Raw genomic sequence first — 57,671 nt, forward strand, 5'->3', positions numbered from 1 at the left:
GACGGCGAGAAGGAACGGTTGTGGGTCATCGATCCGAGCCATCCGATCGTAAGCGGACTTGGAGAATATATCGAGGTTCCGCAGGAGGAAATGTACGGTGAGCGTTTTGAGATTCCGGCACCGGATGAACTGGTGTTTGTTTCCTGGTTCGAAGGCGGCGAGGTGTTCCGCAGCGGCTGCTGCTACAAGCGCGGACGCGGCAAGCTGTTCTATTTCAGACCGGGTCATGAAGCATTCCCTACCTACCATCAACCTGAAATTCAACAGGTAATTGCCAACGCCGTGGCCTGGGCGGCGCCGATCCAAGGCGCAAAGACCTCCTATGGCCGGGTATCTCCACTCGAATACGTTCAGCCGGTATAGGCTGATCCCTAGCAAGCGTCCATATCAACGGTGTATCCCTGAAACGTCAGGAATACAATCGTTGATCGGCGCTTGTTTGTTCATAACGACGGCCGCTATCGAAATCATCAGCATAACGATGTATAATGGACCCAATTCGATTACGACATAATAAAAGTGGGTTGGATCATGGATCAGGATAAACAGCGCCTTAGCATCGAGGCGGCAAGATTGTATTATATGTCGGATTACAGCCAGCAGGATATCGCGACAAGGCTTGGCGTTTCACGACCCACGGTCTCCAGGCTTCTTCAGCACGCCAAGGAGCAGGGCTACGTGCAGATCAGCATCGTGGACCCGCTCGAGGACCTGGACGCTTTGGGCGAAGGAGTGAAGAAGAAGTACGGACTGGAACAGGTGCTGGTGAGTTATTCTCCCATCAATGAATACCGTGAAATTCAGAAGCATATCAGCAAAAGGGCAGCCGATTATCTGCATGAAACGGTCCAGGATGCCGATATCATCGGCGTGACCTGGGGGACGACCATGCATGCCGTGGCGCTTCAGCTGCAGCAGAAGCCCGTTCGGGGCGTCGAGGTCGTGCAGTTGAAAGGCGGCGTCAGTCATTCGCATGTGAACACGTATGCCGCAGAGATCGTCAATCTGTTTGCCGAGGCGTACCACACGATGGCGAGATATTTGCCGCTGCCCGTCATCTTTGACACCACCGAGCTGAAAGAGATGGTGGAAAGGGACCGGCATATCCAGCGGATTATCCAATTAGGCAAACAAGCGAACATCGCCATGTTCACGGTGGGTACCGTTCATGAGGATGCGCTTCTGTTCAGACTTGGCTATCTTAGCAAGGAGGAACAGAAGCTGCTGCAGCGGATCGGCGCCGGCGATATTTGCTCCCGGTTTTTTGATGCGGAGGGCACGGTGTGCAGCGAGGATATTAACAACCGTACAGTGGGCATCGATTTGGAAGATTTGCGCCACAAGGAGCAATCCATTCTCGTGGCAGGCGGGCAGCGTAAGGTAGATGCCATTCGAGCCGCGCTAATCGGCAAATATGCAAACATCCTGGTGACGGACCAGTTTACGGCCCAAGCCTTGTTATCATAAAAAGTTTGACATATTGTCAAAGTTTACAGCACCTCGTTCAGGGAGATTCGAACCGGTTACGGCTTCAAACTTACCTGGACAGGGTGTTTTTTGTGCGCAGAAATTTGATGACTCTTGCTGAATAGGAGGCCGATTCTTTGTTTCTGTTGACCTTGATCGGGTATAGAGCATAGTAAATGGAGAGAATTGTTAGATTATTCCTGAATGATGGATTGTCATTTTAGTTAACAATGATAAATATCATTGCCATAAATCGGAATGAACATATTTTCAATATGTGTTTTACATATGTTCAAGGCTGTGATATGATGGTCCCGTCTAAAGGATTAAGCGTTATGATAGCGCTTTTACAAATTACTAAAAAACAGATTAAGGAGTGTTTTAACCAGATGAATATAGCAGGAATGATCGACCACACGCTCTTGAAGGCGGATGCAACCCAAGCCGAGATTTCGAAAATTACGGAAGAGGCCAAAAAGTACGGATTTGCTTCGGTTTGCGTGAACCCGACTTGGGTATCCTACTGTGCTGAGCAGCTAGCGGACACCAACGTCAAAGTATGCACGGTCATCGGTTTCCCTCTGGGAGCTACGACATCCGCAGTAAAAGCTTTTGAAGCGAAGGATGCCATTGCTAACGGGGCAACGGAGGTTGATATGGTCATTAACATCGGTGCGCTCAAAGATCGTAACGATGAGCTTGTGCTGAACGATATTCAGGCTGTAGTGGATGCTGCAAAGGGCAAAGCCCTAGTCAAGGTTATCATTGAGACAAGCCTTCTGACAGAAGAAGAGAAGGTACGTGCGTGCCAGCTGTCCGTGAAAGCGGGAGCGGATTTTGTGAAGACGTCAACAGGATTCTCCACCGGCGGGGCCACTCCGGAAGACGTAGCCTTGATGCGCAAAACCGTTGGCGAGAACACCGGCGTGAAGGCTTCCGGCGGCGTGCGCAGCAAGGAAGATATGGACCGCATGATCGAAGCGGGCGCAACGCGTATCGGTGCCAGCTCCGGCGTGAAAATTATGGAGGGCGGCCAATCCAGCTCTTCCTACTAAATGATGTTGCAAAAATCCGGTTTTCGATGATTCGGTAGACGTGTCATATCAAAAAAAACACCTATGGGGGAACAACGACGATGAAATTTATAATCGCCATACTAGGTTTGCTGGTCGTATTCGGCCTTGCGTTCCTTATCAGCAATGATAAGCGCCGCATCCGTTACCGTCCGCTGGCTGTCATGATTGTGCTGCAGCTGATCCTTGGATTTTTTCTGCTGAACACGAATTTCGGCGAGTATCTTGTTAAAGGGATAGCGAATACGTTTAAAGCGCTGCTTGATTATGCCGGAGCCGGGATCGAGTTTGTGTTTGGCGGCATTGCCAATGAAGGTGCGGGTCCGTTCTTCCTGAACGTCTTGCTGCCGATCGTGTTTATTTCCGCATTGATTGGTATACTTCAATATATTAAGGTACTGCCGTTTATCGTAAGATATATCGGTCTCGTCTTGAGTAAAGTCAACGGCATGGGCAAGCTGGAGTCTTACAATGCGGTAGCTTCGGCGATTCTTGGGCAATCCGAGGTGTTTATCTCGGTTAAAAAACAGATCGCCTTAATTCCGAAGCACCGTATGTATACGCTCTGTGCTTCCGCGATGTCCACGGTATCGATGTCGATCGTCGGGGCATACATGACCATGATCGAGCCGCGGTATGTGGTGACCGCGCTTGTGCTTAACCTGTTTGGCGGATTTATTATCGCTTCCATCGTCAACCCTTACAAGGTAGAGAAGGATGAGGATATCTTGGAGGTGCAGGAGGAGGAGAAGCAATCCTTCTTCGAGATGCTGGGCGAATACATCATGGACGGCTTCAAGGTAGCGATTACCGTTGCCGCGATGCTTCTCGGATTCGTTGCGTTGATTGCGATGATCAACGGCATCTTTGATATGATTTTCGGGATTACCTTCCAAGAGCTGTTGGGATTCATTTTTGCCCCGTTTGCTTTTGTCATGGGCGTGCCTTGGAAAGAGGCAGTGGATGCAGGCAGCATCATGGCTACGAAGCTGGTATCGAACGAGTTCGTAGCGATGCTAGACCTGGCCAACTTCACGGATATGTCCGAACGCACTGTGGGAATCGTATCGGTATTTCTGGTGTCCTTTGCCAACTTCTCCTCGATCGGCATCATTGCCGGCGCAGTCAAAGGCCTGAACGAGAAGCAGGGGAATGTGGTTGCCCGTTTCGGCCTCAAGCTGCTGTACGGCGCAACGCTGGTGAGCGTGCTGTCGGCAACGATTGCGGGACTGTTCCTGTAAGCAAGTTATGGAAGGATAACAACAAGCGAGCCTTATGGATAGTTTTGATGTAAAAACTCATATATGAGGGGGATCACTTGGAGATGGAACGTTTTGATCGAATTCATTTAATTGTATTGGACTCTGTAGGTATCGGCGAAGCACCGGATGCGGCTGAATTTGACGATATCGGATCCGACACCCTGGGTCATATTGCCCGCGAATGCGGCGGGCTCAACATGCCGAATATGGCTGCGCTCGGGTTGTCCAATATCCGGGAGATCGAAGGAGTTCCGGCCTCGGATAAACCTCGGGCTTACTATACGAAGATGCAGGAAGCTTCGAATGGTAAAGACACCATGACGGGGCACTGGGAAATCATGGGCTTGTATATTGACACGCCATTCCGAGTATTCCCGGACGGGTTCCCGGACGAGCTAATGCAGCGGATTGAAGAGAAGACCGGACGGAAGGTCATCGGCAACAAGCCGGCCAGCGGAACGGAGATTATCGAAGAGCTTGGCGAAGAGCATGTAAAAACAGGGGCTTTGATCATCTATACCTCTGCCGATTCCGTGCTTCAAATCGCTGCTCATGAAGATGTGGTTCCTCTCAAGGAGCTGTACGAAATCTGCGAGTTCTGCCGCGAAATTACGCTGGAAGATCCTTACATGCTCGGCCGGATCATCGCCCGTCCTTTCATTGGCGAGGTGGGGAGCTTCAAGCGAACGGCGAATCGGCATGACTATGCCTTGAAGCCTTTCGGACGTACGACGATGAACGAGATGAAGGATGCGGGTCTTGACGTCATCGCCCTCGGTAAAATCTCCGATATTTATGATGGCGAAGGCATTACGAAGGCTGTCAGAACCGTATCGAACATGGACGGCATGGATAAAATGGTGCAAACCCTGGGTGAATCCTTCAAGGGTCTGAGCTTCTTGAACCTCGTGGATTTCGATGCCGTGTACGGACATCGGCGCGATCCGAAAGGATATGGCCAAGCGTTGGAGGATTACGATCGGCGCCTCCCTGAGGTGTTCGAGAAAATGACGGAAAATGATCTTCTGATCATCACGGCCGACCACGGGAATGATCCTACCTACAAGGGCACGGACCATACGCGTGAATACGTGCCGCTGCTTGTATATTCCCCTCGCTTTACGGAAGGAAAGGAGCTGCCGCTTCGCAAAACCTTTGCCGATATTGGCGCTACCGTTGCGGACAACTTTGGCGTGAAGCTTCCGGAGCACGGAACCAGCTTTTTGAATGATTTGAAATAATCGAAAATGCGGAGGAATGGGACATGAGTACACATATTGGAGCGAAACCGGGAGATATTGCGGAGTCGATACTGCTGCCAGGCGACCCGCTGCGGGCTAAATTTATTGCCGAGACGTATTTGGAGGATGTGACCTGCTACAACGAAGTGCGGGGTATGCTCGGATTTACGGGAACCTATAAAGGAAAACGTATCTCCGTGCAAGGTTCGGGCATGGGCGTGCCTTCCATCGGGATTTATGTCAATGAACTCATTCGGGATTATGGCGTGAAAAATTTGTTCCGTGTCGGAACCTGCGGCGCGATGCAGGAGCATGTTCGTGTGCGCGACGTCATTCTGGCCCAGGCGGCATGCTCGGATTCCGGCATGAACCGTCACCACTTTAACGGATATGATTTCTCCCCGATCGCCAGCTTCCCGCTGCTGCTGGGCGCGTATGAGCGCGGCAAGGAGAAAGGCCTGAAAATGCATGTCGGCAACGTGTTCACGTCCGATGTGTTCTATCGTGAAGACAAATCGGTGGTAGAGAAGCTGATGCAGCACGGCGTGCTGGGCGTAGAGATGGAGACAACGGCCCTCTACACGATTGCCGCACGCTTCGGCGTGAATGCCCTGACGATCCTGACCGTAAGTGACCACTTGCTGACAGGGGAAGAGACTTCGTCAGAGGAACGCCAAACGACGTTTAACGAGATGATGGAAGTCGCGTTGGATACGGCGATTTCGTTGTAAAAAAGCTGCCCTAACGAAGAAGGCGGAATTGTTTTGGAGAAGCAAAACGGTCACCTTTGCCCACGGATTCCAACCTTATTAATAATATATATGAGGAATCTGGGGGCAACAGGAATCGGAAGAACAATCCGCATTCGTAGTGATACCCGTGGAAGGAACACAATCATCGCAAACAGTGAGGAGAATGTACGATGAGAATGGTTGATTTAATTGCGAAGAAACGCGACGGCAAGGAACTGACAACAGAAGAGATCAATTTCTTTATCGACGGATATACCAAAGGAGACATTCCCGACTATCAGGTGAGCGCCATGAACATGGCGATATATTTCCAGGACATGTCCGACCGGGAGCGGGCGGACTTGACGATGGCGATGGTAAACTCCGGCGAAACGATTGATCTGTCCGCAATTGAGGGAATCAAGGTCGATAAGCATTCCACCGGAGGGGTGGGCGACACGACGACGCTGGTGCTGGCTCCCCTCGTAGCGGCTCTGGATATTCCGGTAGCGAAGATGTCCGGACGCGGCCTCGGCCATACCGGAGGAACGATCGACAAGCTGGAGTCTATCGAAGGATTCCATGTGGAGATCAGCAAAGACGAATTTGTGAACCTTGTGAATCAACATAAAATCGCCGTCATCGGCCAAACCGGGAACCTCACCCCAGCGGACAAAAAATTGTACGCGCTCCGGGATGTGACGGCCACCGTCAATTCCATTCCGCTGATTGCGAGCTCCATCATGAGCAAGAAGATTGCCGCCGGCTCGGATGCGATTGTGCTGGACGTGAAAACCGGCGCAGGCGCGTTCATGAAAACGGTGGAGGATGCCAAGGAATTGGCACACGCCATGGTCAGCATCGGCAACAACGTAGGCCGCAAAACGATGGCGGTCATCTCCGATATGAGCCAGCCGCTTGGGGCCGCGATCGGCAACTCGCTGGAGGTGCAGGAAGCGATCGATGCGCTTCGCGGCGAGGGGCCGAAGGATCTGGAGGAGCTGTGCCTGGCTCTGGGCCGGCAAATGGTTTTCCTTGCGCAGAAGGCAGATTCGCTTGAAGATGCCGAAGAGATGTTAAGAGAGGTTATCCGCAACGGCAAGGCACTGGAGAAGTTCAAGGAATTCATTCAGAACCAGGGCGGAGACCCGTCCGTGGTGGATCAACCGGACCGTTTGCCGAAGGCACAATATCTCATTGAGCTTCCTGCACGGCAGGACGGCGTTGTCGCCGAGCTGGTAGCGGATGAGATCGGTACCGCAGCGATGCTGCTTGGAGCCGGCCGCGCGACGAAGGAATCCGAGATTGATCTGGCGGTAGGCCTGATGCTGAACAAGAAGGTCGGCGATGCCGTGAAAAAGGGTGATTCCCTTGTAACCATTCATGCTAACCGCGAGAACGTGGATGACGTGAAGCAGAAGCTGTATGAAAGCATTCGGATTGCAGATCATGCGGAAGCGCCTGTATTGATTTATGACATCGTGACGGAGTAAGGGAAGCTAATCCGTAGCGAGTCATATTCGGAACACGGGGGTGCATCGGGATGAGCACTGCTGCTCCGTGCGAATAGCTCATCTCATCACCATATCCGTGCTCATTTTCCAAGCTATGCCGATACAGCCTGCCTTCCCGCGTTTTATAAACGGGGGGCAGGTTTTTTTGGCGGTCCCGTCATAAAACGGGTGGGAGTCCTCATAAGATGGTAGTGGGGAAAACGTAAGGCATTTAACGGGAGAGGGAGATGTGTAGCCGGGCAAGAGCCATCCTGCTTGAAGGAGGCTTTTGGCCATGACCATCGATCAGTTGATTGCTTTGCTGGCACTTATCGTTATGATCATTGGACTTGCGGTGAAGAAGGAGTCTTAACCTGTGAGTCCGGGAGGGCTGCTGCTAAGTAGAAATTCTACTGATGCGGCAGTCTTTTTCTTTTCATAGGTTGATAGAGTTCGATATAAGTCATATACTTAGAATGCAATGTTCTCCATTATTCATCATTTATTGGGAGGAAACCATGCTCTATTTTGCAGCGTTTGTCATATCCATGGTGCTGGTATTGGTACTGATTCCGCCATTTCGTAAACTTGCGATCAAGCTTGATTTCGTGGACAAGCCAAGACCGGACAGCGAGCGGAAAATACACCGCGAGCCGATACCGCTGACAGCGGGGGTCGCCATATTTATCGGATTTTTTATCACCTATTTTGCGCTTACCGGCGCCATTTCAAGGGAAGCGGTAGGCATCTTTATCGGTAGTGCTCTTATTCTTGGCATTGGGCTTGTCGATGATTGGTATAAGTCCCAAGGCAAGGAGCTGGCTTCGCTGCCGAAGCTCATCGTACAGGTCAGCGCAGCCGTCGTTGTATACAGCTATGGCATCGCGTTTGAAGGATTCAACAATCCGTTTACGGGTCAGTATATTAACCTGCCGGAATGGCTGCAGCTCATCTTAACGATTTTGTGGATTTTTGGTGTAACGACAGTTATTAATTTCTCGGATGGCATCGACGGTCTTGCTGGTGGACTCTCCGCCATATCCGGAGGCACGCTGTTTGTTGTGGCGATTACGCTGGGCAGAGGCGAATCCGCGCTGCTGGCCGTCATTCTTGTGGGTGCTGCGCTGGGATATTTACGATATAATAAGCCGCCGGCCCGAGTGTTTATGGGGGATGCCGGTGCAACCTTCCTCGGGTTCATCCTCGGGATCATTGCCCTGGATGGTGCGTTTAAAGGTGCAACCCTGGCGTCCTTATTCGTTCCGATCTTCGCACTGGGCGTGCCGATCTTCGATAATATCATTGTAGTCATCCGCAGAATGCTTCAGTCCAAGCCGATCTATCAGGCCGATGCATCGCAAGCGCATTATCGTTTGCTGGCAACGGGGCTCAATCAGAAGCAGACATTGGTATTTCTATGCTTGCTGAATCTTTGTTTCGGTCTGGCTGCCATCATACTTGCCATGAATGGCGCCGCCTAGGCGGTTTAAGCCTGACATAAGCATTTTTCGGTCCGTTATTAAAGTCTCGTCTCCAAATTGATATTGGTGGCGGGGCTTTTTTTTAGAGATAAGAAAGTAAAAACTTCAGAGGTTTACCCTCCTTATCTCGCAAGAAAAACTTCGCTAAATGTGGTCTGTCTTCTGAGAAAGTGCGTCGATAGTCGTTTTTCTTATTACAATGGTAGAAGGATACGAACAGGAGGTTGTGCATGAATGATATGACAGGCAAAATCGTCATGATAACAGGGGCGAACTCCGGCATGGGTTTGGCTACGACAGTGGAGCTGGCAAAAAGCGGAGCGCATGTGATCATGGCTTGTCGTAGTCAATCAAGGGGTGAAGCGGCTCTTCGCGAAGCTCAGCAGGAGAGCGGCAGCTCGGACATCGAGCTGATGACGCTGGATTTAGGGTCTTTTGATAGCATCAGAGCGTTTGCTTCCGACTTTAAGGCCAAATACGACAGACTCGATGTTTTGGTGAACAACGCGGGTGTGGTTACCATCAAGCGGGAATTGACGCAGGACGGATACGAGGCCATGATGGGGGTCAATCATCTGGGGCATTTTTTGTTGACGAACGAACTCCTGGAGCCTCTACAGCATGCCCGGCAGGGGAGGATCGTGAATGTATCCTCTGGCGCGCATAAAGTGGGCAGCCTCCATTTTGATGACCCGAATCTCAGTAAGGGATTCAATGTGGCCAAAGGGTACGCGCAGTCCAAATTGGCGAATATTTTATTCACGAAGGAGCTGGCGCGTCGGCTGCAGCCGACAAGAGTCACGGTCAATACGCTCCATCCCGGTGCCGTCAGCACCAGCATTGGCGTAAACAGGGATACAGGCTTTGGCAATGCGGTTCACAAGCTGCTTCGCCCGTTCTTTTTAACGCCGCTTGAAGGAGCTCGGACAGCGATATACTTGGCTTCAAGTCCTGAAGTGGAGCATGTGACGGGGGAATACTACGTCAAATGCAAACCGGCCAAAATCACCGAGAAGGCAAGGGATCCGAAGCTCGCCGCTCGTCTGTGGGAGTGGAGTGAACAACAGGTAGGATGGAAGCCGGACCAGGGCCGATGAATTTACGCGTTCCAAAAGGCCCGGCTCCCCGAGTGAGGCTATAACTTGAAATGTTCCGGACAATAAGGAACGACGAGACCAATCAGCCCATCAGCATGGTGACGACTACAAGGATAAGTGGCGAACAATGAAACGGGATATCTCCAGATCAACATGATCTGAGGATATCCCGTTTCATTTTACGTTAGATATTCAGCATAGGCCATAGAAGCGCACACCTGAAATTACTTCGTCGTTTTCATATCGATCGCGCTGCGCACAAATCCGCTGGTGCCGTCAAGCAGTTTGGACGCTTCCGCGGCACTGACATTAGCCAGAAGCATCACGATAGCGGTTTTGACGTGGGCGCCGGCTTCATGGTACGCCTTTTCCACAGCATCCTCTGATGCTCCGGTTGCCAGGGTAATGATGCGTTTGGCGCGGTGCACAAGCTTGTTATTGGACGGGTTGAGGTCGACCATCAGGTTTTTGTACACCTTGCCGATTCGAATCATGGCGGTTGTTGTCAGCATGTTCAGAATCAGCTTTTGCGAAGTGCCGGCCTTCATGCGCGTGGAGCCCATAATTACTTCGGGTCCGACAACAGCTTCAATTACAAATTCCGCGTACTGCTGCATCGGCGATTCGTAGTTATTACAGAGTCCGATGACAACGGCTCCACGCTCCTTGGCGCGTCTCATCGCCCCAAGAACGTAGGGCGTGCGGCCGCTTGCAGCAATGCCGATGACCACATCCTTTTCGTTGATACCGTTTTCATTGATATCCTGTTCACCTAACTCTTCGCTATCCTCGGCACCTTCGATAGCTTCCTTCACGGCTCTGAAACCACCTGCGATCAATCCCTGCACCATGGAAGGGTCTGTCCCGTAAGTAGGCGGACACTCGGATGCGTCCAGAATCCCGATTCGGCCGCTGGTTCCGGCACCTATATAGAACAATCTGCCGCTCTTCTGGAAAGCTTCCACGACGAGATCTGCAGCTTTGGCTATAAGAGGAATAAGCTCGCGGATCGCATCAGTGATCAGGCTATCCTCGCTATTGATGAGGATCATAATTTGTTCTGAGCTCAACTGATCAATGTTCTGCGTATTTTCATGAGGCTGTTCGGTTGTCAATTGACTTAGAATATTCGTCATGAGACAGGTCTCCTTTTTTGCCTTGGAATATGGACGGGCACTGATGTAAAGCTACAGCAAGTCAGAGACGCCGTCTGTAAATAGCTTGCAGGCTAACAGAGCCGCACCATGGGCGGGTGTACGTTCACGATTTCCTTCGGGGAACCGGAGGCGGGGATAACGCGATAGCAGAATGCCGGCGTATGTCTCCCGAAACAATGGCGAATGTTTGAAGATCGAGCCGATCCGCACGAGTTCACTCTCAGCGAATTCAGCTTGCTGCCTGATGAGAGCGCTTGTCGTATCGGCCAGTTCTGCCGCCTGCTGCCGGATGATGCGGTCCGCCGCTTCGTCACCAGCTTCGGCTGCTTCTATGCAGCAGCGGGCGAAGGAAGCGATATCCTGTTTCGTTATAGCGGGCTGGTAGATGTAAGATTTAAGATCGGTAATATGCTGGAGAGGATAGGCTGCAACAATCAGGCTGCTCATAATGGTGGGAGGCATAATGCCCTCATGGCTCTTCATGACGGTTTTCAGAGTCTGAAGTCCGATCTGATAACCGCTGCCTTCGTCTCCAAGAAGATGTCCCCAGCCACCGACGCGGTGAATGTCTCCCGATTTGGTTATAGCGTAGGTATTGGATCCGGTTCCCGAGATCGCAAGGATTCCATACTGGCGTTCCAGTACGGCCATTAATGAAATTTCAGCTTCCGAGCGCATGTAAATATGCATCGAGAGCTGCCGTTGCTGGAAATAGGAATGAAGGAAAGACTGAACTTGGCGTCGTTCTTCTGCAGAGCTTATACCTGACATTCCAAGACATATTGATGTAAATAATGGTGACTTATCAAAAAGAGGTGCCAGAAGCTCATCCAACACCGTTCGGAGTTCCTCCATCGCTTTATCAAAGGTTACAATATAAGGATTGGTGGAACCTCCGGTATACCGGGACAACACTTCCCCAGCGCTATTGATAGCGGTTGCTTCAGTCTTGGTACCGCCACCGTCAACACCGATAAAAATTTCCATATTGAACCACTTCGCTTTCTATATCCAGTATAGGAGAAAACAGAAGTGTTGTAAAATAAAATTTTAAATAATGATTTATGTATTGAAATATAATTTCATACAATTTATAATGAACTCAATCCACTGATAGTGAAAGCGATACCAGTCATGCTTTCATTCAATATGTGTAAAGTAATGTTACATAGTAGTGACCGTCAGAGGATGATTTGTAAAGGGGGGCAAGAAATGAACGGCGGATTGGTTCGATTGCGTGAGGTGTACGATTCATTAAATCCGTCCGAGCGCAAAGTTGCAGCCTTCATTTTGCAGGAACCGGCAGAGATGATACAGATGTCGGTCGCGGATCTTGCAGTCCGAAGCGGTTCCAGTCAGGCTGCCATTGTGCGCCTGTGCAAAACGATGGGTTTCAAAGGCTATCAGGATCTGAAGCTGAAGGTAGCCGGAGACTTGCAGGAGCCATTAGCCACCGGATATCAGGATATCCGGCCCAATGACAGCATTTCTGCAATTATACAGAACGTCTCGAACAACAACATTCAATCGATTCGGGATACGATGAAGATTATGGAGGAAGGGAAGGTGGAAGAGGCCGTTCTGGCCCTCGATCAGTCGAAGCGCATTTTCATGTTCGGGGTAGGGGCTTCAAATCTGATCGGAATGGATGCCCAACAGAAATTTTTGCGGATTAATAAGGTATGCATATCTTTTCCGGACCCTCATGTTCAGCTCACCTCGGCGGTGCTGCTGACTCCAGATGATGCGGCCGTATGCATTTCCTACTCCGGTGAAACGGATGAAGTAATCCGCGCGGCAGCTATTGCGAAGGAGAAGGGATGCAAGACGATTGGCATTACCAAATACGGCGATTCTACCTTGAGCCGATCGGTGGACATTCCCTTGTACACTTCCTCCACGGAGAACGAGATTCGCAGTGGCGCGATGTCCTCTCGTATTACGCAGCTTAATCTTATCGATATTTTATATCTTGGCGTCGCCAGCCGGAATTACGAGAATTCAGTGAAATATCTGGATGAGAGCCGGCAAGCGATCAAGCGGTTGTAGTTCATAGCGAAAACCACAAATATATAAATGATAAGGGGAGTAGTGCATGAAGAAAAAAGGTTGGCTTACATTGTTGGCTTCTTTAATGCTCGTGTTTACCGCAGCTTGCGGCGGTTCCGGCGGGGCGAAGACTCCGGAAGGCGGAACAGGAACCGCTTCGGAAGGAAATGGTGAAGCCGCACCGAAGCAGGATACGGTTGTCGTCTGGACTTATCCGGTACATGGTAAATACGAAGATGAGTTGAAAGAGCATGTAGCGGATCTGAAAGAAAAATATCCGCATATTACGGTCCAAACCGAAGTGCTCTCCTGGGCCGAAGGTCCAAAGAAGTTCGATGTGGCCCTGAATGCCGGTAACCCGCCTGATCTTTACTTCCACGCGGTGGATGGCGCTTATGTAGATACAGGCCTGGCACTGGAACTGACCCCTTATATTACGGACGAGATCAAAAACGACTACCTGCCGGGAACGCTTGAGCTGGGTCAAATCCAGGGCAAGCAGTATGGGCTTCCGCTGTACCAATCCCTTTGGGCTTGGGGCGGCAACAAGAAGATCCTCGAAGAAGCGGGAATCGACTGGAAGGCCATTCAAGAGAACGGCTGGACCTGGACTGAGTTCAAGGCAGCTGCCGAGAAGCTGACCAAGAAGCTTCCTAATGGCAATACGCAATATGCGCTGGTAACGGACGGCACTTCGCTGGACTTCATGGAAATGCTGACGCGCAGCAACGGCATGCCGGACGTGTTGAACGATAAAGGCGAGTTCCAATGGAACGACGAACGGATTCTGGATACGATGACCTTCGTGTCGGATCTGATGAAAGCCGGTCATCTGCCTGCCGAGACTGCCGCGATTACGCCGGCAAAACGGATGGACCTGTTCTACGCCGAGGAAGCCGCGATCGTGTCCAAGGCGATCCCTTACTATGACGTGATGCTGCAGAACCGTGCGAAGGATATTGACAGCGGTACGGTCCAGGGCGCCAAAATCGACTTCGTTCTGCTGCCGGTTCCGCATAATGATGGGGCTGAGCGAAAGACATCCATGTTTGGAGAAGGTTACGTAGCGTTCAAGCAGAAGAAGGATAAAGGCGAAGAGCATGCAAAGAACACATTCCTGATCATGGAAGGATTGAGCGGGGCGAAAGCCGGTAATTCCGCCAATGAATTGGTATTGCCTTTCGTACGTAAATCCCAGGCGGAGTTTTATGAAGGTAAAGGCCTCGGTACGGAATCTACAATTAAGGCAGCGGAAATCTTCGCAAACTTCAAGGAAATTCCGGTGACCTTGAATCTCGATGCAGAAGCTTCAGGTAACCAGAAGAAGTTTAAGGAGCAAGTGGTGAAGCCGAATATCCAAGCGCTGTTCTCGGGTGAGAAGACGCCGGAGCAGATCGCACAAGACTTCAAGGACAAAGGCAAACAAATTTTAGGACAGTAATTGAAGTTATAAGGGGGTGTCCCGTTGTCCTTAGCAGGAACGATCGGGGCACTCCCTTTTTAAACCAATCGCTAAAGGCTCTATAAGGCCTTCATGAAAATACTTCACCTGTGCGCAAAGGAGGAAATCAAATGCAGACTGCCCCGGCGCAAGCCCGGCCATCACGTCCCCCCATGAAGGGGTACCTACGCGAATATGGATGGGCGTATTTATTCATCCTGGCCCCAGTCTTGTTGTTCTTGATATTTACGCTTTACCCGGTCGCCTCCGCTTTTCTGATGAGCTTCCAGGAATACAGCGTAATGGGCTCCGAATGGATTGGAACGGACAACTATACACGGATGGTACAGGATGAAGTGTTCTGGAAATCCATGAAGAATACTGTCATATTCACGATCGGCACGGTTCCGGTCAACATTGTCATTACGTATGCATTATCCTTTTTTATTTTTCAAATGAAGAATAAATGGCAGACGTTCTTCAAGGCTACAATGTACCTGCCGGCCGTTGCTTCCGGCGTCACCATTTCGGTCGTATGGCTCGCGATTTACGACCCGACGCATGCCGGGCTGTTGAATCGTTTTATCGGTTTGTTCGGATTGGACCCGGTCATATGGCTCGGTAAATCGAACACCGCGCTCTTTTCGCTCATTTTGATGAACTGGCTCGGTTCGCATGGTGCAGGTATTATTCTCTATCTGGCCGCCATGGGCGGGATTCCCAAATCGCTCTATGAAGCCGCGGACATCGACCATGCAAGCGGCTGGTCCAAATTCTGGCGCATTACGTGGCCGCTGATGAAACCAACCACATTATACCTGCTGGTGACGGGCGTCATAACATCCTTCCAGGTGTTTATATCCGTGTATTTGATGACGCAGGGCGGACCGAACTTCGCGACGACAACGATCGCCTATCTGATTTACAGCACGGCGTTCAACTTCTACGAGTTTGGACTCGCGGCAGCGCAATCTTTTGTACTGGCTGCATTGATTATTGTCATTTCCATCATTCAGTTCAAGTACTTCTCGTCCGACGTGGAGTATTAACGTTTATTTCTGAAGCTAAAAGGGGGTGCACCTATGAAATCAAGATCAAAAGTGATCATGCTGATAGTGGCTTCGGTCATCCTGGTGGTATGGAGCGTTCTGACGATCATTCCGATGTACTGGATGCTGATCGGTTCTGTGCAGGACACGAAGTCAGCGGCATCGTTTATCCCGAAAATGATACCGGAGGTATTCTCCGTAGCCCCGTACGAACGTTTTTTTGGCAAAACCAACGTCATGAGGTGGCTCTTTAACTCCTTATTGATCTCATCCATCCTGACGGTGACCAACGTATTCCTGGCTTCGCTCGCAGGTTATGCTTTTGCGAAGCTGAAGTTTCCGGGGAACAAAGCGGTATTCTGGATTTTGCTCAGCACGATGATGATCCCGGCGCAGGTGACGCTGATTCCGCTCTACATTTTGATGATTGACGTGTTTGATCTCGGGAATACATATACGGCTATTCTTCTTCCCGGCATTGTAAGCGTGGGCAACATTTTCTTGATGAAGCAGTACATGTCATCACTGCCTACCTCGCTGATTCATGCAGCGCGTATCGATGCTTGCGGCGAATTCGGCATCTTCTGGAAGGTTATTCTTCCGATGGCGAAGCCGGGTCTCGCCGTGCTGGCGATTTTCACGTTTGTTGCATCATGGAACGATTTCTTCTGGCCCTTCCTCGTGACCAACTCGACGGAGATGAGGACGATTCAGGTCGGTCTTGCATCCTTCGTCTATGCGGACACGACCGATTTCGGCGCACTTATGGCTGGAGCAACCGTCGCGGCACTGCCGATGATGATCTTGTTCTTCTCGCTTCAGCGCTATTTCCTGCAAGGCATCACCATTGGAGCCGTTAAAGGCTAGAAGGAGGCAAAGTTATGGCACGCGTAGAATTCCGTAATATACGAAAAGAATTTGTAGACGACAACAAAGGGACGTTTACCGCTGTAGCGGGGTCGGACTTTGTGATCCATGATAAAGAGTTCGTTGTTTTCGTCGGTCCTTCCGGCTGCGGCAAAACCACTTCCCTGCGCATGATTGCCGGGCTGGAGCGTCAAACGTCCGGCGATATCATCATCGGCGACAGAGTGGTAAACAATCTTCACCCGAAAGATCGTGATATCGCGATGGTGTTTCAGGACTATGCGCTGTATCCCCATATGACCATTCGCGAGAATCTCTCCTTCGGCTTAAAGAACCTGAAGAAGCCAAAGGCTTATATTGAGCAAAAGGTATCGCAGGCAGCCTCCATCCTCGGCCTGGAGTCGATGATTGATCGAAAGCCGCGCGAGCTGTCCGGCGGACAGCGTCAGCGCGTTGCGGTAGGGCGGGCCATCGTGCGCGATCCGCAGGTGTTCCTGTTTGACGAGCCGCTGTCGAACCTGGATGCGAAGCTTCGCGTGCAGATGCGGGTGGAACTGTCCGAGCTGCACAAGCGACTGGAAGCCACCATTGTATACGTCACGCATGATCAGGTTGAAGCGATGACGCTCGGTGAGCGGATCGTCGTAATGAACAACGGAATTATCCAGCAGATCGCATCACCTACCGAGCTGTATGCGAATCCGCAAAACATGTTTGTGGCCGGCTTTATCGGCTCTCCGCCGATGAACTTCATCGATGTGCGGAAGGAAGGGAACGTGCTCCGGATGGAAGGCGGAACATTTACCATCCCGGATTCGATGGCGGGTGCGCTGAGCAAATACGATAACGGGCATCTCATCCTGGGTATCCGCCCTGAGCATATAACGGGTGAGGATATGCCGGGCACAACCAATCTGGATTACAAGTACTCCACGAAGGTCCAGGTCGTCGAGCATTTGGGTTCGGAGAATCTGGTGTACTTCCGCGTAGGGAACCGGACGGTTACGGCGAAGGTTCACCCGGAAACGACGGGTTATCCGGGCATGGACAAAACCTTCATTTTCAATTTCGATAAAGTGCATTTCTTCGATCCTGAGACGGAGCAGCGTATCGATTGGTAAACAACGACGAAGAGGAGAGGAAAGCTATGCGCAAGCTGAATGATGTGTTGAAGAAGACCGGGGTTGAGATATACCGTGAGATTACGGCGGTGGCCTTATACAGCATGATTACCTCGCTGGTGCTCGTTACGGTGGTTATGTTCGTTCCGCTATGGACAGCGCTGGTGCTGCTGCCGGTTCTGTACATGCCGTTATTTTACGGAGTTTGTTATGCGTATCACCGCAGAACGGAACGGGGCAAATCGAGACTCAAGGATGTGTTTCAAGGTGCGCTTAAGGGATTTGGACCTGCCGTAGTCATGGGCTTCTTCTTCGTGGTGATGGTGCTTATCTTGTGGTCCACCTGGTGGTACTACGGGGGCAAAGAGGGAATCGGTTATCTTGCGATTGGCGTGTTCCAGACCTATTTCGTTATCATGGCGCTCATCTCCCAATTCTACACCTTTCAGCTTGTCCTTCAGGAAGGGATGGGCATCTTCAAGGCCATGGCCCACAGCGTGAAGCTGTTCCTGAAGTTTCCGGCGTATACGCTGGGCGCATGCTTTCAAGCCTTCTGCGTTGCGATTCCACTGATGGTTACGGTCGTTGGCTTCGGATTTTTGTTTAACGGCATGTGGGCCATATACCAGCATAAGGTTACGTATAATGTACTGAATCCGGAAGAGGCCAAACCGGCGGAGGACGGTATTGTAGCCTCGAAAGCAGGAGGTGTAAGCATATGACAAGAGGTAATGTACGAAGCGGAATTGATGTGCTGCCGGACATCGAGCATGAGAAAATCACGGGTCGTCGCCTTGGCGTCATTACGAATCCGACGGGGCTCACGTCGGATTTTCGCTCATCTATCGAGGTGATTGCAGGCTTGCCCGGATCGGAGTTGACGGCTTTATTCGCTTGCGAGCACGGGCTGCGCGGCCAGCTGCAGGCAGGCAAGCACGTCGATGATGAAGTGGACCCGGTATTCGGTGTGCCGGTGTATAGTCTGTATGGCTCGCGGCGTAAACCGGACGCCGACATGCTGAACGACGTGGATACGGTCATCTTCGATATTCAAGACCTTGGGGTGCGTTTTTATACGTATATGACAACGCTGCTGTATGTCATGGAGGCCTGCGCCGAGCATGGGAAGAGCCTGCTTGTCCTGGATCGGCCGAATCCGCTGGGCGGCAAGCGTGTTGAAGGAGGTTTCCTTAAGCAGGGATATGAATCCATGGTGGGCGGATGGCAGATTCCGATTAGCACCGGGATGACCATCGGCGAATTCGCGCGCATGGCCAATGACATGCGGGGAACAGGCAGCGATCTGGATGTTATTGGGCTCGAAGGCTGGACGCGCGGTATGGAATATACCGACACGGGTCTGCCGTGGGTACTGCCGTCGCCGAACATCCCCACAATGGATACGGTACGGCTGTACAGCGGGACCTGCTTCTTCGAAGGGACCAATCTTTCGGAAGGCAGGGGGACGACCCGGCCGTTTGAATGGATCGGCGCTCCATGGGTCAATGGCGAAGAACTGGCGAAGGCGTTCAACGCGTACGGACTGTCAGGCGTTCATGCCCATTCCATGTACATGACGCCTACCTTCTCGAAGCATCAGGGCGAAGGCTGCGGCGGGGTGATGCTCTTTGTCACTCATCCGGCAGAAGTGGAGGCTGTGCGCACAGGGCTTGTGCTGCTGCATCTGGTCAGCCGGATGTACCCGGATCAGTTCCAGTGGCTTAGCCCGCCGGAAGGACGTAATCGGTACTTTATTGATTTGCTGACGGGCAGCGAGGAAGTTCGGCGGCATATCCACGAAGAAGCCGGGCTTCAGCGCATGATTGCCGAGTGGGGCAAGGATGCGGAGCAGTGGAGAGCGATACGGGCTCCTTATCTGCTGTACGGGGAGGCGTAAAACATGATGTTCTCGCCATGGAAGGATGGAAGGCCTACCGTTGTGGTCGGCTTGATGTCGGGCACTTCGCTTGACGGCATCGATGCAGCCATCGTTCGCATACACGGCAGCGGCTTCGAGGCATCGGTTGAGCTGCTGCATTACTATAACAAGCCTTACGAACCGGAACTCCGTCAGCGGCTGCGCGATTTGTGCAGTGAGGAGAATTCCAATAGCGCTGCTGTTTGCAGTATGAATGCATACTTGGGGTATCAGTTTGGAACGGCAGTCCTGGAAGCGGTTGCCGATGCCGGCATGCGAATCGATGAGGTGGATTTGGTAAGCTCTCATGGACAGACGATTTGGCATCAGCCCATACCGGAACAAGGGGATCCATATGCTGTCGCTTCCACTCTACAGATTGGCGATATTTCCGTTATCGCCAAGCACACCGGCAAACTTACGGCAGGGGACTTCCGGCCGGCGGATATGGCGGTTGGGGGGCAAGGGGCCCCGTTTGCGCCTTACGGAGATTTAATTCTGTTCCGGCACCCGGAGCGGGGAAGGCTGCTGCAGAACATCGGCGGGATCGGCAATTGCACGGCGCTGCCCGCAGGGGCGGATCCTTCGGATGTGCTGGCCTTTGATACCGGACCCGGCAATATGATCATGGATGCCGCAGCTCATATGCTATCCGGAGGGCAGCTTTCGTATGACGACAGCGGACAATGGGCTGCCCGAGGCAACCCGGATCAGGATTTGTTAAGGGAGATGATGGCGCATCCCTATTTTCATGCAGAACCGCCGAAATCAACGGGCAGGGAACTGTTCGGTCACAACTATGCGGTTTCGTTTCTGGAGCAAGCCGGGCTCAGAAACCTCTCGGATGAGGATACGATGGCCACGGCCACGGCGTTTACCGCACATTCCATTGCGGATAGCTATGTGAAATATGTGTTTCCACGTCATACAATCGATGAAGTGATCATAACCGGCGGAGGGGCCCATAACAAGACGCTGCTCTCGATGTTAAGGGAGCTGCTGCCGGAGCAGAAGGTCATGACCTCCAAGGCGCTGGGCTTCGATGACGATGCCAAGGAAGCCGTGATTTTTGCGCTGCTGGGCAATGACTTCATGCTCGGCGTTCCTAACAATTTGCCGGCAGCTACCGGAGCGATCAGACCGACCGTTATGGGGAAGCTGGCGCTGCCATAAACCTTCATTAAAGCCAGCAAACGGAAGAGCCAAGCGATGGCTCACGGATAAAGTTGGAACCAATTTGTTAAGTAGTGGATTACTTTATTACAGTCAAACCCTATAGGGGAGGGGAGAAACAACATGCTGGAATCTGCCATTCGCGAGCAGCTGGCCGCCGTGGTTGGCGTGAAGTGGTTCAAGGATGATCCGGAGAGCCTCGTTTCTTACAGTTATGATGCTACGCCGTTGTATCAAGCGATGCCGGACGGGGTTATCTTTCCCGGAAGTACGCAGGAGGTCTCCGACATCGTCAAAATTTGCTCAAAACATCGCATACCCGTGATTACGCGGGGCGCAGGCAGCAATCTGTGCGGCGGGACCATTCCGCTTCAGGGTGGTCTGATCGTGGTCATGACCCGTATGAATAAGCTGCTGGAGATCGATGCCGATAATCTTACCGCAACCTTCCAGACCGGTCTGAATACGAAGCAGTTTCATCTGGCGGTTGAACGGACGGGATTATTCTATCCTCCGGATCCGAGCAGCATGATTATCTGCACGATGGGCGGCAACATCGCCTTGGGAGCCGGTGGCCTGCGCGGCTTGAAGTATGGAACGACCAAGGATTACGTACTCGGCTTGGAGGCCGTATTGCCGGACGGGAGCATCCTGCGCACAGGCGGCAAGCTGGTGAAGGACGCTGCAGGGTACGATTTGACCCGACTGTTGGTAGGATCGGGCGGTACGCTGGCCATTTTGACCGAGGCTACGGTCAAGTTGATTCCGAAGCCTTCTTACAGGAAGGCCATGGTTGCGGTCTATGACGATCTCAACGCGGCGGCCCGAACGGTTTCGAATATTATTGCAAATCATATTTTCCCGTGCACCCTGGAATTTATGGATCAGCCGACCCTCCGGGTGGTCGAGGATTTTGCCAAAATCGGACTGCCGGTACACGCCAAAGCGATGCTGGCGATCGAGCAGGACGGCAATGTCGATGATGTGGAGCGGGATCTGAAGAAGCTGGAAGAGATATGTCTCGCTTCCGGGGCGGTTCAGCTCAGTATCGCCAAGACACCGGAAGAAGGGGCGAAGGTAATGGAGGCAAGGCGGAGCGCGCTTGCGGCGCTGTCCCGATTGCGGCCGACCACGATCTTGGAGGACGCGACGGTCCCTCGTTCGAAGATTGCGGACATGGTGGTTGAAGTTCAGCGTATCGCACAGAAATACGACGTGCAGATTTGCACATTCGGCCATGCCGGAGATGGCAACCTGCATCCAACCGCGATGACGGATGCCCGTGACCCGGAAGAGATTCACCGCGTGGAGGAGGCATTCGCCGAAATCTTTGAGGCTGCGATTGCCATGGGGGGTACCATTACCGGCGAGCATGGCGTTGGTATCGTGAAGGCTCCTTACCTGGAATGGAAGGTGGGCGAAGCCGGCATCCAAATGATGAAATCCATTAAAGATGCGATCGATCCGCATCAGATCATGAATCCCGGCAAGTTGTTTGCGGAAACCCGGAAGCGGATTGTCTTCCAGGAGCGGACGGAGCAGGCAGAGAGGGACTCGAGCTCGGATCAGGATCAGAAGATCGAAACATCGTGAGAGGAGGCGATAGCGCATGAATTCAACCCATGAGAAGCTTGCACAATCGCTGAAGCTGACGCTGGATGAGGATCAATTGACGAACTGTATGCGCTGCGGGTTTTGCCAGACCGCCTGTCCGACATTCCTTGAGACAGGGCTTGAAGCTGCCTCCCCGCGCGGGCGGATTGCGCTTATGAAAGCGGTCGTGGATGGTTTGATGGAACCGGATGAAAGCTTTCGTAGCCAAATGGATCTTTGTCTGGGCTGCAGAGCCTGTGAGCCTGCTTGTCCTTCCGACGTGAAATACGGTCAGCTGATCGAGCAGACCCGGGCGGCCATTGCGGCGGAGAAGCCTTATTCGCTGCCGGTACGAGTCGTCCGTAAGACGTTCCTGCAGGGGATATTCCCGCATCGCGGAAGACTGAAGCTGATCGGCAAGACGCTTTCGTTCTATCAGAAATCCGGGCTGCAGAAGTTTGCGCGCAGCTCCGGGGCCATGAGGCTGTTTCCCGACCATCTTCAGCAGTTGGAAAAGGCGCTGCCTGACGTAACGGGCGATGGCCTGGAAGAGCTGTGGAGCAAGGCTGGCTTGCCCTACCGCCGCGAGAAGACAGACAGCGGTTCGGGGCTTATGGTTATCCCTGCGGCCGGATCTAAGGTCGGCCGGGTCGGCATGTTCCGTGGCTGCATTATGGACGTCATGTTTGCATCCACGAACGTGAACACCGTACGGCTGCTGCGGCAGGCCGGGTTCGAGATTGTCATTCCGGAGGAGCAGGTATGCTGTGGTGCGCTGCATGCCCATGCCGGTGAAATGGACGATGCCAAACAGCTGGCCGGCCGGAACATATGGGCTTTTGGAGAAGCGAACGTGGATTACATTGCAAGCAATGCGGGTGGCTGCGGCGCCCTGCTGAAGGAATATGATCATCTGATGCATGCCGAACCGGATGAGCGGCTTCAGCGAGCGGCTGTTCTTTTTGCAGATCAGGTGAAGGATATTTCCGAGCTGCTGCACAGCCACGGTAGGCCGCTATCGCCGGTTCATGCCAAAAGCACACAGAACGAGGCCATAACTGTCACCTATCAGGACTCCTGCCACTTGCGCAATGTGATGCGGGTGCAAGGAGAGCCGCGCCAGCTGATGCAGCAGCTTCCGGGCGTACAGATGTGCGAGCTCCAGGGGGCTGAGGTTTGCTGCGGCTCAGCCGGCATTTATAATCTGACCCAGACGGAAATGTCGACCACGCTTTTGGATCACAAGATGGAACATGTGGAGGCTACCGGAGCCAAGGTCATCGTGACTTCGAACCCGGGATGTCTGCTGCAGATGAAGTGGGGGATCGAGCGTGCCGGCATGCAAAATGGTGTAGAGGCCGTTCATCTTGCGGATTTCCTGGCAGAGCAGATGCTGATTGAGGATAAGCCGTGACGAATGGTACAAATGGGGCAGCTTCATGGTCACTAGGATCATGGGGGTGCCTTTTTTTAGTCCGATTATTATCCTTCAGCGTGTTCATTGCGATCAGTTAATATATAATGGTTCTCGGATCGATATAGTGAAATAGGAAGGTTACAGTGATGAAGCAACGAACCGGTTTACATCGTTCCCTATCAACGGTATGGTAGATCGACAGGGGGATTTTTCCCCTCACAGGGTTCATAAACGTACATATGAGCAAAATGCAATCATGCGAGGAGGAGAGCGATACCATGAAAGAGAGCTTTGATCCGTCACTCATAGACCGATTGGAAAGTCCGGAAAGGAAGAAGGAGTTACCGGCATCTTCGCTGCTGGAGAAGCTCCAAGTGAGCGGCGAGGTGGATGTCCTTGATATCGGGGCAGGTACCGGTTATTTATCCATACCGGCAGCCTCGTTAACGACAGGGACGGTTTATGCGCTGGATACCGAGCCAGCCATGCTGGACATGATGCGCGGGCGTGCACAGGAACAGGGACTCACGAATATTAAGGTGATGGAAGGGATGCTGGAAAACCTTCCTTTCGAGCATGAAGCTGTGGATCGAGTCATTGCCTCCCTGATCCTTCATATCACCGATCAGTTGGAGCAATCCATCCGTCAGATAGCAAGTGTGCTGCGGCCAGGAGGACGATGCTTGTGTCTGGAATGGCAGGAGGATCCAGCCGAGAAGCGGGTTCCCCGTCCGAACCGGGTTGATCCGCATGTGATGAAGGCATTGTTGGAGCAAGCAGGGCTGCATGTGGAAGGAATCGAGTATCCTACGGAGCGTCATTATCTGATCATCGCCAGTAAATAGCCAATGACGATGAAGCCTCTTGCTGGATGCCATCTCCCCTTTAGATCTTGCCGCCCAGCGCCGCCTTACTACGTTTAGTGGAGGTAGATCTCGAATCGGTGCATTTTATGGATGCGGCTGGAACATTTTGGGGGAGGGGGCCGTCTAAGGATTGAGGTGATTCATTGATGAGGAAATCCAAGGTTATCATACTAAGCTGCTTGTTGCTGCTCATGAGCCTGCACGCCGTCAAACCAGCCAACGTATTTGCCTGCTCCTGTGCGGGGCCGCCTACGGTTGAGGAAGGCTTGGAACGAAGTGCAGCGGTATTTGCAGGCAAAGTGACCAAGCTGGTTAGCCCGAAGGCGAAGCTGGTGATGTCATCCGCAGATCCGGTCCATGTTAGGTTAGAAGTAACGGAAGTATGGAAGGGCGAATTAGCTGGAATGACGCAGCTTACCACGGCGGTGTCATCAGCCAGCTGCGGTTATGATCAGTTTGCCGTAGGAAGCGAATTCCTGGTGTTCGCGTCTGCCGAATCGGGTCAGCTGAGAACAGGAATGTGCGATGGCACGAAGCTCCTCTCCACCGCAGGCCAAGAGCTAATTGTGCTTGGAGATGGATATCCTCCAGAAGATGCATCTGCTCCTAGTGAAGCAGGGCCTGATACACTCGCTGAGGGCATACCTCCAGGTGAAGGTCAGGGTTCAGGTCAAACTCCATTCTTACTGTAGCCCGTCTTGTGGATAGCGGCAGCAATGCTGCTGGCAGCGGGGGGATGGCTTTATTTTTGGAGGAAGAATAAGCGAAATATATAGGGGTATAAAAATTTCATCAACTCTTTTTGCGCGGCTAAACAGCTATGCTGTAACTCTTGTAATTCAAGTGAAGGGGAGTAGCAGTTGCTGTACAGTCGCCATTTCGTGGCACGAACATGTCTTTCGGCTATTTCTGATAAGATGGAACCTTTATCGCGATAAACGGGGTGAAGGTTTTTTTGTTTCCTTCTGCCTATGGATTCGTATTAAAGGTAGAGCTTGCGATATTGCATTCGCAGTTAATGTGGTTTTGGCTGCCGTTGCCCTAGCCCTGACGCTGCCGGAAACAAGTGGAAAGCTAAAGAAACGGCCGGTTTGATATAATGAACATAGGAAAAAAGAAAGGAATTGTGATCTGGCGTGTAAAATTATCGTTTCTGCGCAACCTTACATTATATTGATGATATGAGGAGAAACGATTGTCATTGGATACATGAAGTTCGAAGTTAGATAAAATGCTGCGTGCCCTGATTCTGTTCATGGTCATAGAGAGCCATATGACTTTCTGGGTTACAGCCGAGTTGAAGCTGCCTCCGAGGATGCAACAAGCATACGCCTCCGTTCCCGTGCCTGTCCGCACGTAAACCGAAAGGCAGACGTTCCTAATGGAAATGATTGAGGTTCCTTTGGCTTAGGAGTAGAATAAGATGAGGTAGGGCGCTTTTCGCTTTTCTTTTTTTGGATACAGACCAGAAGAAAGCAGATACACCTTGTGATTGTGAATCAGCCTTATTGGCCGGGGAGTGGGAAGAGGCAGATGCCTGTCCTTCAGAATCTTCGGTCAGCTAAGGCTTTTTGATTTGAATAGGGGATAACAGCCATATGAGAAGGAGTGAGCAGGATTGATAATCCTTAAAACACCAGAACAAATCGCCAAGATGAATAAGGCAGGGGACATTCTCGCCGAATGCCACCGGCAGATTGCCAAGATGATTAAACCGGGCGTGACGACACTGGAGATTGATCAATTTGTCGAGCGGTTTCTGGCAGAGCGCGGCGCGACACCGGAGCAGAAGGGGTATCACGGATATCCCTTTGCTACCTGTGCGTCGGTTAATGACGTGATTTGCCATGGTTTTCCGAGCCATGAGCCACTGAAGGACGGGGATATCGTTACCATTGATATGGTGGTGAAGTATGATGGCTGGCTTGCCGATTCCGCTTGGTCCTATCCGGTCGGAGACGTGTCCGAGGAAGCGCAGCATCTGCTGGACGTAACGAAGAAATCCCTGTATCTCGGCATAGAGCAAGCCGTGATCGGCAATCGAATCGGAGACATCTCCCATGCGATCCAAACCTATGCGGAATCCCAAAATTTATCGGTCGTCCGCCACTTCGTGGGGCATGCCATCGGCGAAAGTATGCACGAGGAGCCCCAAGTGCCGCATTATGGACCGCCGAACCGCGGGACGCGTCTTAAAGAGGGCATGGTCATTACCATTGAACCGATGCTGAATCTTGGCACATATCAATGCAAGATCGATTCAGACGGATGGACCGCAAGAACGGTGGACGGCAAATGGTCCGCGCAGTATGAGCATACGCTTGCCATTACCAAGGACGGCCCGGTGATCTTGACAGAACAATAAGATGCGACTCCTTAGGGGCGTTGCTCCTTTGGAGCCGTCGGACGATACAAGCTATAAAGCACTATTCATGACTCAAAAGAAATGCTCCAACGGAGCAGGCGGAATTGTTCTGTAGAAGCGCAGCGTTCGCCTTTGCCCCGGATTTGAACGATATATCGCGATTCAGGGGAAATCGGGGGGCAACAGCGATCGGAAGAACAAACCGCATGCGGAGTGATGTGGTAGCTCTCAGAATTCATCTTTGAATAGACTTCGATTCGACATCTGCGAATAGACGCCACTCCCAGTTTTTCTTTAGAGATCAGGAAGTAATTGCTCAGGTGCTGTCCCTCCTGATCTCGCAAGAAAAACTTCCGCTAAAGAAGGATGCGACATCTACGAATAGACGCCAAACCGAGTTTTTCTTATAATAGAGTAATCATTTTACAAGCGAAGGGAACATGGAACATGACGATACGAAAAGCACTAACCGTAGCCGGCTCGGATACGAGCGGGGGCGCTGGCATCCAGGCGGATCTGAAGACGTTTCAGGAATTTGACGTATACGGTATGACCGCATTGACTACGATTGTCTGCATGGAACCAAAGACATGGGATCATCAAGTTTTCCCGGTGGCGCTAGATATTGTCGAAACCCAGTTGAAAACTGTGCTTGAGGGCATTGGCATCGACGCCATGAAGACCGGGATGCTCGGATCCGTAGAGATCATCGAGCTCGTGTCCCAGTATATCGACCGCTATAATCTGGAGCGGATCGTCATCGATCCGGTGATGGTCTGCAAAGGTACCGACGAAGTGCTGCAGCCGGAAAATACGGAAGCGATGCTGGAGTTCCTTCTCCCGCGCGCCGATCTGGTAACGCCAAACCTGTTCGAGGCGTCCCAGCTGGCCAAGTCCGGCCCGATCACGACCCTGGATCAAATGCAGGAGGCGGCGGCCATCATTCATGAGCGCGGCGCGAAGAATGTGCTGATTAAAGACAGAGGCAAGATCCGCGAAGGCAAAGCGATGGACCTGCTCTATGACGGAAACAGCTTTGAATGGTTCGAGGCCGACACCATTGTAACGAAGTACACCCATGGTGCGGGCTGCACGTCATCCGCTTCCATTACGGCTAATCTTGCCAAAGGTTTGACCGTTCGCGAGTCGGTACAGCAAGCGAAGGCATTCATTACCCAAGCCATCTCCAATGGCTTCCCGCTAAATGAATTCGTAGGTCCGACAAGACATTCCGCGCACCGCAGTTTATCTGCAAATTAAACAAGATACACTTTTTTGCAAGCTTATTCATGCATGGAATTCGGCTTGCAGAAGTGACCGAAAACCTTTCTTCCAAGAAGAAAGGTTTTTTTGTTGTTAGTTGAACTCGCTGCATATAGTGTATAGGAGCTAAGGCATGCTCCGTTTTACGCGGTTTTTACACAGGGATAGAGCCGCTTAGGTCCTTTCCAGTATAATTATGTGCTATAATTTATAAAGGGTCTGATAGAAGCAGGAAGAAAATGTTTAGGGGTTGAGACATGTTTCAGGACATTTTGGAATTTTTGAAAAATTTTGGTCCATGGGGATTGTTTATTCATTCGTTTGCTGATGCTGTAATTTTTCCGGTTCCCGCTTTTTTTCTGCAGGTTTCGCTTAGCATCATGCATCCGCAGGATGCGCTATGGCTCGCAACGTACGGTTTTATCGGGTGCTTGCTGGGGACGCCGCTGGGTTATTTAATCGGAAAGCTGCTTGGGAAGTCGGTACTATACAAGATTTTGAAAAAAGAGTGGATTGACGCTGCGACGAACATGTTTCAGAAAAACGGCGAGGCCGCCATATTGATTGGTTCCTTCACGCCGGTGCCCTTTAAGGTGTTCACGATTTTATCGGGGTGTTTGAACTTCCCGTTATGGAGACTTCTGGCTTATGCCGCTGTGGGCAGAGCCACCAAGTTTTATGTTGTAGGCACCTTGTTTTACCTGTACGGTAACGCGGCAGAAGGCATGGTTAAGGACGTATCGTTATATATCGCGCTTATTGCCGTTCCGCTTCTGTTGATCGGTGTGTACTTTAACCGCAAACGCAAGCGCAAGAAGATGGAGCAGGAAAAGCTCGCTGAAACTGCTGGTGAATCTAGTCCTGTTGTGGTCGAAAAGACGGTACTGGAGCAGACGTCGGACCAGACTCCATCGGCTTAACGCTGAACATTGACGTGGGGGATACCCTCCCGCGAGAATCATATAAAAAAGCAGCCGGGTGAGAGCCCGGCTGCTTTTTTCCAAGGTGTCAGAGAAACATATTTATATGATAGCTAAATATTTAGGTGTTAACCCGTTTTTCCGAATCTGAAGAACTTGCCTCGGCCTTTCGTTGTCACAGGAGTATACGTCGGTGATGGGGATAGCGGGGATGTCATGTCTTGAGTAAGATACCCGTGGAGAGGTCCACGGTAGACTTCATTCAACTGCGGTGAATGGGAGAAATCCTCCGGCGTTACGAGATGACAAGGCTTGTTTACAGGCCGCAGGCCTGCTTGCTCCAGCACCGTAGCAACAAAGTGGGAGCAGAAGAAAGCGTCGTCACGATCAATATGAATCCGAAACAATATACCCAGCAGCCCTAGCAGATTATATTTGTAGCGGTCCTGATCACGCATCATCTCTTTGACAAGGTTGTGCATGCGTTGATAGTCTTCCTTACTAACGCGGAAGTGATAAACCGCGCATTCCGAAGTGTAGAAGAAGGGGTCGCGCAGATTCTCGCGAACTAAACCGCCGTCAAACGGATTGTTCGCCTTCTTTCGCCCAAAGCTGTACACTTCGCGTAATTCGGAATCAAACGCGATGGATGCATGGTTGAGAGGGGCCTTCGTGAAATATTGGATCATTCTGCTGAACCAGGTGCCCGTGCCTGTAAGCACAATCCAAATATCTTGTTCCGTGTACATACTCGCAAACTCCTTTGTTAACGGTCCTAACGACTAGCAATTGTAAATGACTTGCTTTCTTTCACAATAAACGAAAAAGCCCAAGCGTTCAAGTCAAAAAAAACCATTTTCTCTCAATTTCACTAGAATAGCGCTGGGATTGCCACCAAAAAATAGAAACCTCATAACAATATATTCGCTTCATGTCCAAATTATCCTTTGGTTTGCGTTATTTATATTTTTCAATAGGCGATAGGAAAGGAGAAGCAATCCGATATCTCGAAATAGGTAAAACGATGGAACAATGAAAGACAGGAGGATCTCCAAACGATGATGAATAGTGAAAGTCTCAGCTATGATTTTATGGTCCAGGCGATTGAAGCAGCGCCGATTGGAACGGTATTCATCGATTCAGAGGGGAGCATTATCAAAATTAATCCCGCTGCTTGCGTCATGCTGGGGTATGAGGCGGAAGAGTGTCTGCATCATTCCTATTACAATTGGATTTATCCGGAGGATGTGAATAAGGACAAAGATAGAATGGAGAAGCTAAAGTCGGGTAAGACCGCTTCTTTGCAATTGGAGAAGAGACTGATACATAAACAAGGCGATATCAGGTGGGTATCTTGTATGCTAAGCACAGCTCGCAGCAAGGAAGGAACTACACTCGGCTATGTGGCGCATTTTACGGATATTACCGACATGAAAAAGGCGGCCCATCAAGAAGAGGAGCGGCTGATCCAGTCCGATAAGCTGTCCATGGCCGGTCAACTTGCAGCAGGGATCGCCCATGAAATTCGTAACCCTATGACTTCCATTAAAGGGTTCGTGCAGCTCATTCGCTCCGGCGCTGGCCGGAAGGATGAATATTTCGATATTATCTCCTCGGAGATCGAAAGGATCGAGCTGATCGTCAGTGAGCTTCTGTTTTTGGCGAAACCGCAAAGCGTGAAATTCGAGCGTGCCGATATCCGGCAGCTTCTGGACCAAGTGATTACGCTATTAAATACGCAGGCCATCATACATAACGTCGAGATTATAACGGATTTCGGAGAGCGAGAGGCCAATGTGGAGGGTGATGTGAATCATCTGAAGCAGGCGTTCATCAACTTTATTAAAAATGCGGTGGAATCCATGCCGGGTGGCGGGGAGTTGACCATTCGGCTAGAGAGAGGCGACGGCCACACCGTGGCCATCTATTTTACGGATAATGGCTGCGGGATTCCGGAAGCGATCCTCTCCCGTCTAGGGGAACCGTTCTTCACGACGAAGGAGAAAGGGAACGGCCTGGGATTCATGATCAGCAAAAAAATGATCGAGGACCACAAGGGGCAGGTTCACGTGTCCAGCAAGCATCAGGAGGGAACGACCATAAAGGTTATCCTGCCGCTGAGCATAATCTAGCTTGACCAGACGTATGGTTCGCTCTACATTATAGAAAGATATAGGAGAGGGGACGGCTGATATGGGCAATATGCAATTGTTAAAAGAGCCGAAGCGGCGCAAGCTGCTGTTCAGTGCGGGTGCCAGCTGGATGTTCGATGCGATGGATGTCGGCATGATTTCGTTTGTTGTTGCGGCACTGGCAGCCGAATGGTCGCTGAGCTCACAGCAGGTAGGTATTCTGACAAGCACTACATCGATCGGAATGGTGTTCGGCGCGGCTATGGCTGGATTCCTGGCAGATAAATACGGACGGAAAAATATTCTGCTGTGGACGCTGCTCATATTCTCGATTGCGAGTGGTCTATCCGCGCTGGCTACCGGTTTTATCATGCTGTGTCTGATGCGCTTTATTGCCGGCTTCGGACTCGGAGGAGAACTTCCGGTTGCCTCCACGCTGGTATCGGAAAGCATGCCGGTTCATGAACGGGGAAGAGCGGTTGTGCTGCTGGAAAGCTTCTGGGCGGCAGGCTGGATACTATCCGCACTCATTGCTTATTTCGTCATCCCGGATTACGGCTGGCGGACAGCCTTTGTTATTGGAGCTCTGCCTGCTTTTTATGCGCTCTATCTGCGGCGTGCCATCGAGGATTCGCCAAGGTATATCGAGCAGAAAGCCAAGGTTACCCGTAAGCTGACCTTCGGGCAGCGAGTGGCTTCGGTCTGGTCGGTGGAACATCGGCGTACGAGCATTATGCTGTGGGTGCTGTGGTTTACGGTCGTATTTTCGTATTACGGCATGTTCCTGTGGCTTCCGACCGTCATGGTCGATAAAGGGTTCAGTCTGGTCAGGAGCTTTCAATATGTGCTGATTATGACGCTTGCCCAGTTACCGGGCTATTTTACGGCCGCGTATTTTATAGAAAAGTTCGGGCGAAAATTCGTGCTCGTTACCTATTTGGTGCTGACGGCCTTTAGCGCAATCTGGTTTGGCTACGCCAACACGGAAGGCTCGCTGCTCGCAGCAGGCATTTCCTTGTCATTCTTCAATCTGGGAGCATGGGGAGGTCTATATGCCTACAGTCCGGAACTCTATCCGACGAAGGTTCGTTCAACGGGGGTAGGGCTTGCCACTTCGTTCGGACGGATCGGCGGCGTTATTGCGCCGCTGCTTGTGGGTGTGCTGAAGCAAAATGGCACTCCTATCGAATTCATTTTCGTGATGTTTTTCGTGACCATTCTGATCGGTGCGCTCGGCGTATTGATACTTGGCAAGGAAACAAAAGGGCTGGAGCTTGCGGACTAAGGCTAAAGAGACCAATTTAGATGGCGTCTTTCTTTCGAATCAAGCAGGACATGCTTCGAAAGTGTATATTGTCTGATATCTGAAGAAAAGGGTGGATCCGAAGGTTCAAATTACCTCGGATCCACCCTTTTTATGTTTGAGATACAGTCAAGGCTCAAAGACAATGAGACTTATACTTCCATAATGGAAGGCATAATGTACGGGCTTCGGCCCAGTTCTCTTTTAAAATAACGATTGAGCGTGTTGTTCGTCATCTGTTCCCAGGCAGCGCGGTTGTATTCACGCTGTTCACCGGCTTTGTTCAGCTGTTTGCGCAGCATCGCTTCAGCCCGGCGCAGAAGAGGTTTGGAGTCCTGCATATACACAAATCCGCGGGTAATCAACTCCGGCCCGGAGAGCAGCTTGCGGGTCTCGCGATGAACGGTGATAGCGACAATGACAACGCCATCGTGAGCGAGCTGTACTCGTTCCTCGAGCAATTCCTTCTCATGGGTACGCAGCTCACCATTGTTGATGTAGACGTCTCCAGAGGGGATGTTCCGCCCTTTGCGCGCATAGTTGCGGAATAGGGACAGTGTATTCCCGATGTTCATCAAGTAAACGTTGCTGTCGGGAACCCCAACCTGCACAGCGAGGTGACGATGATTCAGCATCATCCGGTATTCCCCGTGGATCGGCACAAAATATTTGGGACGCAAGCTGCTGATCATAAGCTTCAAATCTTCGCGGCAGCCGTGACCCGAAGTGTGGATATCGAGAATGGAGCCGTATTTAACCTCCGCTCCTGCCCGCATCAATAGATCGATGCTGCGATTGACGTTCTGGGTATTCCCAGGAATCGGCGAAGACGAGAAAATAACGGTGTCATCCGGATGAATCTGGATCGAACGGTGGGCACCCGAAGCGATGCGTGTCAGCGCCGCATTAGGTTCGCCCTGACTGCCTGTACAAATAATCAGCACCTGGTCGTCGCGATAGCGGTTAACGGCTTTAACATCAATCATCATGCCGTCCGGTACGCGAATATAACCAAGCTCTTGACCGATCACAAACACCTTCTCCATGCTGCGGCCGACGATGGCGATTTTGCGTCCAGTCCGGATGGCAGCTTCAACAACCTGCTGCAAACGATGAACGTTCGATGCAAAGGTAGCAAACAGGATCCGTCCGGGACATTCCCGGAACAGACGCAATATGGAATCGCCGACGGTGCGCTCCGACGGGGTAAACCCGTCCCGCTCGCTATTGGTGCTGTCAGCCATCAGGGCCAGGACGCCCCGCGCGCCGATATGCAGAATTTTATGCAGATTGGCAGGCTTGTCCTCCGGCGTAAAATCAAATTTAAAGTCCCCGGTATGTACGATCGGCCCGTACGGGGTTTCCACAACGACCCCGAAGGCATCCGGAATGCTGTGGGTGGTTCTGAAGAAATGAACGGAAAGATGACGGAATGAAATCGTTTCGTCTTCATGGAAGACGCGCAGATCACTCTGATCCAGCAGGCGGTGCTCTTCCAGCTTCGCTCGAACCAGGCCGATGGTCAGGGCCCCGCCGTAGATCGGCATCTGGATTTGACGAAGCACATAGGGAATAGCCCCAATATGATCTTCATGACCATGGGTCAGAAACATGCCCTTTACCTTATGTTTGTTATCAAGTAAGTAACGAATGTCCGGAATAATGTAATCGACGCCGCTCATTTCGGCATCCGGGAATTTCAGGCCGGCATCGATGATAATGATCTCATTTTTGAATTCCACACCGTACATGTTCTTGCCGATCTCGCCAAGCCCCCCCAGCGCAAAGATGCGCACGGGTGGAGCGGAAGGCCTCGGTTTTTTGGCGGGCTTGGCAGTTTGAATCTTATCTGTTAGCAGGGGTTTAGACATAATGTGAAAGAATCCTCTCTATGGTAATTAAGGCATAAGCCTGGTCATTTTATATTTCTTCTCTACTTAAGATATCAGAAAGTTCAAGCTTTTGGGAAACGCTTTTCGAAATTCATGTGCATTTCGCTCGTGACAGTCACCTATTTTTACTCACTCTTATATGATGTAGAAGAGGAGGACTGGTAATGAGCGGTTTATTGAGGTTGGACGATATGGATGCTGTCCATGGATTGCATGAGGAATGGCAGCGGAAAGCGATAACCAAGCTGACCGAGAAAATGACGGACCGTTATGCCAAATTCCCCTGCATTCCGGCTGTGCAAGGACATGCACTGAATCATTTTAGATACGGCTTTATACATCAGGGTGAATCACAGGCTGCGGCGGAACAGCTGGCTGCTCTGCTGCGCGAGTTCGGGCTCGGCTCCAGGGACTTTGGGCCTTATACTTCACTTGTCGTCATGATCGATACGGAGCATGGCCGCGATGGCCTGCAAGACGCCCAGTATTATGAGGGCTTGTTCTGGCAGCTGTTAAGTCGAACAACCGAATACGATACGGAACCTTGGCCGGCGGATCTGCCGGAGGAACCGACGGATCATCTATGGGAATTTTGTTTTGCAGGCGAGCCTTATTTTGTTTATTGTGCAACACCGGCACATGAGCTTCGCCAGAGCAGATACTTTCCCTACATGATGCTTGCTTTTACGCCTCGTTGGGTTCTGAAGCAGTTCAATGCCCGAACAAGGCAAGCAGAACACACCAAGGGATTGATTCGTCAGCGATTGGCCCAATATGATCCCGTACCGCCGCACCCTGACTTGAACCTCTACGGGGCGGAGGATAACTATGAATGGAAGCAATATTTTTTGCGGGATAACACGGAGTCACTATCGAAATGTCCGTTTGCTAGGCGGCATAAAGAGATCAATCAACGGTAAGAAATAACACGTTGCTATCATCATACCCTAAATCGGAGTCAGGGTTAACCATGCTTTCTATTTAATAGCTGCCTCATTCGCGGTAATCCGCAGTGTGACAGCTTTTTTTGCGTCGAAGTGCTGATTGGCCAGGGTATAGGATTTTGCCCCTGAATAAGTAAATTTTGTCCTTGTTGTACAAAAAATGGTCAAGTTACACTTAAAGTGCGTCATACCATTTCATCTATATGCGTTAGGAGGTGTGCAAGGTACGAGGCTTTCACCAGCTTTGAAACCGCTTTAATGAACAAAATCAATTGGCGAAGGAGTTGTTTGATGAATGACAAGGTTGTCCAGAACGATGAGAGGATGGATTCTCGGATTCATCGCCGTGCTGGTGCTTGGTATGTTCCCTGTGCACAAGGCTCAAGCCGCTGAGGCCTGTACGGAGCCTGCATGGAGCAGTTCTGCCGTGTATGGCGGGGGGAATATCGTATCCTTCAACGGTCATGCCTGGAAAGCGAAATGGTGGACACAGGGCGAGGTGCCTGGAACGACAGGACCATGGGGTGTATGGGAGGACCTAGGAAATTGCACTCCCGGGACACCGCCCGTCGATCCCCCGGTGGATCCTCCAGTAGACCCTCCTGTAGATCCTCCGCTGCCCGGTGACCGTATGTATGTCGCTTATGCGAGTACTTGGAACACCAGTATTTACGATCTGACGACCGCGAGCATTCCCAATTACATCACCCATCTCAATCTTGCATTCGTAAGGCCGGATACCACGTATACCCAGGGGTCCTACGCGTTTGATCAAGCCGTTGCGGGCTTGGAATTCGTGGAAGGGGCGACCACCCCGAACGGTCAACGAAAATTTACGTCCCAGCAGTCTCAGGATCTGCGTAACCATATCGCATCGCTCAGAGCCCGCGGAACGAAAGCGTTCTTATCGGTAGGAGGCTGGTCATACAGCCAAGGTTCGCAGTGGTCCAGATTCAATGCCAAGAACATTGTGGATTTGGCTCTCGATCTTGGCGCTGCCGGAGTCGACATTGACTGGGAATCCAGCGGCAGCAGCTGCAACAAAGGAACCGCCTCCCAGTTCAGCTGCACCAAGGATGGAGAGATCGCAGGCATTATTACGAGTCTCTATAATGAAATCCATGCAAGAAACGCGAATCTGCAGATTTCCATCGCCGGTTGGTCTACGGGCGCTTATTACGTGAAAGGAACGCCGTTTGAGGAAGGCAAGGTCCAATGGGGATCTCCTTTTGGCGGTACCATGTACCGCGTGGTTAAGGATCACGGCGGCAAGATCGACTTCATCAATCTGATGTCCTACGATGGCGGGATTTATTACGATCCGCGTGAAGGCTATGAATCGTATAAGGCAATATACAATGGACCTATCAACATGGGCATGCAAATTGCGCCGGAGGGATCCGGCGGGGCCGTCCTGCAACTGAATGCCGCACCGGGCACGGTATACGATGCCGACATGATGAACGGTCAGAATAATATCGCAACACCCTATTATAATGTAGAAACGATGGTGAACTATATGAAAAATAAGGGAAGGGCGAACGATGGATTCATGCTGTGGCAGCTCTGGAAACAGCGCGTTCACCAGCCCGCCCCGTCGGGTGCAGCGAATGAGAACAGTGCGGGCCAGTACGTATGCCGAAACCTGCCGCTTGCGGGAGATTGCAATCAGACCATACCAAGCCTGCCGAAATTATAATTTCTTCCGATACTCCGAGGGCGTGCAGTCCATGATCTTACGGAAGACCCGAACAAAATAACTGATATGCCCGAATCCGACATCGAGTGCGATGTCGGATATTTTATTGTCTGGCTGACGAAGGAGTTCAGCCGCCTGGCGAACGCGATAGGAATTCATATAATCCACGGGCGTTTGCCCGGTCATGGATTTAAAGAAACGGCAGAACTGGCCTTCGCTCATCGGGATCAGATCAGCCAGCTCACTCAGCCGGATCGGACGGTGATAATGATTCTGGATGTAGAGAATGACTTTCTTCAAACGATCCGTTCTCACCATATCCGCTGCTTCACTCCGGCTCCTGTTGACCAATCGGCCAGAGGATGCGGCCTGAAACAACATGAGAAACAGATGTCCCTTAATAGCAGCTTCATAACCGGCAGGTTTATGCTTCGACAGCCGTGTCATTTCCTTTATATGCTGAAGCAGCTGCTCATCGGTTTCGGATGTCATCCATCTTGGAAAGGTGGCTCTCCGCTCCTGAAAGGGAACAATCATTCCTTCCTGTACAAGATCGTAGCTGCTGCTGGCAAGCATGCCGACATCGAACACCATGGCGCAGAAGCTGCACCCTTGATCGCCCCGGGCATGACCTGTATGGAGATCTCCTCCATCGATAAATATCGCTTCACCCGCACGGACAGGGATATATTCCGAGTCGATCTGAAACAGAACCTCGCCTTCCAGCACGTGGAAAATTTCCGCTTCCTTATGCCAATGGGAGTCTACTACATGGGCCCCGGGGGCAAATTGATACCAGTAGGCACCAAACGGGAAGCGTTCATTCCCGTGAACGGTGCTTTCTTTTAAGGATTGGCGAAAGGATTGATCCATGATGTACCTCCTTGGAATGAATTGCCGCCTGAATGATGTCATCTTATATCAAAATTGTGCTATAAAACAATGGAATACTGTTAGATTGCCTTAAAATAGATCAGTATAATGATATTATAACGCTTACATCTTAAAGTTCAATTTTCATAATATAGAAAGGCGGATTAAAAAATGAAATTTACAGACGGCAACTGGCTTATCCGGGAAGGATATTCCGTTTCGGGGGCGGTTCAGGCTTATGATTTTGCGGTAAAAGGAGATATGTTGACTGCCTATGCCTCCACGGCCCCGATTCCGGGCAGAGGAGCAACGATTAACGCCCAGCTGATCACCGTGCAATTTCATTCTCCGGCACCCGGCGTCATCGGTGTAAAGCTGGTTCACTACGCGGGAGTAAGAGACAGAGGACCTGCATTCGAGTTGTACAAACAGGAAGGTGACCATACGGTCATTGAAGAGAACGATCAGGAGGCGGTTCTTCGCAGCGGCAATTTGAGCGTCGTGATCAAGAAAGGTCCGGAATGGTCGGTTCACTTCTATAGAGGAGAAGAACGCATTACCGGCAGCAGAGCCAAATCCATGGCACATATCGTGGAAGATGGCGGACAGACCTACATGCGCGAAGAGCTGGATCTTGGCGTAGGCGAGTGGGTATACGGGCTTGGCGAACGATTCACTTCGTTTGTGAAGAATGGCCAGGTCGTGGATATTTGGAATCAGGATGGCGGAACAAGCTCCGAGCAAGCCTATAAAAATATTCCGTTCTATCTGACGAACAAGGGCTATGGCGTGTTTGTCAACCAACCGGACCTTGTATCCTTTGAGGTGGCTTCGGAGAAAGTGAAGAAGGTGCAGTTCAGCGTGCCGGGCGAGTCACTGGAGTACTTTGTTATTGACGGGCCTGATCCGAAAGGCGTGCTGGACAAATACACGAACCTGACAGGCAAACCGGCACTGCCGCCGGCATGGACCTTTGGATTGTGGCTTTCGACTTCCTTTACAACCCAGTATGACGAAGCAACTGTCAACTCCTTTGTCGACGGTATGCTGGAACGCGATATCCCGCTGGAAGTGTTCCACTTTGACTGCTTCTGGATGAAGGGGCTCAACTGGACGGACTTCCAATGGGATGAAGAGGTGTTCCCGGATCCTGAAGGCATGCTCAAGCGTTTGAAAGAAAAAGGCTTGAAAATCTGCGTGTGGATTAATCCATATATCGCGCAGCGCTCGCGTCTTTTTGAGGAAGGCCGTGAAAAAGGCTACCTGGTGAAGAAAGCGAATGGCGATGTATGGCAGTGGAATCTGTGGCAGCCGGGTATGGCGCTGGTCGACTTCACGAATCCGGACGCATGCGAATGGTATGCAGGTTATCTGCGCGAGCTGGCAGATATGGGCGTTGATAGTTTCAAAACGGATTTCGGTGAGCGCATTCCGACGGACGTTGTGTATTTTGACGGCTCCGATCCTCATAAAATGCATAACTACTACACCCAGCTCTATAACAAAGTCGTCTTTGATGTGCTGGTTGAGAAATTCGGGAAGAATCAGGCGGCGGTATTCGCACGCTCCGCAACCGTTGGCGGACAGCAGTTCCCTGTTCACTGGGGCGGCGATTGCTATGCGGATTATGAATCGATGGCGGAGAGTCTGCGCGGCGGCTTGTCCCTCGGTCTCGGCGGCTTCGGCTTCTGGAGCCATGATATTGGCGGCTTCGAGAATACGGCTCCGGCGCATGTGTTCAAGCGCTGGCTGGCATTTGGCTTGCTGTCCAGCCACAGCCGTCTGCACGGCAGCAGCTCTTACCGGGTGCCATGGTCTTACGACGAAGAGGCCGTAGACGTTACGCGCTTCTTCACGAAGCTGAAGAGCCGTCTGATGCCGTATCTGTTCCATACCGCCGTACAGGCATCGGAGCAAGGGGTGCCGAGCATGCGCGCCATGTTCCTGGAATTCCCGGAGGATCCGGCCGTCGAAATGCTGGATCGTCAATACATGCTGGGAGATACCCTGCTTGTGGCACCGGTGTTCAGCGAGAACGGCGACGTGAAGTACTATCTGCCGAAGGGCCGCTGGACGCATCTGTTAACCGGAGAAACGGTGGATGGCGGAACCTGGCGCAAGGAAACGTACGATTTCCTCGGGCTGCCGTTGTTTGTACGCGGCAACTCATTCCTGGCTTTGGGCGCAAACGACACCCGTCCGGAATATGACTATGCCGACGGAGTGGAGCTTGGCTTGTATGCATTGGAGGACGGCAGCGAAGCTTCGGTCACCGTTCGCAACATGAACGGGGAAAGCGAGCTGGTTGTGCGGGCGGTCCGTGCAGGCAGCCGGATCGACTTTACGGTGGAAGGCAGCGGCAAGCCATTCTCCGTGAAGCTGCATGACACCGGAGCCGTTTCATCTGTAGAGGGCTCGGGAGTGAGCTTGCAAGAAGGCAGCATTCAAGTGGAAGCCGGACAACAAGCGGTGACTTTCACGGCAATTCTGGAAGCGTAAACTCTGGGAACGCCTGCTCGATAAGAGGGAAAAAAAAGCATAGCGAAGATGAGCCCGGACCAGCCTTATGCTGGAATCGGGCTTCTTCCATATTTTAGCTGGCCTTGAACTAACGGCAATGCTGATATAATAGGCCTGCGGCAGGTTTATTCACCAATGGTTGTAACCGTTTTCTTTTAGAAGGCTTGCCGAAGATTAAAGGACAGGAGCGAAGACGGTCCGATGTTATCCTATTTCATTCAACTTGTGAATGACATGAAAATCCGCAACAAACTGATATTGTCTTTTGTTGTCGTGGTCTTTGTCCCGGTAGCCATCGTGGGAATATTCCTTACGGGCGAGCTCCGCAAATTTGCTTTCGACAATGCGCTGGAGCAAGCTTACCAGAATGTGGACCGGGTCAAGAAACGGTCCACCGAAGTCATCAATGTGGCAGACGATTTATCTTATCGGCTATCTTACGACGAGCGTCTGAGAAACCTTGCCAGCCGGCAATATGAAAGCGTATACGATGTGTTCGTGGCTTACAGGGAGTATCCCGATTTACAGCAGGCAATTCTGATGTACAAGGAAATATCGAATATCCGTTTCTACAGCGAGAACCCCACCATGCTGAACAATTGGGAGTTTCTTTATCCCGAGGACGAAATCAAGAGAACGGAATGGTATCAGCGAGCCGAGGATAATATCGGCGTCATCTACTGGGACTATATTACGGATGAACGCGATCAGAAGGTGTATCTCAGCTTAATCAAGGGGGTTGATCTTGGAAGTAAAGACAACCGTGGCGTGCTTGTTATCAATGTCAATACAGGTATGCTGAACACGATCCTCAGCCAAGAAACGTTTGACACCATTATTGTGGACAGCAAGAACAATATTGTGGCCGCTAACCGTCCGGAGCTGTACGGGAAAACGCTAGCCGAGATTCAAGATACCAGCGGGGTTGTATACAATTTGAGCGGAAGCTATGAATCGGTTATCCATGACGAAGCCTCCAAAGTACTGATTGAACCGTTGAATACGGAATCCGGGGTTAACGGCCTGCGCATTATCTCCATATTTTCGATTGATAGCATCGTGGCGGATGCCAATCGGATCAACAAGCTGGCGATGACGGTCATCATCATCAGTCTGCTGCTGGCCGTTCTTCTGATCTATAGCTTCTCTTCATTGATCTCGAACCGGTTGCTGCGTCTCAGCAAGCATATCACGAAGGTAGGTACCGGTAACCTCGGCGTTGCCATGAGAATTGACGGCAAGGATGAGATCGGTCAGTTATCTCGCCAATTCAACTCCATGGTGGGTAACATTAACGACCTGATGAACGAAGTGCAGGTTTCCAATGAACAGAAAAGGTTAATGGAGCAGAAGCAGAACGAAATTAAATTCAAAATGATGGCCGGTCAGATCAATCCGCACTTTTTGTTTAATGCCTTAGAGTCTATTCGCATGCAGGCACATCTCAAGGGTGAGGACGAAATCGCCCGGATTGTGCGGCTGCTCGGTAAAATGATGCGAAGCAATCTTGAGATCGGCAGCGGAAAAACAACGATAAAAGACGAGATCGAAATGGTGCAGTGTTATCTGGATATTCAAAAGTTCCGCTATGAGGATCGTCTGAAATATGAACTTCTGGTGGATCCCGAAGCCGATCGGGTAAGAATCCCCCCGCTGATCATACAGCCGCTTGTGGAGAATGCGGTCATACATGGGATGGATCACAAGGAAGAAGGAACTTTCATCAGGGTGAGGGTCACGGCTAGTGAAGGGAAACTGCTCGTGATCACCGAGGATAATGGGGCGGGCATAACCCCGGAGAGATTGCAGATGATCTACGGTTATTTGAACGATACCGATGAGAAGGACGGAGGGCGGATCGGACTCCGGAATGTTCATGTCCGTCTGCAGCTTACCTACGGCCCTGATGCAGGTCTGATCATTTACAGCGAGCCGGGCATAGGAACACGTATTGAATTCAGTATCCCGACAGGAGGAGAGAGCGATGATGAAAGTATTAATCGTGGATGACGAACCCAAGCTGCGCGAAGGGCTGAAGAGCATTGTGCCATGGACCGAGCTTGGGTATCAGGTTGTTGGAACCGCAGCGAACGGAAGCGAAGCGCTGGAGAAGCACGGGACGTATGACCCGGATTTGATGCTGATTGATATCCGAATGCCGGGAATGGACGGATTGCAGCTGATCGAAGCCATCCGAAACCTGGATTCCGAGATTCATCTGCTCATCCTGAGCGGGTATGCCGATTTTGATTATGCTAAGCGGGCGATGTCCCACCGCGTGGACGGATACCTTTTGAAACCGGTGGATGAGGACGAGCTGAGCATGTATTTGCTGCAGATTAAAGAAGCCATCGAGCAGGAACAGGAGAGGAAGGCACTGAATAGGGCAGCCTCGGATATGAGCCGCGAGCAGTTCATTCAGACATGGTTCAACCCGGAGGGCAATCCCGATCCGGCAGCTTTGCGGAATATGGCCGAGCGATCAGGACTGTTATGGAACCAGTACCAAGTGCTGCTTGTTCATCATAACGGCTACGATGAATCCGTTGAGGGAGCCGACGATCGGTTGAAAAACCAGCTGATCGAAGCTTTTGAAGAGAACGGCCACGGCGCGGTCTTTACCATGAATCGACAGTTAGGCGTCCTAATGCACACGCCGGTCTTGACGGCGGGTGGGCGCAAAGAATTGCTGCAGATGGTGGAGGAAGCCGCAAGTCGGGCCGGCACGGCGATAACGGCCTCTTTGGGCCGTCAGGTCCACCGTTTGGAAGATGTGGCGAATTCGTACCGTTGTGCCAAGGAACGGATTCGCGAACGCTTCTTCTATGCTCCCGGCGAGTTGTTATTCCCTGAATCCGAGCGGTTTGCCGGCAGCATAACGGATCAAGAACGGCAGCCCTATGATCCGGTGCAGCTGATGGAACAGCTCTATTACGCCGTGGATGTGGGTAATGTGGAGGTGCTGCGGAAGCTGCTGCATGCTGCAGCGTATGCCATGGTGAATGAAGAATATACGGAGGAAAGGATGAAAAGCGCCTTCGTGGAGCTTCTGACCGGGGTGCACAACAAGCTGATGCAGCATCATACCGAGCTGCAGTCCCGCACGAAAGAATACTCCGATCGGATTGCGGCAATATTCCGCCAGCGCACGGCCTATGATTTGTGCCGCCATTCGTCCCAATTTCTGGAGGAGCTGATTTGGCAGGCCGGCAATGGCGGAAGGGACCAGGAGATGAAGCGGATCATGGATCTGATTCAGCGTAATTACAATGAGAATCTTAAACTGGAAACACTGGCCTCCGTATTTAATTACAACAGCGCCTACCTTGGGAAGATGTTCAAGAATACAACCGGAGAATACTTCAATACGTACCTCGATAAGGTCCGGATCGACAAGGCCAAGGATTTTTTGAAGCAGGGCATGAAGGTGTATCAGGTTGCGGAGAAGGTCGGGTATACGAATGTCGACTATTTTCATAGCAAGTTTAAAAAATACGTCGGTACCTCTCCATCCAATTTCCGTAAGGAGCTGGACCTGTGATCAGTCGTCACATTCTCACCTACAACTAGACTAAACATAAATACTTTCATATCGTGCCCTTTAGACGCGACTAAGGTACGCGTCTTTTTGTTTTTCCCTTTCCTTCCCCAAGGCATTATCGGGGCACTAATGCTGCAAAGCATAGAGCGGAGGGGCCGGAATCGTATCGGAGAAGCGCCAGCGGTCGCCTTTAAAGCCGGGAAACCGCCTCCCTGTATCATCCGAAGTTTCCCGGGTTTAACAGCGATCGGCGATACGATCCGGACACGGAGCGGCATAAAGGTCTTTCGCATTTACCTCCCACCGTTAATGTCTAATTTTTATATGATTTTTAAGCCAATCCTTCGGGTACTTCCCTGCCCCAGCTTGGTTTATCATCAGGATATACAAGAGAGGAGGGGTTGGTTTGAAAGCGGTAACAAAGACAGAAGGTAGCATCCAACCTGCCGCAAAGAAAAAGAAAGGCTTTTGGGCCACTTTCAAAGAGCAGAAAGTACTGTACGGAATGTCGCTTCCATTCATCGTCATTGTGTTCATTTTCAGCTACATGCCGGTATGGGGCTGGTTGATGGCATTCCAGAATTACAGGCCGGGCAAAGGAATCTTCGAGCAAAAATGGGTGGGCCTGGACCATTTCGTGACACTCTTCTCGGACGATAAGTTTTATCTGGTGTTGCGAAATACACTCGCCATGAGTTTCATGGGATTGATTGTTGGATTCACCATTCCGATCCTATTCGCAGTCTTGTTGAATGAGCTTCGTGGAAGCGTATTCAAGAGGACCGTACAGACGATATCTTATCTGCCGCATTTTGTGTCCTGGGTCGTGGTTGCCGGTATCGTGACCAAAATGCTGTCCACAGATGGAGGCGCTGTCAACCAGCTGCTGATGTGGCTGGGGTTCATTGATCAGCCCATACAGTTCATGGCTCAGGGGAACCTGTTCTGGTACATCGTAACGGGCTCCGATATATGGAAGGAAATGGGCTGGAGCGCGATCATTTATTTGGCAGCGATTTCAGGCATTGATCAGGAGCAATTCGAAGCAGCCAAGGTTGACGGCGCGAGCCGACTTCGCCAAATATGGCATATTACGCTGCCAAGCATCGCCCCTACGATTGCAATTCTAATGATCATGTCCATCGGACATCTGATCAGCATCGGCTTCGAGAAGCAGTTCTTGCTGGGTAACCCGCTGGTGGTGGATTATTCCCAAGTGCTGGATCTGTATGCGCTGAATTTTGGCCTTGGGATGGGTCGTTTCTCATTCGGTACGGCCATCGGGATGTTCAACTCCATTGTGAGTATCCTCTTGTTGCTGCTCGCTAACGGCGTATTCAAAAAATTCACGAAGCAATCGATTATGTAGGGGAGGGAAGCAGCATGGCACGAACCAAAACAGCATTCAAGCCCACGCTCTCCGACCGCGTGTTTGATATTGGTAACTTTACTTTTATGACATTGGTCATGATCGTTACTCTGTATCCGTTCCTGAATGTTCTTGCGATATCATTGAACGATTCCGTAGATACAGTGCGCGGGGGGATCTATCTCTGGCCGCGGGAGTTTACGCTTGAGAATTACGTGCAGATCTTCAAATACGACGGTTTGATAACAGGGGCCAAAATTACGATTCTCCGTACGCTGGCAGGAACATTCTTGGGCTTGCTGAGCGGCACGATGCTGGGTTACGTCCTCAGCAGGGTGGACTTTCAGGGAAGAAAGTTCATGTCGACCTTTCTTGCGCTGACGATGTACTTCTCCGGCGGAATGATTCCAGTGTTCATTCTGATCCGCGACTTAAACATGATGAATTCGTTTCTGGTCTACATCATTCCGGGAATGGTAAGCGCGTTCAATGTATTCGTTATCCGCTCTTTCATCGACAGCCTGCCGTATTCGCTGCAGGAATCGGCTAAGCTTGACGGGGCCAACGATTTCACGATCTATTACAAAATCATTCTTCCGCTCTGTAAGCCCGTATTGGCTACCATCGCCTTATTCCTGGCCGTCGGGCAGTGGAACTCATGGTTCGATACGTATCTCTATAACGGCAACGCACCCCATCTGACGACGCTTCAATTCGAGCTGATGAAAGTGCTGCAGAGCACGCAGGGACAAACCAGCGGCATGATGTCGGGTCAGAACATGGCCGAAATCGTGAAGCAGGTGTCGCCGGAATCGATCAAAATGGCGATCACGATTGTGGTTACGGTTCCCATATTGCTCGTCTATCCGTTCCTGCAGCGGTATTTTGTAAAAGGCATGACGCTTGGAGCCGTAAAAAGCTAAGCGTAAGTACGGTATCAGCAGGCAACACGTCCTGTTATACGATAGATGATTAAAAATCGGTTTAGGGGGTATAGCAATGAAACATAAGAAGAGATTGTCGCTGCTGCTAGCGATCATGATGATGGCCACATTCGTGCTTGCGGCATGCGGCAACAGCGACAGCAACAATAGCGCAAACGGCGGCGAAGAAGGCAATGGCGGCAACGATACGCAGCAGGAAGAGAAGCTCGAGCCGATGACCATGACGTATTACAGCGCGGATTCCAATGCAAACTGGGCCAACATGCAGGATGCGGTCGGCAAGAAGCTGACTGAGAAAACCGGCATTACGATCCAGGCCGAATACGCGGTGGACGGCTCCAATCAGAAGCTTCCGCTGATGGTGGCGAGCGGGGAATATCCAGACTTGGTATTTGCCAAGGGTGACGCCAATCTGTTTGTGGATTCCGGAGCGTTTATTGATCTGACAGATCTGATCGAAGAGCATGCGCCGAATATCAAGAAGGTGTATGGCGAATATATGAGCCGTCTGAAATGGAGCAATGAGGATGAGGCCATCTATGTCCTCCCGACACTTGCAGCGGTGGACCATCAGGCCCTCGATGCCGGCGGTACGTTCCAGATCCAGCATGAAGTGCTGAAAGAACTCGGTTACCCTGAACTGAAAACGGTGAAGGATTATGAGAACGCGCTGAAAGAGTATGCCGAGAAACACCCGACCATTGACGGTCAGCCGACGATTCCGCTGACGTTGAATGCGGACGGATGGAGAATCATGATCTCGGTAACGAACCCGGCGTTTATCGCGACAGGCGTATCGGATGACGGCGAGTACTATATCGACCCGGAAACAACCGAGGCGAAGCTGCACTACAAGCGCCCGGAAGAGAAAGAATATTTCCGCTGGCTGAATCATATGAACGCCGAGGGCTTGTTGGATAAAGAAACGTTCGTGCAGAAGACGGACCAATACGAAGCTAAAATCTCCTCTGGCCGTGTTCTTGGCGTCATCGATCAGGAGTGGGGCTTCGGCAATGCAACCAACGCGCTAAGATCTTCCGGTAAGGAAAACCGCACCTATGCGAGATTCCCGATCCAACTGGATGAGTCGACCAAGGATGCAACATTCCAAGACACGGGTTACGTTGCAGGATGGGGCGTAGGTATTACGACATCCGCGAAGGATCCGGTTCGAATCATCAAGTTCCTGGATTATCTGGCTTCTGAAGAAGGGCAAGTTTTGATGAATTGGGGAATCGAAGGCGAGCATTACAACGTGGTGGACGGCAAGCGCGTCATTCCGGAAGATGTTCAAGAGCGCAAAACCTATGACAACGCCAACTTCACCAAGGAAACAGGAATCGGCTTGTACAACGCCATGTTCCCTCGTTACGGCGATGGCGTGAAGGATTCGACGGGCAACTACTATACAACGAATTTCCCGGAGACAATCATAGAGAACTATACGCCATCCGCGAAGGAGACGCTGAAAGCGTACGGCGCGGAAATGTGGAAAGACCTGTGGCCGAAGCAAGAGGAATTCGAAGTGAAGCCGTGGGGCGTTGCTTACAACATTCCGGTACCGAGCGACTCCAACATCAATATCACCTACAAAAAGGTGGAAGAGATTACCCGTAAACGGATTCCGGAAGTCATTCTTGCCGATCCGGCGAAATTTGACGCGCTGTATGATCAGTTCATCAAAGAACTGAATGATGCGGGCGCCGAGAAGATGGAGCAGGAATACACCCAATTGGTACGCGAACGCGTGGAACTATGGAATAATTAAGGTAGAGGCGAATAAAAGGGGCCGGCTGTATGCGGCCCCTTTTGCCGCTATTCAAGGCAGTTGCTGCTAGGCGGCGGGCCTTAAGTTATTCGAATAAATACAACCTAAGATGAAGGATTTAAGGTGTTTTTCGAGAAGACCTTTATCAAATTGGAATAAGGGGGGATTACACTGAATTCAGTACAGCAGCAGACCTCAACATTGTGGTATCGGAAACCCGCGGCCAAGTGGGAAGAAGCGCTTCCGCTTGGAAACGGCCGTCTTGGCGCCATGGTGTTCGGGGGCGTACAGGAAGAACGCATTCAATGGAATGAAGATACGCTTTGGTCCGGGTTTCCCCGGGACACGAATAATTATGAGGCTCTCCGGCATTTGGCAACGGCAAGAGAGCTGATTGCGTCCGGAAAGTATACCGAAGCCGAACAGTTGATTGAGGGGAAGATGGTCGGCAGGAGCACGGAGTCCTTTTTGCCTTTAGGAGATCTGGTTATCAGACAGAGCGGAGTTGGGGATGATTGGACGGACTATAGGCGCGAACTGGATTTGGATACAGGGATTGCATCCACTCACTTTCGAGCCGGCGGCTCGGATGGTCGCTTCAGCAGGGAAGTATTCATCAGTGCGCCGGATCAGGTAGCGGTTATTCGTTATACGAGCACGAACGCTGGAACCATCCAATTGGAGATCGGGCTTCGTTCACCGCTGCAGCATGGTACCCGCAGCGCAGAAGACGGATCCTTGGTGTTGTATGGACACGCTCCCACCCATATTGCTGAGAATTACAGAGGTGATCACCCCGGGGCGGTGCTCTTTGAAGACGGGCTTGGCATAAGGTATGAAATGAGGCTGCTGCCTTTAACGGATAGCGGGCAGGTTACGGTGGATGACAGCGGTATACGTATTCACGGCGCAGGCTCGGTCACGCTGCTGATTGCGGCTGCCACGAATTTTGAAGGCTTCGATCGCTCTCCAGGTTCTGGAGGAACCGATCCGTCCGGTATATGCAGGAGGAGGCTTCAGGACGCGATGGGGCGTGGCTTTGAAGAATTGCGCTCACGGCATGTCCAAGACCATCAAGCCTTGTTCAGACGCGTGGACCTTCAGCTTGGCCGTTCAGAGAATGGACGTTCCATAGAAGCTTTAGCCACCGACGAGCGGATGGAAGCGTACCGGGAAGGACGGGAGGATGCTGCTCTCGAGGCGCTGATGTTTCAATTCGGAAGGTATTTGCTCATTGCCAGCTCTCGGCCAGATACACAGCCTGCACATCTGCAGGGCATATGGAACCCGCATGTACAGCCGCCATGGAACAGCGATTATACAACGAATATCAATACGGAGATGAACTACTGGCCCGCAGAGACGACGCATCTGAGCGAGTGTCATGAGCCGCTGATCCAGATGATCCGGGAGCTTAGCGTAAGCGGTGCCCGGACGGCGAAAATTCATTACGGCGCCCGTGGATGGGTTGCCCACCATAACGTGGATCTATGGCGAATGGCCAGTCCGAGCGATGGCAGGGCCATGTGGGCTTTCTGGCCAATGGGCGGCGCATGGCTGTGCCGGCATCTATGGGAGCATTACCAATTCCAGCCGAATCTTGAATATTTGCGGGAAACGGCTTATCCGCTGATGAGGGATGCGGCATTGTTTTGCCTGGATTGGCTTATTGAAGACGGGAAAGGGCATCTCGTGACCAGCCCGTCGACATCGCCGGAGAATCAGTTCCTTACCGAGGAAGGCCTGCCTTGCAGCGTGTCGGCAGGCTCCACTATGGACATGGCCATCATCCGGGATATATTCCAGAATTGCATTGAAGCATCACAGCTCCTGGACCAGGATGCTGAGCTGCGGGAGGAATGGAGGGCGGCGGCAGCGAGGCTGCTGCCTTACGCCATTGATGCCGAGGGCAAACTCATGGAATGGAGCGAGCCTTACCCGGAAGCGGAGCCCGGACATCGGCACGTATCGCATCTGTATGGGCTGTACCCCGGCTCCGACATTACCCTTCAGGATACGCCGCAGCTTGCGGAAGCCGCTTATCGTACGCTGATGTCGCGGATCGACCATGGAGGAGGGCACACGGGGTGGAGCTGCGTATGGCTGATCAACCTGTTTGCCCGACTACAGCAGCCGGACAAGGCGTATGATTATGTCCGGACGCTGATTTCCCGTTCCATGCATTCTAATCTGCTTGGAGACCATCCTCCCTTTCAGATCGATGCGAATTTTGGAGGCACGGCCGGACTTGTGGAAATGCTGCTCCAGAGCCACTTGGGCGCTATTCAGCTGCTGCCGGCGCTGCCGAAAGCGTGGGCAGCAGGATCCGCAAGAGGATTAAAGGCTCGCGGCGGGTTTATTGTGGACATGGAATGGAGCGAAGGCATCCTAACGTCTGCGCGCGTAATCTCTACGCATGGCCGTGTCTGTAGAATTAGCTGTTCCGTGCCTCTCGCCGTTACGAGGGAAGACGGGGTTGCGGTGGCGGTGGATGATCAGGGCTCATTTGGAACGGTCAGCGGAGCGATATACCTGATCACGCCAGCGACTTCCGAAGGCAGCCGCGAACACGATTGATCGTACAATGCTTTGTTGATGGCGAACTGGATACGGAATTAAGAAGCTAAAGGAGCTGAACCCTAAATGATTAACGAAAAGTTACCCAAAATGTGGTATGGCGGCGATTATAATCCCGAGCAATGGGATGCAGAAGCGTGGAAGGAAGATGACCGCATGTTTAAGCTGGCGGGCATCGATGTGGCCACCATCAATGTATTCTCCTGGGCTTTGAGCCAGCCGAATGAGGATACGTACGATTTTGCCTGGCTGGACGAGACGATCGAACGGCTGTACCGGAACGGGGTATACATCTGTCTGGCAACCAGCACAGGGGCCCATCCGGCATGGATGGCCCGTAAATACCCGGATGTGCTGCGCGTCGACTACGAGGGACGTAAGCGCAAATTCGGAGGTCGTCATAACTCCTGCCCGAACAGCCCCACTTACCGTAAATACGCCAAAGCCATGGCCGGCAAGCTGGCGGAACGTTATAAGGATCATCCTGCCGTCTTGATCTGGCACGTATCGAACGAATACGGCGGGTACTGTTACTGCGACAATTGCGCCGCGGCATTCCGAACTTGGCTTGAGCAGCACTATGGCACGCTGGATGCCGTGAACAAGGCTTGGAATACCCGTTTCTGGGGACATACCTTCTACGACTGGGAAGACATTGTCGTACCTAACGCATTAAGCGAGGAGTGGGCCGGCAACCGGACCAATTTCCAAGGCATATCCCTGGATTACCGCCGTTTCCAGTCGGACAGCCTGCTGGACTGCTATAAGCTGGAGCGGGATGAATTAAAGCGGATCACGCCAGATATTCCGGTGACCACGAATCTGATGGGCTTCTATCCGGAGCTGGATTACTTCAAGTGGGCCAAAGAGATGGATGTTGTATCCTGGGATAACTACCCGTCTCTGGATACGCCATACAGCTATACGGCCATGGCGCATGCTTTGATGCGGGGGCTGAAGGGCGGACAGCCTTTTATGCTTATGGAGCAGACGCCAAGCGTCCAGAACTGGCAGCCGTATAACTCGGCCAAGCGCCCTGGGGTTATGCGATTGTGGAGCTATCAAGCGGTCGCCCATGGCGCGGATACGGTGATGTTCTTCCAGCTGCGCCGTTCGATCGGAGCCTGCGAGAAGTATCACGGAGCGGTCATCGAACATGTGGGACATGAACATACCCGCGTATTCCGCGAGTGCGCCGAGATGGGCAAGGAGCTGCAGCAGCTGGGGGACCGAATTCTGGATGCCCGTTCCGACGCCAAAGTCGCCATCATCTACGACTGGGAGAATCGATGGGGCATTGACCTGTCGAGCGGTCCGACCGTTGCCCTCAATTACGTGAATGAGGTCCATAAATATTATGATGCTCTGCACCAGCTGCATATTCAGACCGATATGATCGGCGTGGAAGAGGACTACCGGAAATATGACGTTGTCATCGCACCTGTGATGTATATGGCAAAGCAGGGATTTGCAGAGCGCGTGGAGGCCTTTGTATCGCAAGGCGGAACCTTTGTGACAACCTTCTTCAGCGGGATCGTGAACGAGAATGATCTGGTGACGCTGGGCGGTTATCCGGGCGAGCTGCGCAAGGTGATGGGAGTTTGGGCCGAGGAGATTGATGCGCTGCTTCCGGGCAAGCAGAATCAGATGGTGCTGCGAGGCCGGAAGGGACAACTGGAGGGCACCTACGACTGCGGCATTCTATGCGACGTAATCCATGCCGAGGGAGCAGAGGTCGTTGCCGAATACGGCTCGGACTACTATCAAGGGATGCCATCGTTAACCGTGAATTCCTTCGGGCAGGGGAAGGCCTGGTATGTGGCCACAAGTCCGGAGCCTAAATTCCTGATGGACCTGATGCAAACGATATGCAATGAACATGGCATTGAGCCCGTCCTGAAGGCTCCGGAAGGCGTTGAGGTTACAAAACGCGTGAAGGAGGGCGTGGAATTCACCTTTGTACTTAATCACATGCCGGAGAGCAAACTCGTGCCATTGGAAGGGGAGACCTACGTTGACCTGCTGACGGGAGAGGAGCATCGAGATTCCTGCGAAGTGCCGGCACGCGGAGTCATGATCTTGGAGAAGCAGCTGGGGTAGAAGGAGTGCATGAAGGTTCTGCGAAGACATCAATCGCTCTGAGGGTTCACATAAAAAAGCAGAGAAAGCGGGGATTCCCATGCTCTCTCTGCTTTATTTTATATGCCCAACACGGGCTGCTTGCCTTAAGCGGCAAACCGCTGCCCAGTCTACGCTTCCTGCTCATGCAGCTTGCGGAATTCCTTCGGCGAAATGCCCTCTTGCTTCTTAAAGACAAGACTGAAATATTTCTCGTTCTTAAAGCCGACCATTTCGGAAATCGCTGCCATTTTTAAACCTGGATTTTGCAGCAGGATTTTGGCCTTGGAGATGCGGATGCGGTTCAGATGCTCCGGGATGTTAATGCCGTGCCTTTGCTTGAATTTACGCGAAATGTACTCTCGGCTTACGTGAAATCGATTTGCAATATCATACAGCGATACATCGTTCTGATAATTTTGCTCGATAAACGCCGTAATGTCATGGATCAAGTCCTGACCCGTTTGCTTTTGAGACTGCACAGCAGAGGCCAGCAGGCTCATTAATTCAATCCAATACTGCTGCCACTCGGACAGCGAGCACACATACTTGTCCGGGCTTGGCCGCTCGATGGCGGCGCTTTCCGCTTTGTACAATTTCAACAAAGCTTCAGACGACGGGTTAGCCGTTTCATGAATGACGCGATTGGCGAATCTTTCGATATCGCGGTCCCAACGCTCCAGAAATTCCGGCGTGAGAACGCCGCTTTTCCGAATAGCTGAAATGAATGACTCTACGGCTTCGGTTATGGGAGCGGGCTGGCCGCTAAGTATGGCGAGCTTCCAGGTATCCTCATATCCGCTGAACTGCACCCCTTTATGATGGTCAACGCCCGACCGGCGCTGCTCCTCCGTATCATGGATAAAGTGATTAAGCACCGTTAAATCGCGCTGATGCAGGGCAGACGAGCTTCGGGCATACAATTCCGGAATGTCTGCCGGGTATTGACCGTCGGGACTCACGCCAAAATGCATGTGGCGCGACAAGGTGCGGTGCATCCCGTTATTGATCTCTTGTAGCAGCGTGGCAAGTGTGGCAAGCTGATCCCACAGCAAAATTACCAGCTGGTGAGGTGAACCAAAGTGACGGAAGGCGATCCCGATCCGGTCCTTTTGCAGAAATTCATTGCAAATATTGAGCAGGGCAAACATGAGCAAGTCCTGATGATGGCCAAAGCGGCTATATAGCGCGTGGTCTGACTTGTCCATTTGCATGACGGCCAGTCGTATCGTCTGCGCTTGCTCCGGTACGATGCCTTCATCCTTGAGGCGATTGACCACCTGGGAATGGGCGCTTTTGTCATCGATAAGGCTGGATAACAGCTTCTCGGAATAGACCGGTCGGTACTCGTTCACCTGAACATGCTGCTGCCGCGCCGCAAGGCGCTCCCGTTCCTCGGCTTTCCAGGCGGCCGTCGCCTTGGCAACCGCTTGGTTGATAACGGCTTCTTCAATGGGCTTCAGGATATAATCCGTGCCGCTGTACCAGATGGTGTTGCGTACGAATTCGAAGTCGTCATGCCCGCTGATGACAATGAATTTGATATCCGGGTAATTTTTATGAATCCATTCCATGAGATCCACGCCGTTTTTGAGCGGCATCAGCATATCCATGAGCACGAGGCTCGGCCGAAACGACGGAATCAGCTCCATCGCCTCAAGGCCATTGGCGGCTTCCTCTATATCGGTAATCCCGTGCGTCTCCCATTGGACCAGCAGTCTTATGGCCTTACGCACGCGAGACTCGTCATCCACGATCAATGCCTTCATCCGTTTCACCTTCCACATTTATAGTCAGTACAACTCGAAAGCCATGCGGCTTGTTGTTTTCGATGCTGAACTTGGATTTTCCGCGATAATACAGTCTCAGCCTTGTCATGATGTTGATGAGTCCGATCCCGCTGCTGTCTTCCGTGTCCATTTCGGAAAGAACCTGAAGCTGTTCCAGATCCATCTCTTCCATCCGAAGCAAATGCTCCTGCAGGGTTTGAAACGGCTCATCCTGCATCCCGTTTCCGTTGTCCTCAACCGTGATCTGCACGATGGAGGCCGACAGGCGCTTACTTTTTAGCGCGATGTAATTGTTTTCCGCCAAGGGGTTCATGCCATGCTTGAAAAAGTTCTCGATCAGCGGCTGAACCAGCATTTTCGGGATCAACACCTGCAAAGTCGACTCATCCACATCGTAACGGAAGTCGAACTGATTCTCAAATCGTTCCTTCTGCAGCTCCGCGTAATCCTTGATATGATCGAGCTCCGTGGCCAAGGTGACCGGCTTGTCCGTATTGTACATGCTGTATCTCATCATACGGGCAAGAGCGGAGATCAGGGAGTAAATCCTCTTCATGCCATGCTCAAGCGCAAGGGTGCCGATGGTTTGCAGCGCATTGTTCATAAAATGCGGGTTCACCTGAGCCTGCAGCGCCCGGAGCTGGTTGGTCCGGTTTGCCAGCTTCAGCTTGTATTCCTGCAAGATGAGGTTGTTGATCGTATCCATCATGCTGCCGAACCTGCGGTGGAGGGTTCCGATTTCGTCTTTGCGGTTAGAGGAGATATCCACGCTCATTCGTCCGCTTTTGACTTGGCTCATAAGGCCCACCAATTCCCGGATCGGCGCCGTAATATAGACCGAAATCCAGATGGTGGCGGCGATGATGAGAATAAGGGACACGCCGATCAGCAAAATATTGACGAAGGCGGCTTTGTCCGCGCTGCTCAGAATATAGGAGGAAGGAATCTCCTTGATCATCGTCCAGTCGCTGATCGACGTCTTGATATTGTTGTACAGATAGATTTTGTTGTTATACTCAAAATGGCCTTCCTTCTTACCGGACTGCTTGATGGTGTCGTACCATTCCGTTTGAATCTGCTGTCCAAGCCTCTCTTCATGGCCGGCATACATGATATAACCGGCTTCATTCGTAATATACAGCTGCTCATGTTCGGGCTGGAACAGCTGATTGCTGATCCGGCTCAGGAAGTTCATATCCATGTCGATGGCGAGAATGCCTAATCGCTCGGTAGAAGGGACGCGTTCTATGACCCGGTACATCGTGAATACTTGTGTATCGGCCTCGTAAGGATAAGCTAACTGAAAGCCATACGTGTGCAGGGGATGGGGCGGCTGCAAGACCACCGTATCGTTACTAAGATCGGGAATGTCGGGATAGAGGTTGACGTCACTTGTTTTTCTGGCGATATCCTGGGCGAACAATGTGGCCTCTCTTTTGCCGTCGACATAAAGATAGACCTGTCTGGAGCCGCTGATGGCTTTTTGGATGGACTGCAGCGTGGCGGACTGCCTGCCGCTGGCATTGATATTCTCATGACTATAATAAAGGCTGCGAAAAAAATCCGGATCCGAATAAACCGTAAGGGAATTACGGTTCATGTCTTCCAAATAGCTCTCCAAATTCAACCGTCCCTGATAGAGAAGGTTCATATTTTCAACAACGGCCCGTTCCTTGAGCGAGTTGGTGGTCATGACATAGCTGATGATCATGGAGATGGTGGTCGGAATGATGGTGGCCATGATCATAAAGGTAATCAATTTTGTGCGAATGCTGTTCCAATTCCAGTTCAATAAATTCACCGCCGATCAATTTTCTATACCATTTAGTTCACATCCTGTGGTAGTCCCAGGGTCTTCATCTTAGCATAATTAAATCATAGAGAAATGGATAGAGAAACGATAGGACAAGCGGAGGGGGATTTACATGAACAGCAAGAGAACGGCTGCCTTGACGCAGCAGTTGGTTTATATCGGACCCGCGCTGCTGTTTTTCGGCATTACGATCATTATCCCATTTGTGATGGGGATGTATTACTCGTTTACCAACTGGAATGGTGTCTCGGGGAATGTCGAATGGGTCGGGCTGGACAATTTCAAACAGATTTTCACAAATGACAGCGCATTCGCACAGTCCTTCTGGTTTACTACCAAGTTTACGATCGTTGGCGTGCTTTTAACGAATCTGGTCGGTTTTTTCCTGGCCTACTTCTTAACGAAAAATATTAGGGCGCGCAACTGGCTGCGGACGATCTTCTTCATGCCGAACGTGATCGGCGGATTGCTGCTCGGCTTCATCTGGCAGTTTATCTTCATAAAGGGCTTTGCCACCGTCGGCGAGGCTACGGGGATTCCGTTCTTTAATCTTCCGTGGCTTGGGGACGAAGTGACCGGCTTCTGGGGCATAGTCATGGTCTTTGTATGGCAATCGTCAGGCTATCTGATGGTCATCTACATCGCGTCCATTACGAATGTGTCCAAGGAAGTCATGGAAGCTGCCGAGATTGATGGAGCGAACCGGTTTCAAGTGCTGAAGAGCATCATCGTTCCGCTTATCATGCCGGCGGTCACCGTATGTTTATTCCTGGCAATTTCCTGGTCCTTCAAAATGTTCGACTTGAACCTGTCCCTCACGAAGGGCGGGCCATACCGCTCCACGGAGTCACTGGCCATGAACGTGTACAATGAGGCATTCCTGAACAACCGGTATGGACTCGGGACGGCCAAGTCCCTGATCTTCTTCCTGGTCGTTGCCGTCATCACGCTCATTCAAGTCCGATTAACGAAACAGAAGGAGGTTGAAGCTTAAATGAGATCGAAGAAACCTCCTATGTCGGCCTCCACAATCGTGTTGCAGATTGTGATGGTCATTATTGCGCTGATCTTCCTGGCGCCCTTTTACTTCCTGCTGGTGAACTCGGTCAAATCGCTGGGCGATATTATGGTCGACGCGGCCAACTGGCCAACCGCCTTTCATTTTGACAACTACAGCAAGGCTTGGGAAATGACCCGCTTCCCGGAAGCATTCGCGAATTCCGTCATCATTACGGTTATCAGTAATCTCATCATTGCCATGCTGAGTGCGATGGCGGCTTACCGAATGGTTCGGTCCAATACGAGATTCAATCAAATCGTGTTCATGCTGTTCGTATCGGCCAT

At 51.5% G+C, this 57,671-nt stretch carries 46 protein-coding genes (2 of these 46 cut by a window edge); 39 read left to right on the forward strand and 7 right to left on the reverse strand.

Annotated elements, in window-relative coordinates; genetic code table 11:
- The 9 genes from DP091_RS17365 to DP091_RS17405 all read left to right on the forward strand — a co-directional run.
- On the forward strand, nucleotides 1-363 hold the final stretch of the coding sequence (locus DP091_RS17365; RefSeq protein ID WP_113059479.1) for a ThuA domain-containing protein. It extends 372 nt beyond the left edge of the window; only the last 363 of its 735 coding nucleotides appear in the window; its start codon lies off the left edge, out of view; it ends in the stop codon at nucleotides 361-363.
- 168 nt (nucleotides 364-531) lie between these two features.
- Entirely contained in the window at nucleotides 532-1,467 is a 936-nt protein-coding gene (locus DP091_RS17370; protein ID WP_113059480.1) for a DNA-binding transcriptional repressor DeoR, read from the forward strand.
- Nucleotides 1,468-1,856: 389 nt separating this feature from the next.
- On the forward strand, nucleotides 1,857-2,522 hold the full coding sequence (deoC, locus tag DP091_RS17375; protein WP_113059481.1) for a deoxyribose-phosphate aldolase: 666 nt from the start codon (nucleotides 1,857-1,859) through the stop codon (nucleotides 2,520-2,522).
- Nucleotides 2,523-2,602: 80 nt separating this feature from the next.
- On the forward strand, nucleotides 2,603-3,781 hold the full coding sequence (locus DP091_RS17380) for a NupC/NupG family nucleoside CNT transporter (protein WP_071219706.1): 1,179 nt from the start codon (nucleotides 2,603-2,605) through the stop codon (nucleotides 3,779-3,781).
- Nucleotides 3,782-3,864: 83 nt separating this feature from the next.
- Nucleotides 3,865-5,043, forward strand: a complete 1,179-nt coding sequence (gene deoB / locus DP091_RS17385; protein WP_113059482.1) for a phosphopentomutase — start codon at nucleotides 3,865-3,867, stop codon at nucleotides 5,041-5,043.
- Between the two features lie 23 nt (nucleotides 5,044-5,066).
- Nucleotides 5,067-5,774, forward strand: coding sequence for a purine-nucleoside phosphorylase (gene deoD, locus DP091_RS17390; protein WP_076325327.1), 708 nt, complete (start codon nucleotides 5,067-5,069; stop codon nucleotides 5,772-5,774).
- Nucleotides 5,775-5,965: 191 nt separating this feature from the next.
- Nucleotides 5,966-7,267 (forward strand): pyrimidine-nucleoside phosphorylase, encoded by a 1,302-nt coding sequence (locus DP091_RS17395; RefSeq protein WP_113059483.1) that lies wholly within the window; start codon nucleotides 5,966-5,968, stop codon nucleotides 7,265-7,267.
- A gap of 518 nt (nucleotides 7,268-7,785) precedes the next feature.
- On the forward strand, nucleotides 7,786-8,748 hold the full coding sequence (locus DP091_RS17400; protein ID WP_071219702.1) for an MraY family glycosyltransferase: 963 nt from the start codon (nucleotides 7,786-7,788) through the stop codon (nucleotides 8,746-8,748).
- Between the two features lie 230 nt (nucleotides 8,749-8,978).
- A complete protein-coding gene (locus DP091_RS17405; RefSeq protein ID WP_181469842.1) occupies nucleotides 8,979-9,845 on the forward strand; it encodes an SDR family oxidoreductase in 867 nt (288 codons plus the stop codon).
- Nucleotides 9,846-10,069: 224 nt separating this feature from the next.
- Here the strand turns inward: DP091_RS17405 and murQ are convergent, their stop codons facing one another.
- Nucleotides 10,070-10,981: an N-acetylmuramic acid 6-phosphate etherase gene (gene murQ / locus DP091_RS17410; RefSeq protein ID WP_113059484.1), complete on the reverse strand. Its 912-nt coding sequence runs from the start codon at nucleotides 10,979-10,981 to the stop codon at nucleotides 10,070-10,072.
- Nucleotides 10,982-11,032: 51 nt separating this feature from the next.
- On the reverse strand, nucleotides 11,033-11,989 hold the full coding sequence (locus tag DP091_RS17415; protein WP_113059485.1) for a BadF/BadG/BcrA/BcrD ATPase family protein: 957 nt from the start codon (nucleotides 11,987-11,989) through the stop codon (nucleotides 11,033-11,035).
- Nucleotides 11,990-12,214: 225 nt separating this feature from the next.
- Between DP091_RS17415 and DP091_RS17420 the strand changes: the two genes are divergently transcribed.
- The 16 genes from DP091_RS17420 to DP091_RS17490 all read left to right on the forward strand — a co-directional run bounded on the left by DP091_RS17420 (nucleotide 12,215) and on the right by DP091_RS17490 (nucleotide 29,044).
- Nucleotides 12,215-13,051, forward strand: coding sequence for a MurR/RpiR family transcriptional regulator (locus tag DP091_RS17420; RefSeq protein WP_036643553.1), 837 nt, complete (start codon nucleotides 12,215-12,217; stop codon nucleotides 13,049-13,051).
- A gap of 46 nt (nucleotides 13,052-13,097) precedes the next feature.
- On the forward strand, nucleotides 13,098-14,492 hold the full coding sequence (locus tag DP091_RS17425; RefSeq protein ID WP_113059486.1) for an ABC transporter substrate-binding protein: 1,395 nt from the start codon (nucleotides 13,098-13,100) through the stop codon (nucleotides 14,490-14,492).
- A gap of 131 nt (nucleotides 14,493-14,623) precedes the next feature.
- Nucleotides 14,624-15,541: a carbohydrate ABC transporter permease gene (locus DP091_RS17430; RefSeq protein WP_071219698.1), complete on the forward strand. Its 918-nt coding sequence runs from the start codon at nucleotides 14,624-14,626 to the stop codon at nucleotides 15,539-15,541.
- Nucleotides 15,542-15,574: 33 nt separating this feature from the next.
- Nucleotides 15,575-16,408, forward strand: coding sequence for a carbohydrate ABC transporter permease (locus DP091_RS17435; protein ID WP_113059487.1), 834 nt, complete (start codon nucleotides 15,575-15,577; stop codon nucleotides 16,406-16,408).
- Nucleotides 16,409-16,422: 14 nt separating this feature from the next.
- On the forward strand, nucleotides 16,423-17,529 hold the full coding sequence (locus tag DP091_RS17440; RefSeq protein ID WP_113059488.1) for an ABC transporter ATP-binding protein: 1,107 nt from the start codon (nucleotides 16,423-16,425) through the stop codon (nucleotides 17,527-17,529).
- 26 nt (nucleotides 17,530-17,555) lie between these two features.
- Nucleotides 17,556-18,251: a YesL family protein gene (locus tag DP091_RS17445; protein WP_113059489.1), complete on the forward strand. Its 696-nt coding sequence runs from the start codon at nucleotides 17,556-17,558 to the stop codon at nucleotides 18,249-18,251.
- The gene (locus DP091_RS17450; protein WP_113059490.1) at nucleotides 18,248-19,426 is read left to right on the forward strand and encodes a DUF1343 domain-containing protein; all 1,179 of its coding nucleotides are present in this window, start codon (nucleotides 18,248-18,250) and stop codon (nucleotides 19,424-19,426) included. Before DP091_RS17445 ends, DP091_RS17450 begins: the two co-directional genes overlap by 4 nt.
- Nucleotides 19,427-19,429: 3 nt before the next feature.
- On the forward strand, nucleotides 19,430-20,620 hold the full coding sequence (locus tag DP091_RS17455) for an anhydro-N-acetylmuramic acid kinase (protein WP_113059491.1): 1,191 nt from the start codon (nucleotides 19,430-19,432) through the stop codon (nucleotides 20,618-20,620).
- A gap of 123 nt (nucleotides 20,621-20,743) precedes the next feature.
- The gene (locus DP091_RS17460) at nucleotides 20,744-22,213 is read left to right on the forward strand and encodes an FAD-linked oxidase C-terminal domain-containing protein (protein WP_113059492.1); all 1,470 of its coding nucleotides are present in this window, start codon (nucleotides 20,744-20,746) and stop codon (nucleotides 22,211-22,213) included.
- A gap of 16 nt (nucleotides 22,214-22,229) precedes the next feature.
- On the forward strand, nucleotides 22,230-23,627 hold the full coding sequence (locus DP091_RS17465) for a (Fe-S)-binding protein (protein WP_113059493.1): 1,398 nt from the start codon (nucleotides 22,230-22,232) through the stop codon (nucleotides 23,625-23,627).
- Nucleotides 23,628-23,908: 281 nt separating this feature from the next.
- The gene (locus DP091_RS17470) at nucleotides 23,909-24,475 is read left to right on the forward strand and encodes a class I SAM-dependent methyltransferase (protein WP_113059542.1); all 567 of its coding nucleotides are present in this window, start codon (nucleotides 23,909-23,911) and stop codon (nucleotides 24,473-24,475) included.
- A 167-nt stretch (nucleotides 24,476-24,642) separates the two neighbouring features.
- A complete protein-coding gene (locus DP091_RS17475) occupies nucleotides 24,643-25,188 on the forward strand; it encodes a hypothetical protein (RefSeq protein ID WP_258394598.1) in 546 nt (181 codons plus the stop codon).
- A 6-nt stretch (nucleotides 25,189-25,194) separates the two neighbouring features.
- Complete coding sequence (locus DP091_RS32265) at nucleotides 25,195-25,272, forward strand: LPXTG cell wall anchor domain-containing protein (protein WP_306438126.1); 78 nt, start codon at nucleotides 25,195-25,197, stop codon at nucleotides 25,270-25,272.
- Between the two features lie 842 nt (nucleotides 25,273-26,114).
- Nucleotides 26,115-26,861 (forward strand): type I methionyl aminopeptidase, encoded by a 747-nt coding sequence (map, locus tag DP091_RS17480; RefSeq protein WP_113059494.1) that lies wholly within the window; start codon nucleotides 26,115-26,117, stop codon nucleotides 26,859-26,861.
- 447 nt (nucleotides 26,862-27,308) lie between these two features.
- Nucleotides 27,309-28,121, forward strand: a complete 813-nt coding sequence (pdxK, locus tag DP091_RS17485; protein ID WP_076325345.1) for a pyridoxine/pyridoxal/pyridoxamine kinase — start codon at nucleotides 27,309-27,311, stop codon at nucleotides 28,119-28,121.
- Between the two features lie 260 nt (nucleotides 28,122-28,381).
- A complete protein-coding gene (locus DP091_RS17490; RefSeq protein WP_071219687.1) occupies nucleotides 28,382-29,044 on the forward strand; it encodes a YqaA family protein in 663 nt (220 codons plus the stop codon).
- 128 nt (nucleotides 29,045-29,172) lie between these two features.
- On the opposite strand, the gene DP091_RS17495 is transcribed toward DP091_RS17490, so the two are convergent.
- The gene (locus DP091_RS17495; RefSeq protein WP_113059495.1) at nucleotides 29,173-29,793 is read right to left on the reverse strand and encodes a hypothetical protein; all 621 of its coding nucleotides are present in this window, start codon (nucleotides 29,791-29,793) and stop codon (nucleotides 29,173-29,175) included.
- Between the two features lie 309 nt (nucleotides 29,794-30,102).
- Between DP091_RS17495 and DP091_RS17500 the strand changes: the two genes are divergently transcribed.
- Together DP091_RS17500 and DP091_RS17505 are read left to right on the forward strand one after the other, a co-directional pair.
- Nucleotides 30,103-31,176, forward strand: coding sequence for an ATP-binding protein (locus DP091_RS17500; RefSeq protein ID WP_113059496.1), 1,074 nt, complete (start codon nucleotides 30,103-30,105; stop codon nucleotides 31,174-31,176).
- A 61-nt stretch (nucleotides 31,177-31,237) separates the two neighbouring features.
- A complete protein-coding gene (locus DP091_RS17505) occupies nucleotides 31,238-32,461 on the forward strand; it encodes an MFS transporter (RefSeq protein WP_113059497.1) in 1,224 nt (407 codons plus the stop codon).
- Nucleotides 32,462-32,631: 170 nt separating this feature from the next.
- Here the strand turns inward: DP091_RS17505 and rnjA are convergent, their stop codons facing one another.
- The gene (gene rnjA, locus DP091_RS17510; protein ID WP_113059498.1) at nucleotides 32,632-34,350 is read right to left on the reverse strand and encodes a ribonuclease J1; all 1,719 of its coding nucleotides are present in this window, start codon (nucleotides 34,348-34,350) and stop codon (nucleotides 32,632-32,634) included.
- Nucleotides 34,351-34,535: 185 nt separating this feature from the next.
- On the opposite strand from rnjA, the gene DP091_RS17515 reads away from it, so the two are divergent.
- Both DP091_RS17515 and DP091_RS17520 read left to right on the forward strand, forming a co-directional pair.
- The gene (locus DP091_RS17515; RefSeq protein WP_113059499.1) at nucleotides 34,536-35,291 is read left to right on the forward strand and encodes a YqcI/YcgG family protein; all 756 of its coding nucleotides are present in this window, start codon (nucleotides 34,536-34,538) and stop codon (nucleotides 35,289-35,291) included.
- A 319-nt stretch (nucleotides 35,292-35,610) separates the two neighbouring features.
- The gene (locus DP091_RS17520; RefSeq protein WP_113059500.1) at nucleotides 35,611-37,014 is read left to right on the forward strand and encodes a glycosyl hydrolase family 18 protein; all 1,404 of its coding nucleotides are present in this window, start codon (nucleotides 35,611-35,613) and stop codon (nucleotides 37,012-37,014) included.
- Here DP091_RS17520 and DP091_RS17525 read toward each other — a convergent pair.
- Nucleotides 37,009-37,887 (reverse strand): helix-turn-helix transcriptional regulator, encoded by an 879-nt coding sequence (locus tag DP091_RS17525; protein ID WP_113059501.1) that lies wholly within the window; start codon nucleotides 37,885-37,887, stop codon nucleotides 37,009-37,011. The genes DP091_RS17520 and DP091_RS17525 overlap by 6 nt on opposite strands.
- 171 nt (nucleotides 37,888-38,058) lie before the next feature.
- On the opposite strand from DP091_RS17525, the gene yicI reads away from it, so the two are divergent.
- The 8 genes from yicI (at nucleotide 38,059) to DP091_RS17565 (ending at nucleotide 52,706) form a co-directional block, all read left to right on the forward strand.
- A complete protein-coding gene (gene yicI / locus DP091_RS17530) occupies nucleotides 38,059-40,386 on the forward strand; it encodes an alpha-xylosidase (protein WP_113059502.1) in 2,328 nt (775 codons plus the stop codon).
- 222 nt (nucleotides 40,387-40,608) lie between these two features.
- Nucleotides 40,609-42,417 carry a sensor histidine kinase gene (locus tag DP091_RS17535; protein WP_113059503.1) on the forward strand — a complete coding sequence of 603 codons (1,809 nt, stop codon included), beginning with the start codon at nucleotides 40,609-40,611 and terminating at the stop codon, nucleotides 42,415-42,417.
- The gene (locus tag DP091_RS17540) at nucleotides 42,392-43,948 is read left to right on the forward strand and encodes a response regulator transcription factor (RefSeq protein ID WP_113059504.1); all 1,557 of its coding nucleotides are present in this window, start codon (nucleotides 42,392-42,394) and stop codon (nucleotides 43,946-43,948) included. The genes DP091_RS17535 and DP091_RS17540 overlap by 26 nt, the downstream gene beginning before the upstream one ends.
- A gap of 406 nt (nucleotides 43,949-44,354) precedes the next feature.
- Nucleotides 44,355-45,317: an ABC transporter permease gene (locus DP091_RS17545; protein ID WP_113059505.1), complete on the forward strand. Its 963-nt coding sequence runs from the start codon at nucleotides 44,355-44,357 to the stop codon at nucleotides 45,315-45,317.
- A gap of 14 nt (nucleotides 45,318-45,331) precedes the next feature.
- Nucleotides 45,332-46,240 (forward strand): carbohydrate ABC transporter permease, encoded by a 909-nt coding sequence (locus tag DP091_RS17550; RefSeq protein ID WP_071219671.1) that lies wholly within the window; start codon nucleotides 45,332-45,334, stop codon nucleotides 46,238-46,240.
- Between the two features lie 76 nt (nucleotides 46,241-46,316).
- Complete coding sequence (locus DP091_RS17555; RefSeq protein ID WP_113059506.1) at nucleotides 46,317-48,029, forward strand: ABC transporter substrate-binding protein; 1,713 nt, start codon at nucleotides 46,317-46,319, stop codon at nucleotides 48,027-48,029.
- Nucleotides 48,030-48,230: 201 nt separating this feature from the next.
- Nucleotides 48,231-50,606: a glycoside hydrolase family 95 protein gene (locus DP091_RS17560; protein ID WP_258394599.1), complete on the forward strand. Its 2,376-nt coding sequence runs from the start codon at nucleotides 48,231-48,233 to the stop codon at nucleotides 50,604-50,606.
- A gap of 66 nt (nucleotides 50,607-50,672) precedes the next feature.
- The gene (locus DP091_RS17565) at nucleotides 50,673-52,706 is read left to right on the forward strand and encodes a beta-galactosidase (protein WP_113059508.1); all 2,034 of its coding nucleotides are present in this window, start codon (nucleotides 50,673-50,675) and stop codon (nucleotides 52,704-52,706) included.
- 149 nt (nucleotides 52,707-52,855) lie between these two features.
- Here DP091_RS17565 and DP091_RS17570 read toward each other — a convergent pair whose 3' ends face one another.
- Entirely contained in the window at nucleotides 52,856-54,493 is a 1,638-nt protein-coding gene (locus DP091_RS17570; protein ID WP_113059509.1) for a response regulator transcription factor, read from the reverse strand.
- Nucleotides 54,471-56,306 carry a cache domain-containing sensor histidine kinase gene (locus DP091_RS17575; RefSeq protein WP_113059543.1) on the reverse strand — a complete coding sequence of 612 codons (1,836 nt, stop codon included), beginning with the start codon at nucleotides 56,304-56,306 and terminating at the stop codon, nucleotides 54,471-54,473. The genes DP091_RS17570 and DP091_RS17575 overlap by 23 nt, the downstream gene beginning before the upstream one ends.
- A gap of 133 nt (nucleotides 56,307-56,439) precedes the next feature.
- Between DP091_RS17575 and DP091_RS17580 the strand changes: the two genes are divergently transcribed.
- Nucleotides 56,440-57,321 (forward strand): carbohydrate ABC transporter permease, encoded by an 882-nt coding sequence (locus tag DP091_RS17580; RefSeq protein WP_071219666.1) that lies wholly within the window; start codon nucleotides 56,440-56,442, stop codon nucleotides 57,319-57,321.
- Nucleotides 57,322-57,671: the 5' portion of a carbohydrate ABC transporter permease gene (locus tag DP091_RS17585; RefSeq protein WP_071219665.1), read on the forward strand. 490 nt of this gene lie beyond the right edge of the window; 350 of the gene's 840 nt are visible here — the first part of the coding sequence; its start codon is at nucleotides 57,322-57,324; its stop codon lies off the right edge, out of view. It begins immediately after the preceding gene.

Source organism: Paenibacillus sp. MDMC362 (assembly GCF_003269305.1).
GTDB lineage: Bacteria > Bacillota > Bacilli > Paenibacillales > Paenibacillaceae > Paenibacillus_AQ.

Excerpts from the sequence above, each read along its gene's own strand:
- DP091_RS17370 (WP_113059480.1), top strand. The coding sequence starts at position 532 with ATGGATCAGGATAAACAGCGCCTTAGCATCGAGGCGGCAAGATTGTAT.
- deoC (WP_113059481.1), top strand. The coding sequence starts at position 1,857 with ATGAATATAGCAGGAATGATCGACCACACGCTCTTGAAGGCGGATGCA.
- DP091_RS17380 (WP_071219706.1), top strand. The coding sequence starts at position 2,603 with ATGAAATTTATAATCGCCATACTAGGTTTGCTGGTCGTATTCGGCCTT.
- deoB (WP_113059482.1), top strand. The coding sequence starts at position 3,865 with ATGGAACGTTTTGATCGAATTCATTTAATTGTATTGGACTCTGTAGGT.
- deoD (WP_076325327.1), top strand. The coding sequence starts at position 5,067 with ATGAGTACACATATTGGAGCGAAACCGGGAGATATTGCGGAGTCGATA.
- DP091_RS17395 (WP_113059483.1), top strand. The coding sequence starts at position 5,966 with ATGAGAATGGTTGATTTAATTGCGAAGAAACGCGACGGCAAGGAACTG.
- DP091_RS17400 (WP_071219702.1), top strand. The coding sequence starts at position 7,786 with ATGCTCTATTTTGCAGCGTTTGTCATATCCATGGTGCTGGTATTGGTA.
- DP091_RS17405 (WP_181469842.1), top strand. The coding sequence starts at position 8,979 with ATGAATGATATGACAGGCAAAATCGTCATGATAACAGGGGCGAACTCC.
- murQ (WP_113059484.1), bottom strand. The coding sequence starts at position 10,981 with ATGACGAATATTCTAAGTCAATTGACAACCGAACAGCCTCATGAAAAT.
- DP091_RS17415 (WP_113059485.1), bottom strand. The coding sequence starts at position 11,989 with ATGGAAATTTTTATCGGTGTTGACGGTGGCGGTACCAAGACTGAAGCA.
- DP091_RS17420 (WP_036643553.1), top strand. The coding sequence starts at position 12,215 with ATGAACGGCGGATTGGTTCGATTGCGTGAGGTGTACGATTCATTAAAT.
- DP091_RS17425 (WP_113059486.1), top strand. The coding sequence starts at position 13,098 with ATGAAGAAAAAAGGTTGGCTTACATTGTTGGCTTCTTTAATGCTCGTG.
- DP091_RS17430 (WP_071219698.1), top strand. The coding sequence starts at position 14,624 with ATGCAGACTGCCCCGGCGCAAGCCCGGCCATCACGTCCCCCCATGAAG.
- DP091_RS17435 (WP_113059487.1), top strand. The coding sequence starts at position 15,575 with ATGAAATCAAGATCAAAAGTGATCATGCTGATAGTGGCTTCGGTCATC.
- DP091_RS17440 (WP_113059488.1), top strand. The coding sequence starts at position 16,423 with ATGGCACGCGTAGAATTCCGTAATATACGAAAAGAATTTGTAGACGAC.
- DP091_RS17445 (WP_113059489.1), top strand. The coding sequence starts at position 17,556 with ATGCGCAAGCTGAATGATGTGTTGAAGAAGACCGGGGTTGAGATATAC.
- DP091_RS17450 (WP_113059490.1), top strand. The coding sequence starts at position 18,248 with ATGACAAGAGGTAATGTACGAAGCGGAATTGATGTGCTGCCGGACATC.
- DP091_RS17455 (WP_113059491.1), top strand. The coding sequence starts at position 19,430 with ATGATGTTCTCGCCATGGAAGGATGGAAGGCCTACCGTTGTGGTCGGC.
- DP091_RS17460 (WP_113059492.1), top strand. The coding sequence starts at position 20,744 with ATGCTGGAATCTGCCATTCGCGAGCAGCTGGCCGCCGTGGTTGGCGTG.
- DP091_RS17465 (WP_113059493.1), top strand. The coding sequence starts at position 22,230 with ATGAATTCAACCCATGAGAAGCTTGCACAATCGCTGAAGCTGACGCTG.
- DP091_RS17470 (WP_113059542.1), top strand. The coding sequence starts at position 23,909 with ATGAAAGAGAGCTTTGATCCGTCACTCATAGACCGATTGGAAAGTCCG.
- DP091_RS17475 (WP_258394598.1), top strand. The coding sequence starts at position 24,643 with ATGAGGAAATCCAAGGTTATCATACTAAGCTGCTTGTTGCTGCTCATG.
- pdxK (WP_076325345.1), top strand. The coding sequence starts at position 27,309 with ATGACGATACGAAAAGCACTAACCGTAGCCGGCTCGGATACGAGCGGG.
- DP091_RS17490 (WP_071219687.1), top strand. The coding sequence starts at position 28,382 with ATGTTTCAGGACATTTTGGAATTTTTGAAAAATTTTGGTCCATGGGGA.
- DP091_RS17495 (WP_113059495.1), bottom strand. The coding sequence starts at position 29,793 with ATGTACACGGAACAAGATATTTGGATTGTGCTTACAGGCACGGGCACC.
- DP091_RS17500 (WP_113059496.1), top strand. The coding sequence starts at position 30,103 with ATGATGAATAGTGAAAGTCTCAGCTATGATTTTATGGTCCAGGCGATT.
- DP091_RS17505 (WP_113059497.1), top strand. The coding sequence starts at position 31,238 with ATGGGCAATATGCAATTGTTAAAAGAGCCGAAGCGGCGCAAGCTGCTG.
- rnjA (WP_113059498.1), bottom strand. The coding sequence starts at position 34,350 with ATGTCTAAACCCCTGCTAACAGATAAGATTCAAACTGCCAAGCCCGCC.
- DP091_RS17515 (WP_113059499.1), top strand. The coding sequence starts at position 34,536 with ATGAGCGGTTTATTGAGGTTGGACGATATGGATGCTGTCCATGGATTG.
- DP091_RS17520 (WP_113059500.1), top strand. The coding sequence starts at position 35,611 with ATGACAAGGTTGTCCAGAACGATGAGAGGATGGATTCTCGGATTCATC.
- DP091_RS17525 (WP_113059501.1), bottom strand. The coding sequence starts at position 37,887 with ATGGATCAATCCTTTCGCCAATCCTTAAAAGAAAGCACCGTTCACGGG.
- yicI (WP_113059502.1), top strand. The coding sequence starts at position 38,059 with ATGAAATTTACAGACGGCAACTGGCTTATCCGGGAAGGATATTCCGTT.
- DP091_RS17535 (WP_113059503.1), top strand. The coding sequence starts at position 40,609 with ATGTTATCCTATTTCATTCAACTTGTGAATGACATGAAAATCCGCAAC.
- DP091_RS17540 (WP_113059504.1), top strand. The coding sequence starts at position 42,392 with ATGATGAAAGTATTAATCGTGGATGACGAACCCAAGCTGCGCGAAGGG.
- DP091_RS17550 (WP_071219671.1), top strand. The coding sequence starts at position 45,332 with ATGGCACGAACCAAAACAGCATTCAAGCCCACGCTCTCCGACCGCGTG.
- DP091_RS17555 (WP_113059506.1), top strand. The coding sequence starts at position 46,317 with ATGAAACATAAGAAGAGATTGTCGCTGCTGCTAGCGATCATGATGATG.
- DP091_RS17565 (WP_113059508.1), top strand. The coding sequence starts at position 50,673 with ATGATTAACGAAAAGTTACCCAAAATGTGGTATGGCGGCGATTATAAT.
- DP091_RS17570 (WP_113059509.1), bottom strand. The coding sequence starts at position 54,493 with ATGAAGGCATTGATCGTGGATGACGAGTCTCGCGTGCGTAAGGCCATA.
- DP091_RS17580 (WP_071219666.1), top strand. The coding sequence starts at position 56,440 with ATGAACAGCAAGAGAACGGCTGCCTTGACGCAGCAGTTGGTTTATATC.